Origin of the sequence: Litorimonas sp. (assembly GCA_029936425.1) — a bacterium.
Lineage (GTDB): Bacteria > Pseudomonadota > Alphaproteobacteria > Caulobacterales > Maricaulaceae > Litorimonas.
The window spans coordinates 1-49,448 of record JAPYSU010000020.1; the positions used below are offsets into that span (position 1 = coordinate 1).

Annotated in this window: 49 protein-coding genes; 18 read left to right on the top strand and 31 right to left on the bottom strand. The window is 52.7% G+C overall.

The features are described 5' to 3' along the window. Positions 1 to 719 precede the first annotated feature (719 nt). Complete coding sequence (locus ACN0IC_RS13035; RefSeq protein WP_416879220.1) at positions 720 to 1,565, bottom strand: S1 family peptidase; 846 nt, start codon at positions 1,563 to 1,565, stop codon at positions 720 to 722. 240 nt (positions 1,566 to 1,805) lie between these two features. Here ACN0IC_RS13035 and ACN0IC_RS13040 point away from each other — a divergent pair, with 240 nt between their 5' ends. Next, the gene (locus ACN0IC_RS13040; protein ID WP_416879221.1) at positions 1,806 to 2,294 is read left to right on the top strand and encodes a hypothetical protein; all 489 of its coding nucleotides are present in this window, start codon (positions 1,806 to 1,808) and stop codon (positions 2,292 to 2,294) included. Here ACN0IC_RS13040 and ACN0IC_RS13045 read toward each other — a convergent pair. Continuing rightward, positions 2,291 to 3,118: a hypothetical protein gene (locus tag ACN0IC_RS13045; RefSeq protein WP_416879222.1), complete on the bottom strand. Its 828-nt coding sequence runs from the start codon at positions 3,116 to 3,118 to the stop codon at positions 2,291 to 2,293. The two genes, ACN0IC_RS13040 and ACN0IC_RS13045, sit on opposite strands and share 4 nt — an antisense overlap. Before the next feature lie 137 nt (positions 3,119 to 3,255). Beyond that, positions 3,256 to 5,148 (bottom strand): ABC-F family ATP-binding cassette domain-containing protein, encoded by a 1,893-nt coding sequence (locus ACN0IC_RS13050; protein ID WP_416879223.1) that lies wholly within the window; start codon positions 5,146 to 5,148, stop codon positions 3,256 to 3,258. A 106-nt stretch (positions 5,149 to 5,254) separates the two neighbouring features. On the opposite strand from ACN0IC_RS13050, the gene ndk reads away from it, so the two are divergent. Beyond that, entirely contained in the window at positions 5,255 to 5,677 is a 423-nt protein-coding gene (gene ndk, locus ACN0IC_RS13055) for a nucleoside-diphosphate kinase (protein ID WP_416879224.1), read from the top strand. A 94-nt stretch (positions 5,678 to 5,771) separates the two neighbouring features. On the opposite strand, the gene ACN0IC_RS13060 is transcribed toward ndk, so the two are convergent. The 3 genes from ACN0IC_RS13060 to purM form a co-directional block, all read right to left on the bottom strand. Further along, a complete protein-coding gene (locus ACN0IC_RS13060; RefSeq protein ID WP_416879225.1) occupies positions 5,772 to 7,253 on the bottom strand; it encodes a pilus assembly protein TadG-related protein in 1,482 nt (493 codons plus the stop codon). 146 nt (positions 7,254 to 7,399) lie between these two features. Then, on the bottom strand, positions 7,400 to 7,993 hold the full coding sequence (gene purN, locus ACN0IC_RS13065; RefSeq protein ID WP_416879226.1) for a phosphoribosylglycinamide formyltransferase: 594 nt from the start codon (positions 7,991 to 7,993) through the stop codon (positions 7,400 to 7,402). Between the two features lie 2 nt (positions 7,994 to 7,995). Continuing rightward, complete coding sequence (gene purM, locus ACN0IC_RS13070) at positions 7,996 to 9,045, bottom strand: phosphoribosylformylglycinamidine cyclo-ligase (protein ID WP_416879227.1); 1,050 nt, start codon at positions 9,043 to 9,045, stop codon at positions 7,996 to 7,998. 159 nt (positions 9,046 to 9,204) lie between these two features. Here purM and ACN0IC_RS13075 point away from each other — a divergent pair, with 159 nt between their 5' ends. Further along, on the top strand, positions 9,205 to 10,218 hold the full coding sequence (locus ACN0IC_RS13075; RefSeq protein WP_416879228.1) for a hypothetical protein: 1,014 nt from the start codon (positions 9,205 to 9,207) through the stop codon (positions 10,216 to 10,218). 5 nt (positions 10,219 to 10,223) lie between these two features. After that, positions 10,224 to 10,862, top strand: a complete 639-nt coding sequence (locus tag ACN0IC_RS13080) for an HdaA/DnaA family protein (RefSeq protein ID WP_416879229.1) — start codon at positions 10,224 to 10,226, stop codon at positions 10,860 to 10,862. Here the strand turns inward: ACN0IC_RS13080 and ACN0IC_RS13085 are convergent. Then, the gene (locus ACN0IC_RS13085) at positions 10,827 to 11,567 is read right to left on the bottom strand and encodes an SDR family NAD(P)-dependent oxidoreductase (RefSeq protein ID WP_416879230.1); all 741 of its coding nucleotides are present in this window, start codon (positions 11,565 to 11,567) and stop codon (positions 10,827 to 10,829) included. The genes ACN0IC_RS13080 and ACN0IC_RS13085 overlap by 36 nt on opposite strands. Next, positions 11,564 to 11,734 (bottom strand): DUF2256 domain-containing protein, encoded by a 171-nt coding sequence (locus tag ACN0IC_RS13090; RefSeq protein ID WP_416879231.1) that lies wholly within the window; start codon positions 11,732 to 11,734, stop codon positions 11,564 to 11,566. The genes ACN0IC_RS13085 and ACN0IC_RS13090 overlap by 4 nt, the downstream gene beginning before the upstream one ends. A 330-nt stretch (positions 11,735 to 12,064) precedes the next feature. On the opposite strand from ACN0IC_RS13090, the gene ACN0IC_RS13095 reads away from it, so the two are divergent. From ACN0IC_RS13095 to ACN0IC_RS13120, 6 genes are read left to right on the top strand one after another with little or no spacing between them, the layout of a single operon-like run. Further along, entirely contained in the window at positions 12,065 to 12,526 is a 462-nt protein-coding gene (locus ACN0IC_RS13095) for a hypothetical protein (protein WP_416879232.1), read from the top strand. Between the two features lie 32 nt (positions 12,527 to 12,558). Continuing rightward, a complete protein-coding gene (locus ACN0IC_RS13100) occupies positions 12,559 to 14,604 on the top strand; it encodes a TonB-dependent receptor family protein (RefSeq protein WP_416879233.1) in 2,046 nt (681 codons plus the stop codon). 27 nt (positions 14,605 to 14,631) lie between these two features. Then, on the top strand, positions 14,632 to 15,348 hold the full coding sequence (locus tag ACN0IC_RS13105; protein WP_416879234.1) for a DUF4198 domain-containing protein: 717 nt from the start codon (positions 14,632 to 14,634) through the stop codon (positions 15,346 to 15,348). A gap of 39 nt (positions 15,349 to 15,387) precedes the next feature. Further along, positions 15,388 to 16,557, top strand: coding sequence for a tetratricopeptide repeat protein (locus ACN0IC_RS13110; RefSeq protein ID WP_416879235.1), 1,170 nt, complete (start codon positions 15,388 to 15,390; stop codon positions 16,555 to 16,557). A 30-nt stretch (positions 16,558 to 16,587) separates the two neighbouring features. Further along, complete coding sequence (locus ACN0IC_RS13115; protein ID WP_416879236.1) at positions 16,588 to 17,211, top strand: HupE/UreJ family protein; 624 nt, start codon at positions 16,588 to 16,590, stop codon at positions 17,209 to 17,211. A gap of 12 nt (positions 17,212 to 17,223) precedes the next feature. Further along, positions 17,224 to 17,757 carry a hypothetical protein gene (locus ACN0IC_RS13120; protein ID WP_416879237.1) on the top strand — a complete coding sequence of 178 codons (534 nt, stop codon included), beginning with the start codon at positions 17,224 to 17,226 and terminating at the stop codon, positions 17,755 to 17,757. Here the strand turns inward: ACN0IC_RS13120 and ACN0IC_RS13125 are convergent. From ACN0IC_RS13125 to ACN0IC_RS13185, 13 genes are all read right to left on the bottom strand, one after another. Next, the gene (locus tag ACN0IC_RS13125; protein WP_416879238.1) at positions 17,754 to 19,022 is read right to left on the bottom strand and encodes a M24 family metallopeptidase; all 1,269 of its coding nucleotides are present in this window, start codon (positions 19,020 to 19,022) and stop codon (positions 17,754 to 17,756) included. The genes ACN0IC_RS13120 and ACN0IC_RS13125 overlap by 4 nt on opposite strands. Before the next feature lie 84 nt (positions 19,023 to 19,106). Then, positions 19,107 to 19,835: a DUF3307 domain-containing protein gene (locus ACN0IC_RS13130; protein WP_416879239.1), complete on the bottom strand. Its 729-nt coding sequence runs from the start codon at positions 19,833 to 19,835 to the stop codon at positions 19,107 to 19,109. A gap of 74 nt (positions 19,836 to 19,909) precedes the next feature. Then, entirely contained in the window at positions 19,910 to 20,545 is a 636-nt protein-coding gene (locus tag ACN0IC_RS13135) for a hypothetical protein (protein WP_416879240.1), read from the bottom strand. A gap of 201 nt (positions 20,546 to 20,746) precedes the next feature. Next, a complete protein-coding gene (locus tag ACN0IC_RS13140) occupies positions 20,747 to 21,247 on the bottom strand; it encodes a F0F1 ATP synthase subunit B (protein WP_416879241.1) in 501 nt (166 codons plus the stop codon). Positions 21,248 to 21,260: 13 nt separating this feature from the next. After that, a complete protein-coding gene (locus tag ACN0IC_RS13145) occupies positions 21,261 to 21,812 on the bottom strand; it encodes a F0F1 ATP synthase subunit B' (protein ID WP_416879242.1) in 552 nt (183 codons plus the stop codon). A 33-nt stretch (positions 21,813 to 21,845) separates the two neighbouring features. Beyond that, on the bottom strand, positions 21,846 to 22,073 hold the full coding sequence (locus ACN0IC_RS13150; protein WP_415811953.1) for a F0F1 ATP synthase subunit C: 228 nt from the start codon (positions 22,071 to 22,073) through the stop codon (positions 21,846 to 21,848). Between the two features lie 36 nt (positions 22,074 to 22,109). Next, positions 22,110 to 22,877, bottom strand: coding sequence for a F0F1 ATP synthase subunit A (locus ACN0IC_RS13155; protein ID WP_416879243.1), 768 nt, complete (start codon positions 22,875 to 22,877; stop codon positions 22,110 to 22,112). Between the two features lie 9 nt (positions 22,878 to 22,886). After that, on the bottom strand, positions 22,887 to 23,222 hold the full coding sequence (locus ACN0IC_RS13160) for an AtpZ/AtpI family protein (RefSeq protein WP_415811955.1): 336 nt from the start codon (positions 23,220 to 23,222) through the stop codon (positions 22,887 to 22,889). Positions 23,223 to 23,449: 227 nt separating this feature from the next. Next, positions 23,450 to 26,902, bottom strand: coding sequence for a chromosome segregation protein SMC (gene smc, locus ACN0IC_RS13165; RefSeq protein ID WP_416879244.1), 3,453 nt, complete (start codon positions 26,900 to 26,902; stop codon positions 23,450 to 23,452). Between the two features lie 5 nt (positions 26,903 to 26,907). Further along, positions 26,908 to 27,645: a DsbA family protein gene (locus tag ACN0IC_RS13170; RefSeq protein WP_416879245.1), complete on the bottom strand. Its 738-nt coding sequence runs from the start codon at positions 27,643 to 27,645 to the stop codon at positions 26,908 to 26,910. A 249-nt stretch (positions 27,646 to 27,894) separates the two neighbouring features. Next, complete coding sequence (dps, locus tag ACN0IC_RS13175; protein ID WP_416879246.1) at positions 27,895 to 28,371, bottom strand: DNA starvation/stationary phase protection protein Dps; 477 nt, start codon at positions 28,369 to 28,371, stop codon at positions 27,895 to 27,897. Between the two features lie 131 nt (positions 28,372 to 28,502). Continuing rightward, complete coding sequence (locus ACN0IC_RS13180; RefSeq protein WP_416879247.1) at positions 28,503 to 29,261, bottom strand: thioredoxin domain-containing protein; 759 nt, start codon at positions 29,259 to 29,261, stop codon at positions 28,503 to 28,505. A 1-nt stretch (position 29,262) separates the two neighbouring features. Next, positions 29,263 to 29,793 carry a DUF721 domain-containing protein gene (locus ACN0IC_RS13185; protein WP_416879248.1) on the bottom strand — a complete coding sequence of 177 codons (531 nt, stop codon included), beginning with the start codon at positions 29,791 to 29,793 and terminating at the stop codon, positions 29,263 to 29,265. A gap of 56 nt (positions 29,794 to 29,849) precedes the next feature. On the opposite strand from ACN0IC_RS13185, the gene mutY reads away from it, so the two are divergent. Then, on the top strand, positions 29,850 to 30,947 hold the full coding sequence (gene mutY / locus ACN0IC_RS13190; RefSeq protein WP_416879249.1) for an A/G-specific adenine glycosylase: 1,098 nt from the start codon (positions 29,850 to 29,852) through the stop codon (positions 30,945 to 30,947). A gap of 76 nt (positions 30,948 to 31,023) precedes the next feature. On the opposite strand, the gene ACN0IC_RS13195 is transcribed toward mutY, so the two are convergent. After that, complete coding sequence (locus ACN0IC_RS13195; RefSeq protein ID WP_416879265.1) at positions 31,024 to 32,124, bottom strand: site-specific DNA-methyltransferase; 1,101 nt, start codon at positions 32,122 to 32,124, stop codon at positions 31,024 to 31,026. A 327-nt stretch (positions 32,125 to 32,451) separates the two neighbouring features. Here ACN0IC_RS13195 and bioB point away from each other — a divergent pair, with 327 nt between their 5' ends. Continuing rightward, entirely contained in the window at positions 32,452 to 33,474 is a 1,023-nt protein-coding gene (gene bioB / locus ACN0IC_RS13200; RefSeq protein WP_416879250.1) for a biotin synthase BioB, read from the top strand. Here the strand turns inward: bioB and ACN0IC_RS13205 are convergent. Then, a complete protein-coding gene (locus ACN0IC_RS13205) occupies positions 33,471 to 34,013 on the bottom strand; it encodes a hypothetical protein (protein WP_416879251.1) in 543 nt (180 codons plus the stop codon). The genes bioB and ACN0IC_RS13205 overlap by 4 nt on opposite strands. A gap of 163 nt (positions 34,014 to 34,176) precedes the next feature. Here ACN0IC_RS13205 and ACN0IC_RS13210 point away from each other — a divergent pair, with 163 nt between their 5' ends. The 3 genes from ACN0IC_RS13210 (at position 34,177) to ACN0IC_RS13220 (ending at position 36,034) form a co-directional block, all read left to right on the top strand. After that, complete coding sequence (locus tag ACN0IC_RS13210; RefSeq protein WP_416879252.1) at positions 34,177 to 34,512, top strand: ArsR/SmtB family transcription factor; 336 nt, start codon at positions 34,177 to 34,179, stop codon at positions 34,510 to 34,512. A gap of 80 nt (positions 34,513 to 34,592) precedes the next feature. Further along, complete coding sequence (gene arsB, locus ACN0IC_RS13215; protein WP_416879253.1) at positions 34,593 to 35,612, top strand: ACR3 family arsenite efflux transporter; 1,020 nt, start codon at positions 34,593 to 34,595, stop codon at positions 35,610 to 35,612. 11 nt (positions 35,613 to 35,623) lie between these two features. Then, complete coding sequence (locus ACN0IC_RS13220; protein WP_416879254.1) at positions 35,624 to 36,034, top strand: arsenate reductase family protein; 411 nt, start codon at positions 35,624 to 35,626, stop codon at positions 36,032 to 36,034. A 13-nt stretch (positions 36,035 to 36,047) separates the two neighbouring features. Here the strand turns inward: ACN0IC_RS13220 and ACN0IC_RS13225 are convergent, their stop codons facing one another. From ACN0IC_RS13225 to ACN0IC_RS13235, 3 genes are all read right to left on the bottom strand, one after another. After that, complete coding sequence (locus ACN0IC_RS13225) at positions 36,048 to 37,022, bottom strand: glutathione S-transferase family protein (RefSeq protein ID WP_416879255.1); 975 nt, start codon at positions 37,020 to 37,022, stop codon at positions 36,048 to 36,050. A 68-nt stretch (positions 37,023 to 37,090) separates the two neighbouring features. Next, entirely contained in the window at positions 37,091 to 38,035 is a 945-nt protein-coding gene (locus ACN0IC_RS13230) for a glutaminase (RefSeq protein WP_416879256.1), read from the bottom strand. Positions 38,036 to 38,147: 112 nt separating this feature from the next. Next, on the bottom strand, positions 38,148 to 40,061 hold the full coding sequence (locus tag ACN0IC_RS13235; protein WP_416879257.1) for a DUF885 domain-containing protein: 1,914 nt from the start codon (positions 40,059 to 40,061) through the stop codon (positions 38,148 to 38,150). A gap of 232 nt (positions 40,062 to 40,293) precedes the next feature. On the opposite strand from ACN0IC_RS13235, the gene ACN0IC_RS13240 reads away from it, so the two are divergent. Further along, positions 40,294 to 42,429: a tetratricopeptide repeat protein gene (locus ACN0IC_RS13240; protein ID WP_416879258.1), complete on the top strand. Its 2,136-nt coding sequence runs from the start codon at positions 40,294 to 40,296 to the stop codon at positions 42,427 to 42,429. A 37-nt stretch (positions 42,430 to 42,466) separates the two neighbouring features. Here the strand turns inward: ACN0IC_RS13240 and ACN0IC_RS13245 are convergent, their stop codons facing one another. The 5 genes from ACN0IC_RS13245 to ACN0IC_RS13265 all read right to left on the bottom strand — a co-directional run bounded on the left by ACN0IC_RS13245 (position 42,467) and on the right by ACN0IC_RS13265 (position 47,262). Next, entirely contained in the window at positions 42,467 to 43,105 is a 639-nt protein-coding gene (locus ACN0IC_RS13245; RefSeq protein WP_416879259.1) for a TetR/AcrR family transcriptional regulator, read from the bottom strand. Between the two features lie 12 nt (positions 43,106 to 43,117). Further along, on the bottom strand, positions 43,118 to 43,669 hold the full coding sequence (locus ACN0IC_RS13250; protein WP_416879260.1) for a phasin family protein: 552 nt from the start codon (positions 43,667 to 43,669) through the stop codon (positions 43,118 to 43,120). A 12-nt stretch (positions 43,670 to 43,681) separates the two neighbouring features. Then, positions 43,682 to 44,659 (bottom strand): alpha/beta fold hydrolase, encoded by a 978-nt coding sequence (locus ACN0IC_RS13255; protein WP_416879261.1) that lies wholly within the window; start codon positions 44,657 to 44,659, stop codon positions 43,682 to 43,684. Positions 44,660 to 44,825: 166 nt separating this feature from the next. Then, the gene (locus ACN0IC_RS13260; protein WP_416879262.1) at positions 44,826 to 46,505 is read right to left on the bottom strand and encodes an alpha/beta fold hydrolase; all 1,680 of its coding nucleotides are present in this window, start codon (positions 46,503 to 46,505) and stop codon (positions 44,826 to 44,828) included. 130 nt (positions 46,506 to 46,635) lie between these two features. Next, a complete protein-coding gene (locus ACN0IC_RS13265) occupies positions 46,636 to 47,262 on the bottom strand; it encodes a hypothetical protein (protein WP_416879263.1) in 627 nt (208 codons plus the stop codon). A gap of 129 nt (positions 47,263 to 47,391) precedes the next feature. On the opposite strand from ACN0IC_RS13265, the gene ACN0IC_RS13270 reads away from it, so the two are divergent. Both ACN0IC_RS13270 and ACN0IC_RS13275 read left to right on the top strand, forming a co-directional pair. Continuing rightward, entirely contained in the window at positions 47,392 to 48,141 is a 750-nt protein-coding gene (locus ACN0IC_RS13270; RefSeq protein ID WP_416879266.1) for an RHS repeat-associated core domain-containing protein, read from the top strand. A gap of 574 nt (positions 48,142 to 48,715) precedes the next feature. Next, positions 48,716 to 49,150, top strand: a complete 435-nt coding sequence (locus ACN0IC_RS13275; protein WP_416879264.1) for a DUF6756 family protein — start codon at positions 48,716 to 48,718, stop codon at positions 49,148 to 49,150. The last annotated feature ends 298 nt before the right edge of the window (positions 49,151 to 49,448 follow it).

Consider the following 49,448-nt stretch of genomic DNA (forward strand, 5'->3'; position numbering starts at 1 on the left):
CGCCGTCTCGTACTCCAGAAGGTGACGTCTTCCTGTCCATGAGCAAAAGAACAATTCTGAATATATCCCCAAAAAGCAATGTGCGGATCTATCTCTTGGAATTTTTGTAAGGGGTTGAAAGCGTTGAAGTTTTGGAATCGATAAGTGCGGACAGATTTATAAAAGAGTGAATTTGTCCTCCCCCGTTCACGGGTTTGAACCAAAGAAGGGTTGATAACCCTTCGACGTGAAAGGGTGGGCGCGAAGCGCTCGGAGGGGGGAGCCGCACATCACAAAGGATAGCGATTTACGCTCCCCCCATCCCCTCGCATTCGCGAGGGACTTCCCCCGTAAACGGGGGAAGAAAGTATCATCGCCTTCCACATCCGAGATTCCATGTCTGATCCATCCCGAAAGGCGCTCTATTTGCCGATATGCGCGAAGCCGCCCTAATGCACAAACTGGACCCCGCCCTTGCCCTTTAGGGTACGCAGAGCGAGGGTGGGGTGAGCGGGTTTAGGGGAAGGGTGCGAAACGCTATCCTCTCCCCATGGGAGAGGGGATAGGAACGGTTGATCGTAACTAATTTCCTTCTCCCATCGGGATTAGAGCCAAAGAATGATTGATAATCATTCTACGCGAAAGGGTGGCCCGGAGGGCCGGATGAGGGGGTCCAAATTTCCCAGTTTTTGCATACCTCCTATTATGTAAAAAATCGGGAATAGTGCTCGTAGAACCTCTTAATTTTGCTCTAGGCCACTGCTTCGCCATTTTTCGCGGATTAAATCTTTTGCCAAGTCCTCCATTTCTAAAATCTCTCGAGCATCAATGACGTGGCCTAAGTGCATCATAGACTGGACGTTGATTTTATCGTCTGTTGGAGAACCGTCAAAGCGTTGAATCTCGCCCTTTTGGTTTATAAATGGGCCGCTGAACAATACTCCCGCAAACGCTTCAGGCGGCACACCCATTCTCAACTGCCCAGTGGATCTACTTTTCCAAGGATTTGATCGATAAATATAAACAGGCGAGCCACTTGACCCGGGATAACAAGCACAGTCGATCATAAACTGTCTTTTACCCATATATTTTCTGTAAGCAGCTGTCGCTGTTATACCACTCCTAACAATGGGCTTGTTGTTAGCTTCATCATAAAGGCCGTTGGGGTAACCTACCATCAATACTGGCTCTACAGCAGTTAAGTCATTTAAGAAGTCTTCGGTAATTAAATTTTCTCTCGTTATACAAGCAATACGTGGACGGGTGCCGTTTATTTCACTTTGAGCAAATGGCACAAGCCAGATCGCAGCTAAATCCACTGTTGGGTCTGGATGCTCGATTACATTAGGATTCTCATTAGTCACGATTATAGATTTCACGTTTTCTTTTGGTGGGGCTAATTGAAGGTCAAAGGTAACCGAGAGTGTTTTATGCTCCGCAAGGACATGCCTGTTTGTGACAACCCAAAAATCTCCCGGATGCTCCGAAAAGCGCCAGAAAAAGCCTGTTCCTGTAGATATTGATCCATTACTTTCATTATTCTCAATACGAGTAGTGGATCGGGAAATATCATCAGTTATTGCCATTATATTTCTCAGATTAGTTATGCTTTTTTGGCAAAACTGATTTTATTTATCATCTATTAGAATGCTTATCATTTCAATACTAGTTGACGAGCAGCCAGAATACTTTTGGCTTATTGAAACTAATTGAAGTGATATAGTATTCAATTAAATTGGTTCCTTTCACAATGACCTTAAATTCTCCATACCACCCACCCCATCATGGTTAACCAAGCGTAAAGGCTTATCCGCCACCATGGTTTTGTGATTCTCCGCGCGCTCATACTCTCCTCGGCCCTTATCGGCTTTTCGGCCTGCGCTTCTGGCCCTGTCGGCACGCCCTATAATGCCTATCCGGTGCAGCAAATTCGTCCGGGGCAGGGGCAATATGTTCGGCCGGCCTATCTTAATCCCTCGCCGACGCCGCGCCTCCAACCCGTGGATGCCTGTCAGTCACAGCTTTATCAGGGCTTGCTGGGGCAGCATGAAGGGGCGATTTATATTGCGGGGTTGCCGGGGCGCAAACGGGTAATCAAACCGGCCACGACCGAGGATTTTGAGGACGGTTTTATCGCCGGAATAGATCCGGATCCGCCTTTTTTGGAGGTTCGCGACTTTCTGCCGGGGCAATCCCTTTACGCGCCGTCAATCCGAACGGTCGAGGACCGCATCGCGCTCGGCCCGGCGGATGAAGACCGCCTGACGATTGAACTGGACGAGGACGGCTATGTTCAGGCGCTGAATTGCGGCTAGGCCACTTTCATCTGTTTTTCGAGCATCTGTTTTTCAAGCCGTTCGCGGCGCCGCGGCGTGGCGCACATGAGCTGAAGCCGTTTCAGCTCGGCGTCAAAGCTCTCTATCTGCTCACAGGCCGCCCTGATTTTGCGCCTTTGCGACCGAGAGGTCAGGCAGCCATAGGCGGCAATGATTTGCTCCGGCGAGCGGTTGAGGGCGCGAAGGCCGAGACAGGCGGCAAAGATCAATCTCATCTGAACCTGCCTGGCGGTGAGCGCCGAAGGGGCGTTTTCCGGCAAGAGTTTTTTGCGGATCAGTTTGCTCATCGGCAAAAGATGAAAGCCCTGTCCGCTATGGGAGGCGCTGACAATCGTCAGCAAGGATCCGGGAATAGACTCCGCCGCGCCTGCCGGGTCATATTTTGCGCGTTTCAGCTCTGCGAGCTTCCAGATGACATAGGCCGCAAACTCTCCGCCCGCATGGCATTGCGCGGAGTTGAAGGGAAAGACGGGGCGCCCATAGCGGTCAAGCTGATAGGAAACGGATGAGGCCGCCGAGGTTTCGCCGCGCGGCGGGACAGTTTTCAAACGGGTCTGCGAGCCGTTGGGATCCATAATTTGAACGTTCCACTCGTCCAGACCGCTTTCACGTTTTATCTCGGTCAGGGTGTTTTTAGCCCAGACCAAGGGCGGGCGGGAGTCGGACGGTGACCAGCATATATCCGTCAGACGCGGCGCGCGGCAAAGCGGCGAGGGGACTTTCGGCGCTCTGGGCGGGCCATATTCGCAAATTAGCCAGCCGATAAGGTCAAAGCAGGCCAGGGCCTCCGCGTCCTGAATCACATTTTTCCTGAAAATTTCCAAACCGAACATCGCCAAACCAAGTTAAGACTTTTTCAACCCTATCAGGAACAGGTTTATACAGGCTTTACAAAGACTCTAAAGTTCACGGCGCAGAATTTACGGCGTCATCTTGTCGCCTAGGTGAGGTCGCCGAGCCCTTCGGCGCGGTGGGCCTGTTCATAGATTTCCAGCGCTTCGAGCCAGTCTGCCTCCAGTGTTTCGAGCTTTCGTTCCAGATCCGCGCGGTTTTGCGAGAGCTGCACCGCCATGTCCGGATCTTTGGCGTAGAGGCCTTCGACGGAGAGGGCCCTGTCGGTGGCTTTCATCTTGGACTGTGTGGCTTCGATCTGTGTTTCAATGGCTTCGGCGGCTTTTTTTAAGGGCGCAATTTTCGCCCGCGCCTCGGCCGATCGTTTCCGGGCGAGCTTGCGTTCATCTTCGCCCGAAGAGGCGCTTTTCTCACGCCGTTCCTTTTCCAGTTGCAGGGTTCGGTAATCTTCCAGCGAGCCTTCAAAATTCGTGACCGTGCCCTGATCGACCAGCCAGAGCCTGTCCACCACGGTTTCCAGCAGGGACCGGTCATGGGAGATTAGCAGCACCGCGCCGTTATAGGCGTTGAGGGAACGCGTCAGCTCCGCTCGGCTGTCAATGTCGAGATTGTTTGTCGGCTCATCGAGCACAAGCAGGTGTGGGTTATGAAAGCCGATGAGAGAGAAGAGCAGGCGAGCCTTCTCGCCGCCGGACAGGTCCCCGGCCTTTGTCTCTGACTTCTCAAAGCCGAGGCCGAAAGAGGCAAGCCGCGCGCGGCGCTCGGCTTCCGTCGCTTCCGGCATTAACTCCAGTATATGGTCATAGGCCGATTGGTTCGGGTTGAGGGCATCGACCTGATGTTGCGCAAAATAGCCGATTTCGAGCTTTTTATGGCGTTTGATATAGCCGTCCTGCGCCTCCAAATGGCCCATCACGGCTTTGGCAAATGTGGATTTGCCTTGACCGTTTTTCCCCAGAAGCCCGATGCGGTCATCATGGTCAATGCGTTGATTGAGACCGCGTAGGACCGTGACATCGTCATAGCCTAGTTTCACCTCATTAAATTTTATGATGGGGGGGGAGAGGCTCCGCTCCGGTCCGGGCAGGCTGATCGGGGCAATCGGGTCGCTGATAATCGTCGCGACCGGCTGCATTTTCTCCAGCTTCTTCATCCGGCTCTGCGCCTGTTTGGCCTTGGAGGCCTGCGCCCGGAACCGGTTGACGAAAGCTTCCAGGTGACGCCGTTCATCCTCCTGCTTGGCCATCAGCGCCATGTTCAGGCGGTTTTGCTCGGCGAGTTGACGCTCAAATTCGTCATAACCGCCCGTATAGGAAAAAAGCTTGCCGCCGCGTAAGTGCGCAATATGCGTGACGGCCCGGTTCAGGAAATCCCGGTCATGGGAAATCATGAAGGCCGTTCCCGGATATTTCCGGATGTGGGATTCCAGCCAGACGGCCCCTTCGACATCCAGATAATTGGTCGGCTCATCCAGCAGGAGCATATCCGGACGGGCAAAGAGCATGGCCGCGAGCGCTACGCGCATCCGCCACCCGCCGGAAAAATCAGAGCAGGGACGCAGCTGATCCTCTCCGTCAAAGCCCAGACCCGACAGGATAGCGCCGGCCCGCGCCTCAGCTGAATAGGCCTCGATATCGCCGAGGCGGGTATGGATGGCCGCAATACGCAGCGGATCCTTGGCGGTTTCGGCTTCGGCGAGTAGCTCGGAGCGTTCTTTGTCAGCGTCGAGCACCGTTTGTAGAAGAGTCTGCGGCCCGCTCGGCACTTCCTGATCGACGACGCCGAGCTTCATATTCCGTCGCAGGGAAATACTGCCGTCATCTTCGCTGATCTCGCCTTTGATCAGGCGGAACAGCGTAGATTTTCCGGTGCCGTTTCGGCCTACAAGGCCGACTTTGTCGCCTTCATTGATGGCCAGAGTCGCTTGTTGAAAGAGCGGGCGGCCTTCAATGCGGTAAGTGAGATCGTTTATATGAAGCATGGATAGAGTTTATATAATGGATTTGCGACAGCTAACACGACTTTACATCAAGGGAAACGCGCATTATCGGGTGCGCCAAGATTAACCCATAAAGGAGCGCCCCAAAATGGCCGTCCAACGCACATTCTCAATCGTCAAGCCTGACGCTACAAAACGCAATATCACCGGTAAGGTAAATGCTAAAATCGAAGACGCCGGTCTTCGCATTATCGCTCAAAAACGTATCCAGCTCTCCAAAGAGCAAGCCGGCGGATTTTACGCCGTTCATAAAGAGCGTCCTTTCTATAACGACCTCGTCGAGTTCATGACGTCCGGCCCGGTTGTGGTTCAGGTCCTGGAAGGCGAAAACGCGATTGCAAAATACCGCGAAGTCATGGGCGCCACCAACCCGAAAGAGGCCGAAGCCGGGACTATCCGCGCCGAATTTGCTGAAAGCATCGACGCCAATACGGTTCACGGGTCTGACGCGCCGGAAACAGCGGCAGAAGAAATTCCTTTCTTCTTCTCTGACGATGAAATTGTTGGCTAAGTCTTTCGAGACAATTTAAAAATAAAAAAGGCCGGGTTTTTGACCCGGCCTTTTTCTTTGCACTGCGTGAGCAAATTTCTGATTTGGCAAATAGCTAGTTGGAAAGTCGGATGACCTCGTTGATAATGTCGGAGCCGATATTATCGAAAGCTTTCTCCAATTCGGCCGCATCTTTCGCCCTGTAAAATTTCCCGCCGGACTCCTCTGCGCAAGATTGAAGCATATTATAGGCGCGATCCGTAATCGGTTTTTTTATCTCGACGTGATATCTTTCATAGATCGTGTAGTCATATCTGACTTCATAGTCTCTCGGGGAAGAGCTCCGCATATGATAATAGCCGGGCTCCAGACCGTATCCGATTGTAAAAACCTTTACCCCTTGGATTGCCAATGCCTGACAGGCAGCCACTGTCGCCGTGTCATAGGCTGAGGTATATTCACAGGTTCTATCCTGATCAAATCCTGGTCCGACTTCAATTTCCTTCCAATCCTCGACTTGATAACGACCCGGTTGATGTCTGGGTTTAAATCGGGAATGCGAATATTCATAATATGAGTACCAGCCCTCAAACCACTGATAGGTATAACGCCAGTGTTTATGACGCGGACGGTCAAATGTTTGGCATCCCCCGGCTCCATAATGTGTTTCATTATTGGCGCCGTCTGTCATCAGGACGACATATTTAAAAGGATTTCCATCGCCACTTTCGTTTTTATGGCGCTGATCTTCTTTTACAAAATCTTTTACAACTTCCACCATTGCAGAACTTGAGTTCGTTCCGCCGCTGGCCGGCAGTTTTTTTAACTTGGAATTATTGCTTGTAGACAGGGCGCCCCATTTCATGGGTTTCGATAAGCCTGCCTGATAACGACTATTATAGGCATAAAGTCCTGTTCGAACGACGCGTTTTCCATTTGAACCTCTTTCGAGGGGTTCCAGACGCTCCATAAATCTAGACGCGGCCAATTTTAAAGACTCGTTTCGCGACATAGCATTGGGCGTTCTGGAAGAGGATTCAAATTCGTCATTGGATTGAACCGGGTCCACACGATCATCCCAGGCCATAGATCCCGAAGAGTCCAGAACAAGCGCAATACTCGCCGGGTTTTTCAGTTCGACTTGTGAATATTTGACCGTCGCAGAGGCTTTGAATTTGAGGCTTTCATGGCCCATGATTTGTGAGAATGTGGGCTTGGTTTTACCTTCGACCACAACTCTGGCCTCAAGGGCGTCGTCATCATATACAATATCGACTTCAACGCCTTCCGCTCCATTTCTTACCCAACCGGACACATCATAGCCAAGCTCTTTGGCGGTATAGCTGCCCACCAGACCCTCAGATTTGTTTTTCGGTTTGCTGCCGTGATTTTTAACATGAATGGCCGCCGTCAGAGCACTGGCATCTGCGATGGACTGAGCCCGGCTATCCGCATTGGCAACGACGGAATAATCTACGGCTGCGCCCATAGCGCTCAGTATAACAACTGTGCTCAAGGACATGGTCAGAGCCATATTGCCCTTTTCATCCTTGCGGTAACGTTGAAATAAAGATTTCATTTCTTTAAATTTTCCCATGGCCCCACCCAAAATAAATCACGTGATGAGGCAACGAGATTCGTAATACCCCCTACACGAGAATAATTCATAGCATGGCAGGAGTTTAAACGGACTTAGGGATTATGATTAACAAGGCGTTGAGGGATTCACCTGAAAGCGAGGCCCTAATGAGCCGCCAATATTTTTGACGCGACCTTTTTCAAAGCCTCCGGATAGAGAGAAAGCTCGACCGGAAGCAGTCTGGCCGCGAGCAGTTCCGCGGTATCATCAGGTGCAATTTCGACGGATTTCTGCAAAATAACGGCGCCGGCATCCAGCTCTTCGGTGACCCAATGAACAGAACATCCCGTTTCCTTGTCTCCGGCGTCAATCGCGCGTTGATGTGTCTTGAGTCCCTTGAATTTGGGTAAAAGAGACGGGTGAATGTTAAGAAGGCGGTTTTTCCAGCGCGAGACAAACCAGGGCGTCAGAACGCGCATAAATCCTGCGCAGCAGACCAACTCTGCCTCCAATGACACTAGCTTGTCATGCAAGTCCTGTTCGAAGGCCTCACGCGAAGCATAGTGACGATGGTCAATGACAAAGGCCGGAATGCTCAGCGCCCGCGCTTTTTCCAGTCCTTCCGCATCGGATCTATTCGAAATAACGCCCACAATCTCTGCTGGATAAGTCTCCAGCTGCGCGGCCTCGACCAGAGCGACCATATTGGAGCCGCGTCCGGAAATGAGAATCGCTGTTTTGACTTTCCGTGCGGTCATGCTCACACCGATTTGAGAGTTCCGATAGTCCAGGCGGTTTCGCCGCCGTCTTTCAGCTTGGATAAAACCTTGTCTTCGTCAGCAGGCTTGACGCAGAGTACAAGACCAATGCCACAATTGAAAGCGCGCCGCATTTCCTCTTCGGCAATATCCCCTGTTTCCTGCAACCATTTGAAGACGGCCGGGCGGGGCCAAGCCTCAAAGTCAAATTCGGGTCTGAGCGTTTTCGGCAACATGCGCGGTGTATTATCAGTCAAACCGCCGCCTGTAATATGCGCCAATCCGCTGACAAGTCCGTCTTTAATTAAGGGGAGAATGGATTTGATATAAATTTTTGTAGGCGCCATAAGCGACGCGCCCAGTGATTGACCTTCGGCAAAAGGCGAGGGGGCGTCCCAGGACAGGGCGGAAACCTCGACGACTTTGCGGATGAGGGAATAGCCATTGGAATGCGGGCCGGAAGAGGCGACGCCGATTAAGATATCCCCGGCGGACATGTCCTGATGGCGCGGAAGGATGGCGTCCCGTTCCACAGCGCCGACCACGAACCCGGCAAGATCAAAATCATCCCCATCATACATGCCCGGCATTTCCGCCGTTTCGCCGCCGATCAGCGCCGCCCCGGCCTGGCGACATCCGTCTGCAATACCGGAGACCACATCTTTGGCTTTTTCCGTATTGAGGTGGCCCGTGGCGAAATAATCAAGAAAGAAGAGAGGTTCGGCCCCTTGTGCCAGAACGTCATTGACGCACATGGCAACGAGATCGATACCCACCGTGTCGAGCTTGCCCGTATCAATGGCAATGCGGAGCTTTGTCCCGACACCATCTGTCCCTGAGATTAAAACGGGGTCTTTAAAACCGGCGGCTTTTAAATCAAACGCGCCGCCAAATCCACCAAGCGCCGCGTCCGCGCCGGGACGCCGCGTCGATTTGGCGAGGGGCTTAATCGCATCGACCAGGCGGTCGCCCTCATCAATATTGACCCCGGCATCTGAATAGCTAAGCCCTTTTTGAGCTTTGGCGTTTGTCTCTGATTTCGTCACTGGCATAAGAACGCTCTGTTTGTTTTGCGCTAGAAAAAGGATTCTCGGTCTGAATTCAAGGGTCTCTATCGCAGTTTTGCCATAAAGGACATAGACAGAGAGTGCATATCATGGCTTTTAAAGTGCAAAAAAGAGCGTTATCGCTAAGAGACTAAGAGGATTTCTATGACACGCTTTCTGCTTTCCCTTTTTCTGTATTTCGGACTGGTTTTAACGGCCCGCGCCGCCGACCCGTTTACGATTGTCGGCGTGCCTGTGGATGCGAGAGGAAGTAGCGCGATAGAGGCGCAAACCATAGCTATCCGTGAGGGCCAGTCCGAAGCCGCCAGACGCCTTATGGACCGGCTGACGCTGGAAGCGGACAGGCAGTCCAATCCGCTGCCGCCGCTGAGCGCCGACGGCGCGGCCCGTATGATTCGGGCGCTTGAAATCGCAAATGAACGACGCTCCTCCAATCGATATCTTGGGGATATCACGGTCGCGTTCAAACCGCGCGACGTGCAGGCTTTTCTCAATAGCGCCGGTTTAAACATGATCACCTCGCAATCCCGCGAGAGACTGGTTCTGCCGTTTCTGGGCGGGCAGCTCGATCCGGAAGGCGAAGAGTATGAAGCCTGGAGTAAAAATCGGTTTGCCAACGCCTTGACGCCGATCCGGGCCTTGTCAGAGGAAGAGCTGTTTAGCCTGGGACTTTCCTCCCTGACCGCGTCAATTGGCAGCGACATTGAACGCCTTCGCGATTTGGGACGGAGAACGGGTGTCGAGCAAATTCTGATTGCCAATTATACGGGCGGCGGTATTCGCGTCACAGATGTTGCGCTGGATACAGGCGATACGGATCAGTTTGTCGCGTCGGGAGACGAGGCGGAGCGCCAGATTGTCAATCGTCTGGAGCGGGACTGGAAAGCCGCTACGGCGGTTCTGGCGGGGCAGGCGGAAAGCATGTCCGTTTCGGTTCTTTACGCCTCGCTTGACGATTGGCAGGCCTTGAAAGCCGCGATAGACAGCTCCGCCCAAATTCAGGATGCGCGTCTTGACGCGATGTCAAAAGACGGCGCATTGATGACGTTGACCTATGCGGGGGATATAGACCGCCTGAGGCGCGAACTTGCCTTTAAAGGCGTGGATATTCGCCAGGATAGAGAGATGGGCATTGTTCTGACGCGTAGCGGCCGCTAGAGGTGGTGGGCCGACCCGATACTCAAATCCCCCTAGAGCTAAGCCCTGAACCGGCGAGCGGCTTTGACAGTTTCATTGTCACGGATAGTAACCGGATCGCCGTAACGGCCCTGCGGGCGTGGCCGGACTGGCCGGCGCCGACCTTTTTGCTTTTGGGGCCGGAAGGCACAGGCAAGACGCATTTGGGCGAAGCGTGGAAAGAGCTTAGTTGCGGCATATTTATTGACGATGCGGAAAAATCAGAAGAGGCGGAGCTGTTTGCGCAAATGAATTTGGCGTTAAATGGTGATGTGTCTGGGCTCTTGCTGACTTCTCGCAAATCTCTGGCGGATTGGCAGGTTCAGATGCCTGACCTCAAATCCCGCCTCTCCAGCACGCCGGTTATGGTTATGGATGATTATGATGAGAGCGATCTGGAACCCCTGCTTCGCCAGTTATTTGAAAATCGCGGGCGGCAAGTGACCAAGGATTTGGTAGATTATCTCTTGAAATATGAAAGCCGCGAAGTGGGCGCACTACGCAATCTGGTGCGGAGGCTGGATGAGGCGGCGTTGGCGGAAAAGGCCGATCTGACCAAATATTTTGCCGCTCAATATCTGTCGGGACGATTAGAACGCGACCTCTTTTCCGGCCCAGTCGAATAGCTTCCCGCTGTCTTCGGCGCTGACCTGGTCAATAACGCTAAGGAGCTTTTCAATGGAATATTCAGGCGAAAACAATTTGTCTTCGGGGACATTTCCCTGAAACGGTTTCGACAAATCCGTATCGACCGTACCCGGATGGAGCCCTAAGATTACGGCCTGCTTATGCCGGCGTCCATGCTCAATGGAGAGCGTTTTCAAAATCATGTTCAGCGCGGCTTTCGAGGCGCGGTAGCCATACCAGCCGCCTATCCGGTTATCGGAAATGCTCCCGACACGGGCGGAAAGCGCGGTAAAGACTGACTTTCTGTCCTCCCGAAGCAGGGGAAGAAAATAGCGCGCCGTCATGGCCGGGCCAATCGTATTGACAAGAAAGCTTTTCTCCAAACCTTTATAAGAGAGGTCACGAATTGACTTTTCAGGCGATATGCCGTCGCCCTGCAGCAGACCGGTCGCAATGATGATCAGATCGAAAGGATCTGTTTCGCGCAAAGATTCGGCAGCGGCTTTCAGGCTCTTTTCAGAGGTCAGATCAAAGGTAAGATTGTCGATCTTCTCGGAGGGGTGGGATTTTCCCTGTCGGGATAGCGCATAGATTTTCGAGACCTGATCCGCCTCGTTCAGGGCGTCAAGGAACGCTCCGCCTATGCCTCCGCTTGCGCCGATAACAACAACTCGTAAATTTTCGCCCATACTGGGTAAAATCATTTTTTATCCTCATTCATAGTTTTCAGATTGGATTTTTGTTCCCGCCGGCACCTTTCGGAACAATAGCGAACAGACTCCCAGTCGCGTTCCCATTTTTTGCGCCAGGCGAAAGGCCGCCCGCAGGTCACGCAGACTTTAGAGGGCAGGTTTGGTTTTTTATGAACCATTGACCTAGATACGTGTGAAATCACCCTGGGAGGCAAATATTTTCCGAACGAAAACAGAAAAATTATAATTCGTATGAATAATACGCACCTTTTTCTTATTTCGGGTCGTATTTCTAATATTGATGAAAATAAATTGTTCGACCTCATCGCCAAACAGATTTTAGAAGGCATAAAATTTTCAAGAAAAAGAGTTGCAGGATGGGTCAGGGCGTGTTTATGCAGATGGTAGGAAGAAATATAAAAATGTTCATACAAAAAAGTTTCATAAATATGGTCAAAATTTTTGGTGAGCCTGTGTCGAACTTCAACAAAATCCAAACTGGAGCCCAATTGCGAAAACTACTCTTCACATTGATCATATTGACAGGGTTCGGAACCGCGCCTGCTTTCGGCCATGCCACGAGCTGGAAGGTAGACTCCGAAGCCACGCCTGTAACTGTGCGGTTTACCTATACGGACGGGCGGGCGATGGCCTTGTCCAAAGTGCGCGTGCTGTCTCCCGACGGGAAGGTCTACCAGGTTGGGAACGCCGACCGCGAAGGCTATTTTTCCTTTCTTCCTGCCTCCGGCTTTGAAAATGGCGACTGGACATTAAAGGTCACAGGCGAAGAAGATCATGAAATCGAAGCGGTCGTCTCTGCTTCGGCGGCCTCCGATATCAATATGCGCCGTTCCTCCATGACATCCATTCTGGCCTGGATTTTGGTCGCCAGCGTTATTCTGAACTTTGCGCTTCTCGGCGCGATTGCCGAAAAATTTTTCAAACGCCGTCAATCGGCGAAGAACTCCTAACCATACCCTCTGGAATTCAGAAAGCTTTCTCAATGAAACAAACGCTCAGCTTAGTCGGACTTTCCGCATTGATTATGTCCCAAGCCGGAACGGTTATTGCACAGGAAATGGATGAGACGATTGCCGCTAATCCGACGGCTTTGGACTCCCGCATTGTCGATACAATCACTGTCAAAGGTCAGATATTCAGAGGCGTCGACTCTTCCTATTCTGCCACAAATATCTCGACAGAGGATATTCGGATCAAACGGGTTTACGAAATCAATGAGCTTCTCGAAGACGTCCCGGGCATGAGTATCCGCGATTTTGGCTTGGGCGGGGTCGCGAGTTCAACGGTTATAAGAGGGTTCGGAGGCGGCGCCCATGGGGGTGATTTAGGCGTAGTCATTGACGGCATTCCGTTGAACGAGGCCAATTCCCACGCCGATGGATATGTCGATCTGAATGTGGTTGTGCCGCTTGAAGTCAAGGGGCTAACCGTGTTCCGAGGGCCGGTTTCCGCGCTTTACGGCAACTTCAATCGCGGCGGACTCATCGCTTTGGAAACACGCAATAGCGGGAATTATACCGAGCTTGACGTCACGGCCGGGTCTTTTGACAGTTTCGATGCGCAAGCCGCCTACGGGAAAGAGGTCGGCGATAATCAGGCTTATAATTTTGCGGCTCAATATTACCGCACAGATGGGTTTAGACCTCAATCCGCGGCCGATCGCGGAACCGTTTCCGGCCGAGGCAGTTTTCAGATCTCCCCGGAAATCGATCTGTCTCTCTCCGGGCGCTATCATGAGGCCGAAGCGGAGTCTGCGGCCTATACGACCCTGGAACAATTTCAGACAGACCCTTACGGCATTGACCCTAGGGTGCAGAATGACGGCGCAGATAAAACATTCGGAACGCTTCGGGCCGATTTGGGATTTATCCTGAATGATACAAATAAAGTGCTCGCCTATGCTTATGGCACGCAGCAGGATTTCACCCGCTGGTTTTCCCGCGGCGGCGCAGAGGCCCCGAGCTGGCGTCAGCGTGAAGAGACCTATGACAGGGATGTCTATGGTCTGGGCACGAGCTTGAACGGTCAGATGAGTCTGGCAGGCCGAAATATAAGTTATGTGGCCGGGATTGAGCATTTCGACGAAACAACAGAGTTTCAGTTCTACGATGATCTGGATAATCGCCGCCGCGTCTTTCCGGCGCAGTTCAATCGCGAATCTACTCTGACAAGTAATGCCTTGTTTGCAGAAGCGGATATCGCCTTGACGGATCGTCTGGATTTATCCCTCGGTGTCAGGGCGGATGAATTTGACGGTGATTGCGACACGCTAGGCCCGGAAACGGGCACGGCGCCCTGTGAAGAGCTGGACACGGTCAGCAATGTTAGCCCGAAGGTCGGACTTCGCGCTCAGGTTCTGGACCAGTTGCAATTGAGGGCCAGCTATTCAGAAGGGTTCGCTCTCGCCAGTGGATTCGCAAAATTTGCCTCGGGGGCGCAGTCTCTTGAGGTGAATGAGCTGCGTCAATATGAATTAGGTGCAACGTTCAAACCTATCAGCTCCGTCAACCTTGACCTGGCACTTTACGATATCACCTCTTCCAATGAGATAAATGAGGTCACGCCCGGAGAGTTTGTGAATTTCGGGGAAACGTCCAGAACCGGATTTGAGTCCAGCCTGTCCTGGGATATGTCCAGCCAATTTCAGCTTCAGGCTGTTTACGGTTATGCCGATTCAGAGGTCGAAGAGAATTTAAATCCTGCTTTGATAGGAAACCGCGTGAACGGCGTGCCGGATCACACAGCAACATTGATTGCGACTTATTTCCCCGTTCCGGATATTCGCCTCACGGCAACCGGGCGTTATATTGGCGAATATTTTATTGATTCCGGTAACACGACCAAAGCGCCGGATTACGCGGTTCTGGATCTGGACGCCGCCTATAGTCTCAACACAAAAACGCCGACACAACTTTTCGTCAGCATCGATAATGTCACGGATAATGTTTATGCGACCACAATTAACAGCCTCGGCGCGTCGCCTGGCGCGCCTCGCGCTGTTTTTGCAGGCGTACAGGTCGGATTTTAGATAGCTTAACTTTCACGGAGAAAAAATATGATGAAACGATTTATGTTAGTGGCGTCAGGCTTGGCGCTTTTATGGGCTCCGTCAGCCCTTTCCCACACAGCTTGGTTGGTGCCGGTTGAGAGCGGGCTGACGGAGATGGCCCAGTTCCAGGTTTACTTTGGGGGTCATGAAGGCAAGCTCGAGGGATATCCGGCGGGTAAGGTCAAAGATATCCGGGCGATGGACGCCGAAGGGAATGAATTGACCGTCTGGCGCACCTATGACGATGATGACATGCAGGTCAGTGTCGAAGGGTCGCCGGCGCTCCTGCTCCTGCATTTTGACAACGGTATTTATACGCGCACTCTTGACGGCGAGAGCGTGAATATTCCGATGAGCCAGGTCGATGAGCCTCTTTCAGCCGTAAATGCGATCAAATATCACAAACATATCGAGAGCTGGTCGGAGATTGTCACGACGGCTCAGGGCCAGCCTTTCGAACTCGTGCCGCTCAGCGCTGAAATGCCAAAGGCCGGAGAGCCAATGCAGGTGAAAGTTCTGATCGACGGCGTGCCTGTTGAGGGCATTGAAATCGGCACTGGTGAAAACACATCCGAGACAAAAACGGATGAAAACGGTGTGGCGACGTATGTTCCGGTCGAAGGATATAATAAAATTTGGGCCGGCCAGCGTCTAGAGGTCACGGATAACCCTGACTTTACAGAAAAAAGCACCGAATATCTGTTGACCTTTGACGCCGAGTAATTTCGCCTTAAAGTGAAGTCGATATATCGAGGCTGAATTTTGTCAAAAAATCTGAAAAGTCATAATAATTTCAAGGCTCCCATTTTGGGGGTCTTTTTAGCTCTGGCCGGAGGGATGCTGTTGATCAGCCCCTTAGGCAAAGGGCTGTCGGGCCAATATGGATATGCGCCGGGGGACATGCCGCCTGAAGTGCAGTCTGCTCTCGAAGACTATAAGTCAGAGCCAGAAGATAGGCAGATCGCCCTGAAAACGGCGAGAGCTTTGATTAATGAAGGGCGGCTGACGGGAAACGCCGAAATTGTCGCCAAAGCGGACAGTATTCTTTCTTCTATTTCAGGTCGTGAGAATATGACCGAGGCATTGAAGCTCCGCGCCATTTCCCAGCAATATCTTCACAATTTTGACGAGGCTCTCAGCCTGCTTGAGCTTGCCCTTTCCTTGGACGGGAAAGACGCGACCGCCCTGCTGACGCGCGCAAATATCCTTTTGGTTCAAGGAAAAATAAAGGCCGCGAAAGAGGCTTGCGTTCCGCTGGGCACGGCTGACCGTTATGATTTGCTCTTACTGTGCGACTCGACGGCCAAGGCTCTTGGACCGGAGGCGCAGAACGCGGCAGCTCAGTTAAATGCAGTTCTGGAATCCCGGCGGATGGACCCGGCCCTGATTGGATATGCCTATAGCGTTCTGGGCGAGATTGCGATGTTTCAGGGCAATGACGCTTTGGCGCAGTCGCAGTTTGAAAAAGCTCAGGCAGCTGATCCGCAGACGCTCCGCATTCGAATGCTTCATGCCGATAGTCTCTTGGCTTTGCGTCAACCCGAAGCCGCCCTGAAAGCGCTGGACATTCCCGTTGAAACGGATGCGTTCCTCCTGCGTCGGGCGCTGGCCTATAAACAAAGCGGCCAAGACGAGAGACTTTCCGACGTTAGCAAAGAAATGGATCGCCGCATTCGCGCCAATTTCCGGGTCGGTCATAATGGCCATGCCCGGGAAGAAGCCCGCTATTTTCTGGACGTCAAAGAAAACGCCGATAAAGCCCTGGAGCGCGCCAGAACAAACTGGCAGGCCCAACGCGAATATGAAGATGCGTGGCTATTCATTGACGCGGCCAAGGCCGCCGGCAAACCCGCAGAGGCGGATCCCGTCAGAGATTGGATGAACGCGCAAAATGTTGTCGCGCCGGGACTGGTTTCGCGCCTGCCCGAATAGAAATTAGCTAGTTACCGAGAAGAGAAAAACATGACCCGTTCCACCTTTTGCCCCCCAATGAAGACTATAAGATATCAGACGGGGTTTCTGCTTCTTGCTTTGGCCTTGTTAGGGGCCGTCCCGGCGTTTGCCCACACAGGCGAGGGGTTGGTCGGAGGCTTTATGAGCGGGTTTTTACATCCGGTGCTCGGCTGGGATCATGTCGTGGCGATGGTGGCCGTTGGCCTCTGGGGCGCATTTTTGCGCGCGCCAGCCATTTACATCCTGCCTATCGTCTTTCCGGTTATCATGGCGTTTGGCGGGGCCGCAGGCGTTGTCGGCGCGCCTCTGCCCTTTGTCGAGGCCGGGATTGCCCTGTCCTCCATTGTATTGGGTCTTTTGATTGCGTTTGCGGTGAGGGCGCCTCTCTGGCTGGCAGCGATAATTGTCGGGTTTTTTGCCGTATTTCACGGCCATGCCCACGGGACAGAACTCCCCCAGGCCAGTAACGCCATGAGCTTTGCGATCGGGTTTGTCTTGGCCACAGGCCTGCTTCATCTATTGGGCATCGCACTCGGTCTTTTGATTGGACGCCCCGGCGGTAAAGTTGCTATCCAGATTGCCGGCGGGTTGATTGCGCTGGGCGGTCTGGGTTTTCTGTTCGGTATTATTTAAGGCCAGAGTCTGATGGATTTTTACGCCTGGATTCCCGGATTTATTCCCGAGCTTGTGAAAGCCGGACAATTATTGCTTGCGGTGGGCATCGGCTTCGCGATGGGTAATTTAAAGCGAGAAGCCTTCCTCAAAGCTGTAATTTTGTGGGGCGCTTTCCTGTTTGCGGGTCTGCTCGGCGCTCTTTTCTTAAGCTCCGGTTTTATTACCTTATCGCTTCTTGCGCTGACCTTGCTTTCCGGCTGCCTGGTTGCAGCCGTTATAAGCCGTCCCTCGATCATCTATATGATGGCGGCTTTAGGCGGCGCCGGGCTAGGGGCTTCCTTTCTGCCGCAGGCCGGACAGTTTCCGTCCAATGTCGTTCTGATTACCGCGAATGTGATCGGCGTCAGTCTGGTTGTGGGCGGCGCAGCCCTGATGTCGTTCTGGGCCTTTCAGCGGCAAAGCGCCCTCTGGCCGAAAATTGGCGTGCGTATTCTCGGCTCGTGGCTTTTGGCGATTTCGGCCCTGATGCTGGCTCTTGAGCTGGCCGGAATGGGTTCGCTTTAGGCGCCGAACGGATCGTCAATGGATTTGGACAGCGGCGTAAACAGGACCGGCCCGTCCTCGCCCATATAGAGGCAGTCTTCCAGACGCACGCCGAATTTACCTGGCAAATAAAGCCCCGGTTCATTTGAAAAACACATGCCAGGAGCGAGTTTCGTTTTTTCGCCGCGCACAAAATTGACGGGTTCGTGCCCGTCCATTCCGATGCCGTGGCCCAGGCGATGGGTCAGACCGGGGGCGGCGTAATCGGGGCCGTATCCAAGGCTATCATAATATTTCCGGACAACGTCATCCACGCGCCCGGCGGGCGTGCCGAGGGTCGCCGTTTCCAAAGCCAATTCCTGCCCGCGTTTAACCGTATTCCAGACATCGCGCTGCTCTTTGCTGGCCTCGCCCATCACCCAGGTGCGGGAGATATCGGATTCGTAATCATGCACGCTGCAGCCGCAATCCATGAGAATGATCTGGCCTTCTTTCACTTCATATTCGATGTCGCTGCCATGCGGATAGGCGCTGGACGGGCCAACCAGAACGAGGGAAAATTCAACCGATCCGCCAAGCGCGGTCGTGGCCTTGTTCATCAAAGCGGAGATGTCGTGGCGGGTCATCCCGGCCTCGATTTTCGGATAGATATGGCGATAGGCCGTCAGGGTAATGTCATTGGCCGTTTGCATCAGGGCGAGTTCCGCCGCGGATTTGAACATCCGGCATCCGCGAGTAATGGGCTGCCCTGAGACGAGCTTCACGCCGGCCTTTTGCGCCTTGATACCGGTGGAGATAAAATTGCGGGTGGTCTCTTCAATCGCGACGGGTTTTTTCAGCGCTTTGTTTTCCCGAAGGACATCGACAATCAATTTGAAAGGCGAAGCATCTTCGTGCCAAGTGCGGACGTCGTCTCCGATTTTCATCGACTCCCGAATGGACGGTTCTTCGAAAAACGGCGTGATGACCGTAAATTCGCCCTCGGCCGGAATAACGACACCGGTGAAGCGTTCAGATCGCCACCAGCGAATGCCGGTGAAATAGGTGAGGGCGGAGCCCGCCTCGACGATCAATGCGCCGACGCCTTGTTCCTGCATCAGGCGCTGAGCCTTCTCTATCCGGGCCTGGTGTTCGGCCGCCGTGATAGGTTTGGCGTTTGCGGCGAGATTTGGAAGAGCGTCGTCTGCCTTGGGAGATTGCGCAAAAGCGCGTTGCGAAGGGAGCAATCCCGAAAGGCCGAGCGCGCCTGAACCCAGAAGTATGTCACGTTTTGAAAGCAGGGCCATAAAATCACCAGTGAAAAAGAGTAAGTCGTTGTTTTGATCCTATCATTGCCGGGTCACAGATCAATCTCGTTCTGAAAAGCAGACTTATTGGTATTGCAGATAATAGGTCAGAACCGTTTTTGTCAGGACGGCGATAAGAAGTCCCCAGCCAACACTCATAAAGGTTCCGATAATCACATATTCCGCCATCTGTCTGTCTGGTGTGCTTTTGACTTCGCCAAAGCGCAGAATGGACTTAGCCGCGACCAGAAATCCGACCGCCACCGGATAGCCTGTTACGACAAACAGCATCACCAGAGCTCTTTCCAATTGGCCGATAAAGGCGCCGCCCTGTGTCAGGCCTTCTATGGGGCTCGTCATTTCGTCCCGGAACCGCTTTGTTTCCAGAGCGATGATGACGTTACCGACAGAAAGGCTGAGAATAACGCCGCTGATGACGCATAAGAGGATGAGATAGATGAAGGGAAAGGGGCCCATCAGATCAGGCCAGTATCCGCCTTGGAAACTCTCTGGAAATAAATAGGCCAGAAGGACAATAACGAGAAGGTGAATGCCTTGATCGAGATAAAAGGCCCAGTGTTTCTCTTTCAAGAGATATATCTTCACCGCGTCCATTAATAAATGAGTGCCGCAAAGGATAAGCAGGAGAAGAGGCGGCCAGGCCCCAAGAATAATAACTGTCACCAGGGCTATAATCGTAATGTGCAAAACCAATATGTGAGGTTTGCGTTTGTTCTCGATCAGCCTTCTGGTTTGGAACGGGAAATCCGCCAGAAGGTGAGCTGTGAGCAAAGCCAGAAATGTTTCTATCATAGAGCGCTCCTTCGACGCGCAACCATAAAAAGCTGTTATTTCCGAAACAGCCTTTTATGGCTGTCGACCAACTGTTACTTCGTCATTTCGAAAGTTTGCCATTCTGTTGCTTCGAATAGTTTCAAAGCTTCCTGAAGGGCTCGCCAATGCGCCCCTTTCAGAGAGTCCGTGACTGTTTGTTTTGCGACAGGGGGGGTCAGGGACTTTGCAATATTAGCGTGTTTCGGCGGCTTGAGTAATAAAGCCAATGACACAATTTCAGCTTGCCGTCGGGTCCAGGATTGAACAAACTCACTACATAAATATAGGATGGTTCGAAACCAATCGTTCATATGACCCGCTTTATTAGGAAGCTGCCCGGTTAAATCGAAATAGCCTGTCATCGTGTCCAATGATTGACCTGACAGGGTAAAGGCCTCGCCTTGGGACATCGAAATGCTTTTTTCATCTATGGTCTCAACGGAACCCATACCTATGGAAATACGGGTGTCTGTTTCCAATTCTGATCTTAATCGCGCCCGTATGAGAAGCGCGAGACGAAGAGAGAGAGCCGGTGTGTCTATCAGGATTTGCCATGAGTCCCCGCGGTAAAAGTCGGGGGAGCCGATGATAACAGAGCCGTGGACGTCAGAGAAATCGGCGATTACCCGCTCTAATGTATCCCAGCTTTGTTTGATTTGCTGCGACGAGAGCGAAGTGGAGTTAATCATATCCCCCGTAAGGACGGCGTAAACTCTCTCATTCGTTATATTCGACTTGTTTTTCAAACCGCACCATTTAGACAGGTTATTTTACCTGTTTAGTATATAACAGCCTTTATCGCCTGTCTAGAAGGATTTTATCTTGTCACTAACCCCAATAAAAAAGCCGCCCCGGGGGACGGCTCTTTTTATTCAAATTGGCGCATTGGCCTAATTCATGACTTTACCCATTTGCGTAATTCCGTCTTTGATAAGCGCGGAATGGTCGGCGGGTTTCATGTTTTTACGCATCAGGGCTTCGGCTGTGTTCACAGCCATATCAGCCGCTTTGGACTTTACATCCGCCATGGCTTGAGCTTCGGCGTTTTGGATTTTCGCTTCGGCCTGCTGGGCGCGGCGCTCTAGGCGCTCTGCCAGGTCCTTACGGGATTGGGCCGCCATGTTTTCAGCGTCAATACGCGCTTGCTTCACAATATCCTCAGCCTGTTTCTCGGCTTCTTTCTGCTTGCGCTGGAAAGAGGCGAGAAGCGTTTGAGCTTCTTCGCGAAGGCGGCGGGCCTCATCGAGCTCGACACGGATCTTATCCGCGCGTGTGTCCAAAGCTCCCGCAATTTTTTTATGAACGCCGAAATATCCCAGCGCGATAAAGAATAGAATGACGGCCAGAAACACCCAAATTGTTGGGCTGGCGGGATCAAAATCAAAATGCATGGTCTGACCCTTCCTAGTTCAGAGCAGACTTGACGGACGCCAGTGTCGGCTTTTTACCCGTCAGCGCTTCGACTGTGGCCTGAGCAGCCTCGGCGGCAACTGACTCGATATTGGACATCGCCTTGCTGCGAACCTCGCGAATACGGCTCTCCGCCGCGTCCGCTTGCTTCTCGGCTTCCTTGTCAGCGGCGTCCAGTTCAGCCTGAATCTCCGCATCGACAGATTGACGCGTGGCTTCGGCAACATTGTGAGCCTTAGCGCGGGCGTCGGACAAAGCTTTTTCGTAATTTCGTTCAGCCTGCTCGGCGTCGGCCTGCATACGGGACGCCGTATCCAGATCATCCGCTATGCGGGAGCTGCGCTCTTCAATGGTTTCGCCGATGCGCGGAAGAAAAATCCGCGAAAGGAGAAAATATAAAAGGGCAAAGCTGAGTAACAGCCAGAAAATCTGGGTGGCGAAATAGGTCGGATCAAACGGCGGGAAGGCCGTCTCTCCTGCGCCGTCAACGGCTCCTGCGGGAGCCGCTGCGAGCATCATTCCAAAACCGAAAACACTGGCTGTCATAGCGAGCTTTCAAACAATGTGAAAAATCGTAACTTAAAGAACGAACATCAAGATGAGGGCAACGGCGAATGAGAAAATGCCGAGGGCCTCTGTCACGGCGAAGCCGAAGATGAGGTTCGAGAACTGGCCTTGAGCGGCAGACGGATTACGCAAAGCGCCTGACAGGTAGTTACCAAAGATGTGGCCAAGACCGATACCGGCGCCGGCCATGCCAAGACAGGCAATCCCTGCACCGATGTATTTTGCTGCTTCTGCTTCCATGATGATCTCCTTAGGAAAAGCGGTTAATTTGCAGTGTTAGTGATGACCGGGATGTAATGCATCTGAAAGATACACACAGGTCAAAAGAGCGAAAACGTAAGCCTGAACGAAGGCCACGAGAAATTCAAGGGGGGTCAGGGCGAGAGTCAGCGTGAACGGGATGAGCGCGCCGAGTAGGCCGGGGAACATGCCGAAAGCCGTGACCATCATAATCGAGAAGCCGGCAAAGAGTTTCAGCAGGATATGTCCGGCAAGCATATTGGCCCAGAGACGAACAGAAAGGCTGATCGGGCGGGAGAAGAAGGAAATAATCTCTAGCAAGGATACGAAAGGCAAAATAACGACCGGAATACCTGATGGCCAGAAAATCTTGAGGAAGCCAAAGCCGTTTTTGAACACGCCGTAGCCAATCACGAGCGTCATCACCATCATGGCGAGGGTGAAAGTCACAATAATATGGCTGGTCGTAGTAAAGAAGAACGGGATCATGCCAAGTAAGTTGGCAAAAAGAATAAAGATAAAGAGCGTAAAGACGAAGGGGAAAAACTTCAGACCGTCTTTGCCGGAGGCCGAGCGGATCATATCCGCGACGAATTCATACGTCACTTCGGCAACAGATTGCGACCGTGTCGGGACTAAAGAGCGCTTATTCGTGGACAGAAGAAGCCACAATACAACAAGGCCAACTGTGACCAACATCATCAGGGATGCATTGGTAAAGCTGAGGTCAAAATTGCCGATTTTGAGAGTCGGACCCATTTTGTGGATCTCGAACTGCTTAATCGGATCTAGGGCAAAAATCATCTTGCGTTCCTAATCCGCTTCGGTGTTTTCAACCGGAGCGTCCATACCGTCTTTGGCGGCCCGCACAACATTCATAACGCCGGCGCACAACCCTAAAAATAACCCGACCAGCAAACCGAAAGGCGACCATCCTGACAATTTATCGGCGAAATAGCCAAAGGCTGCACCGACCAGGACTGCCGCGGTAAATTCGCTGGCATATTTCAGACCGACCGCCAGGTTGGAAGTGCCTTCGACAAGTTTGGGCTGATCCGGCTGCGGCTTTTTGGTTCTCAGCTTGTCACCGAGAGCGCTAAGCGCGGCTTTGTCTGCCTCTTGTGTCTGGCGGTTTTGACCTTCTGTCATGACGTTCGTTCTTTGCCCCCATCTATTCGACCCGAAATGCCCCAATGACACTCCAACTCTCCCTTCCGAAAGCGCGCGGAACCTACCCAAGGGGCCTGATTAAGTCAACCGCAGTTGAGAGGTTGTAAGGCTTTGTAAAAAAACGGTTTTCCAAGAAAAATGCAGAGAGTCTCATATGTCGCATCTTATCTTTCTCAGACTCATCGATTGAGATGCGGCTTTGCGTTTTATTCCGCCGCGACTAACTGCTCTGCTGCGTTCAATTCGATAGAGAGAAGTTGAGAGACGCCTTGTTCGGCCATGGTCACGCCGAAGAGGCGGTCCATCCGGCTCATTGTGACCGGATTATGGGTGATGGCGATGAATTTCGTGTCGGTGTGCTTCTTCATATCGTCGAGCAGGTCGCAATATCGGGACACATTGGCATCGTCGAGCGGCGCGTCAACTTCGTCGAGAACGCAGACCGGGGCGGGATTGGACAGGAAAACCGCAAAAATAAGGGCGGTCGCCGTCAGAGCCTGTTCGCCGCCGGAGAGGAGCGACATGGCTTTCAAAGATTTGCCGGGCGGGCGGGCCATGACTTCGAGGCCGGCCTCGAGCGGGTCATCCGATTCGGTCAAAGCGAGGGAGGCTTCGCCGCCGCCAAAGAGCGTTGTGAACAGACGTCCGAAGTGACCATTGACGACATCGAAGGCTTTCAAAAGGCGTTCACGGCCTTCCTGGTTCAGCTCATCAATGCCTTCGCGCAATCGGGCGATGGCGGCAATCAAATCCTGCCGCTCTTCATTCATGGCCGAGAGGCGTTCTTCCTGCTCCGCCGCTTCCTCATCGGCACGCAGGTTTACCCCGCCCATTTTTTCGCGCTCGACGGAAAGGCGGTCGAGTTTCTTCTCTATATCATTTTCGGACAGGCCGGAGTCGGGCGACAAATCGCCAAGATGCTGTTTCAGCTCTGACGGCTCACAGGACAGGGTTTCGTTAATGCGGGCCTTGGTTTCCGCGATGCGTTCCTGCGCCGCCGTCTTGCGGGCCTCGGCCCCGGCGCGGGCTTCGCGGGCGTCGGAATGGGCTTGTTCCGCTTCGCGGGCCGCGCTCTCGGCGTCTTTTAATTGTGTCTCGGCGGCGGCCAAAGCGTCCGCGGCAGTGCTGCGACGCGTTTCCGCGCTTTCGAGTTCAGAGAAGAGGCGCGCGCGGCGGTCTGCGAATTTATCCGGCCCGTCCGTGGCCGCGCTCAAAGTGGTTTTGGCGGCAGTTGCCCGGGCTTCCAGCTGAGAGACGCGCTGCGCAGCGGTTGCGGACCGTTTCGCCCAATCGGCGCGCTCTTTTTCCACGGCTTTCAACCGGGCGGCGCGGGCTTCTGTTTCGTTTTTCAGGCTGCGATAGGTCGCGCTGGCTTCGTCTGCGGCGGCGCGGGCATCGCTCAGTTTTTCGGAGAGCACCTCTTGCTGTTCGGAGACGTCTTCGACGGCGCCGAGAGCTTCCAGATTGGTTTTGGCCGCATCGCGCTGCGTGGTCAGCTCTTTAAGTTCTGAGTCGAGCCGTTCGATCCGGTCTTCCAGATTGCGGCGTTCGGCATTGGCGCGGGCCACATCTGTTTCATATTGCGAAAGCGCGGCTTGGGCGGCGCGCTCGGCGCGTTCCAGATCGGGCAGGGCGCGGCGCGCTGTGCGGACGGCTTCTTGCGCCTCATTGCGCGCGGCGCGGGCAGTTTCAAAATCGGCCTGATCTGTTTCGACCTTTTGTTCCGCGCTCTCAATTTCGGTCGTAATCTCGGTGAGGCGATTTTGTTGTTTGAGCTTTACGGCGGCGGAGGTTTCCGCGCCGGCGGCCATTTCAAATCCGTCCCAGCGGCTGAGTTGTCCGTCCTGTGTCACCAGACGTTGTCCGGGGTTGAGCTGCGGGGCCAGAGCGGCGATATACGCGCTATCGACAACTCCGATTTGTGATAGCCTTGCGGCCAGTTCTTTTGGCGCAGAGACAAAATCACTGAGTGGGTTCGCGCCGCCCGGCAGCGCCTGATCGGAAACGGACGCGCCGCTCCAGCGAAGCGCGGCGTCTCCGCCAATGGCGGCGTCCAGATCTTCGCCGAGGGCCGCCGCGAGGGCGGTTTCATACCCCGGCTTGGCCTGGCATTGATTGAGGGCAGGCTCGAACGTTCCGGCCTGGGCGCGGGCGAGCATACGTTCCAGCGCCGTCCGTTCTCCGGACAGTCCTGACAAGGTTTGCCGGGATTTCGCGAGCGCGTCGCGCGCGGCCTGGTCAGCCTCTTCGGCCGCAGACAGCGCCTTGGCCAGATTTTGTTCTTCGGCGCGGGCGGCCTCCAGCGCGGCGAGCGCTTCTTTGGAGCCGGCAGCAAACAGATTGCCCGAGGATCCGCCGTCCTGGCTCATACCCGCAAGACGGTCCTGTGTATTCTCCCGCTCCAGCGTGACGCGTTGCAAGCGGCTTTCCGCCTGTGAGAGTTCACGTTCTGCCGAATCCCGGCGGGCGTTTTGATCGGCGGCCTGACGGGTGAGCTCATTATAATCGGCTTCGAGGGCGGAGCGCGTCTTGATGGCTTCGGAGGCCGCGTCGGCGGCGGCGTCCAGTGCGGCAGATGTGTCGGCCACGGCTGAGAGGCGGTCGAACTCCTCTTTCAGTAGTTTTTCCGCGTCTTCCGCGTCCTGAACAATGCCGGTTTCGCGTTCCAGATCGGACGCCAAATCCTTAATCTGGGCTTCCAGTTTCTGGATTTCGGAGCTTGCAGCTTCTTCATCCGCTTCGAGGGCTTCCTTGGCCGCGTTGAGGCGTCCCAAGACGGCGGCGGCGATGATCTGCTCTTCGCGTTTTGGCTCAAGCAATCCGGCCAGTTCTGTTGCCTGACGGGTCAGGGCGGTCGCTTTGGTAGCGGTATCGGCAACGCGGTTTTCGCATTCTGTTGAGGCTTCCGTCGCGGCGGCGAGCGTATCGATCGCGCTGATCCAACGTTTCAGCCAGAGCAGGGCCTTATATTCGTTTATCTCTCCGGCGAGGCGCTTATAGCGTGTCGCCTGACGGGACTGACGGCGTAATGACAGAAGCTGACCTTCGATCTGCCCGATAATATCGTCCAGACGGTTGAGGTTGGTTTCCGCCGCGCGCAGGCGAAGCTCTGCTTCGTGACGGCGTGTGTGAAGTCCGGAAATCCCGGCGGCTTCTTCAAGGATACGGCGGCGATTGGACGGCTTGGCCGCGATCAATTCGCTGATCTGTCCCTGACGCACAAGCGCGGGGGAGTTGGCCCCGGTCGAAGCATCGGCGAAGAGGAGTTGAACATCTTTGGCGCGAACCGTCTTGCCATTGATTTTATATTTCGAGCCGCCGCCTTTTTTAATGACGCGCATGACTTCGAGAATGTCGTCATCATTAAAAGCGGGCGGCGCAATGCGGGCGCTATTATCAATAGTGAGCGTTACATGGGCCTGATTGCGGCCGGGGCGGGTCTTGGTGCCGTTAAAGATAACGTCGTCCATGCCCGCCGCGCGCATGGCCTTGGCGGAATTGGCTCCCATGACCCAGCGTATCGCTTCCAGAAGGTTGGATTTCCCGCAGCCATTTGGCCCCACAACCCCGGTCAAGCCGGGCTCTATGTGGAAATCAGTCGGCTCGACGAAGGATTTAAACCCCGCGAGCTTTATCTGATTGAAGACCAGCGACCCCATAAGAGCTACTCGGCAGACTCTTCTGTATCTGTCTCTTTTGCCGGGACAGGTTCGCCGAGGATCGGGAGGATAACCTCTTCGATGGACTCGAGGGTATAAAAAGCATCTCCGCTCGGCGCTTTCTTGGTGTACTCACCATTGACGAAGAAGGCCGGCGTGCCTGTCACGCCCGCATCAATACCGCTCTGAACGATGGCTTGATACTCTTTTTGAATGTCGGGGTTCGTAATACAGTCCGCAAATTCTTCTTCCGACATGCCGGAGTTCTTAGCGATACCGACATAGGCTTTGCGCGCGTCGCCGGCCCGCGCCATGTTCAGGATTTGCTCCTGATTGTCGAACTGATATTTGATGTTTGTCAGGAACTTGTCGTCGCCTGCACACATGGCAATCATGTGACCCGCATCGGCGAGCTCTTGCGGCGGGGTCGGGAAAGGTCTGTAAATATAACGGACTTTGCCCGTATCGATATATTTCTTTTTGAGCTCTGGGTAGACCGTCTTGCTCCAGTTTGAGCAATGCGGACAGGTGACAGAGGCATATTCTACGAACGTGACAGGGGCGTCTTCGGCGCCGATGCCGACGTCGCTGGCCAGCTCATATTGAGACGGGTCGCCCTTGGCGCCAGAATTTGTCGAGGTCTCACCGCCGCTACAGGCGATTAAAGAGAGCGCCGCGACGCCCCCGACCAGAGACGTCAGGGCAGAGCGGCGAAGGGAATCAAATTTAAACGAATCGGTCATAAGGGAAGTCTCGCAATTTTCTGTGTGATGGCAATAAGGCCTAATGGGATAAGTGACAGGATATAAGGCGATTTAGGACGAAACTGTGGAGGATTCACGTATTTTACGCAGATTCATCTCGAAAGCGGGTCAAAAAACATTTCGCTTTCGTGATATCCACAAGGTGAATCTGTCTGCAGATATAAAAAAAACGCCCTCCGAGAAGAGGGCGTTACAAGATTAATGCCGGTACGGCTCTGTTATGACGGCCTATTTATTGTGGGCGCCGACAAACCAGGCGTCCTTATCAACAGTGCGGCTAATTTCGGTAAACAGATCCGCCGTATCTTCATCTCCGATCTCACCGGCATCATCTATCGCTTCCTTTAGAGAGGCGCCGAATGCCATCAGGCGGGACGTCACTTCATCAACGTGCTTATTCTGATCTGTAATATCGACAGGATAAGCGTCAAGGCTCGTATCCTTGCTGACGGCTTGAACGGACCCGTGAGGCTGTCCGCCAAGGATCACAATACGTTCGGCGATCGTGTCCGACGCTTCGCGAATGTGAAGGGCAACCTGATCCATTAATTCGTGCAGACCGATAAAGCTCGGTCCTTTCAGGGTCCAATGCGCTTGCTTGACGGCGAAACTCAGATCGAGGGAAATTGCTAAATTCTTTTTCAGAAGGCCGATTGATCTCTCGCGTGAATTATCATCAAGGCGGCTAACATAGGCTTTTGGCATAAAAACTCCGTAATTTATAAAAAATCATGGCCGCTTTAAGCGACCTTGCCATAATATTACGAAAGACCAGCGCCTCTGGTTCCTTTTGGGTGCAGAATGTCGCACTCTAGAGGAAAGCGCAGATAACCCCGCTAATGGTCGTGATCATGCGGCGTTTCAGTTTGCGGTGCTTTGGAGGCCGGTTCGATATTTTCAGGCAGGGTGGATTGGCCGCTCTCATGCATGGTCTCAATCAGGGAAACGATGGCTGAACCCTCCTGTTTTCCCTTATAGGCTTCTCCGCCAATATAAAAGGCGGGCACGCCGCCGACTTCGGCGGCTTCAGCGCGCTTTCCGTTCAGGCGGATATAGTCCATATTACTTTCTTTACTTAGGCAGCTATTGATCTCCTCGTCATTCATAAGGCCAACGCCTTCCGCGACTTTCGCGTATTCTTCCCGGGCTGTGCCGTTCTGGGCGCCTTCAAGAATCTGCTCCTGATTGTTCATCTGGTATTCGATAGAAGAGAAGTAACCGTCTTCATCCGGGGCGCATTCCGCCATTAAAAATCCCGTGACGGAGAGAATGGCCGGCGGAGTCGGAAGGGGACGAAGGATAAAGCGAATTTTTCCGGTCTCGATCAGTTCGCGTTTGACCAAAGGCCAATCGTCCTGAAACCAGTCTCCGCAATGACCGCAGGTGACGGAGGCATACATCATCATCGTAATCGGAGCAGAATCAGAGCCGATAACGTGATCATCCGGGGCTTCGGTAAAAACAAAATCAACTTCTTCCGCAGGGATGGTTTCGACCGGCGCATCGGGTATGGGAGTGGCGTTCGGAGCGGTCTGGGCAAATACGCCGCCGGCGGAAAGCGCCAAAAGGCTTGTCGCTAAAATAAGTTTACGCATATTATTTTTCGTCTTTCGTCAGAATTCCGCGTCCCAATTTCTCGAGGGACGCTTTCAAGTTTTCATTTTTCACAGTGGCCAGGCTCTCGCGCAGATGCGTTGCCTCGCTGGGGCGCAGGCCGCGCCGGGTTTTTACCGACGCGCTATCTGTGCGCATTTTGGTCTGGACGACTTTGATCGCCTTGACATGATCCGGTCCCAAATGGGTATTGAGCCTGTCAATTATGGGGCCGCTCGCCGCCATGATGAGCGAAGCCGCCGCGCCGGGAGCCGAAATTACGAGCGTTCGCCCGTTTCGCCCTGTGGTGAACCGCACAGGCGAAGAAATTTTACTCCACCGCTCTCCAACGATTTCCGGCCAGAGCCGCGCGAGGGACAGAGCCGAGGACCCGCCGCCATATTTTTTCGACAAAGGGCGCATGACCCGCGACACGGCCATTCCGGCGGAAGGCGTGCTACGAAATTGCGGCCGCGCCCGCTGGCTTTCCAGCCAGTTATTGATTTTTTGCCTGTCTTCGCGAGAGATGGTCATAACACTTCCCTTTTCCCCCATTGAAGTCGAGGCGTAAAGCACACACATCAGGGTCTATGATTAAAAGCCGGACAGAAATTAAGACAGAGCAGGAAATCGAGAAGATGCGGGCGGGGCTGCTCGATTGGTATGATGCGGAGGGGCGGACGCTGCCCTGGCGAGTCCGGCCCGAAGACCGCAAGGCTGGAAAAACTCCCGACCCTTATGCGGTCTGGCTCTCTGAGATCATGTTGCAGCAAACCACTGTGCCGCATGGCACGCCTTATTGGCACAAATTTCTTGAGGCCTTCCCGACTGTTACAGATCTGGCCAATGCAGAGCGCGAAACGGTTTTAAGCATGTGGGCGGGCCTCGGCTATTATGCCCGCGCTCGGAACTTGCACAAATGCGCGCAAATTATCAGAGATGAATATGACGGGGTTTTTCCAAAGACCGAAGCGGCGCTTTTGAAACTTCCCGGCATTGGCCCATATACAGCGGCGACGATTGCCGCGATATGTTTTGACCAGGCCACCAATATTGTCGACGGCAATGTGGAGCGGGTTATCAGCCGCATTTTCAAAGTCGAAGAACCGCTGCCGCAAGCGAGACAGCCTTTGCGTCTTCTGGCCGGAACGCTGGCCGATCCGCGGCGCGCCGGAGATTACGGACAGGCGGTCATGGATCTAGGCGCCACCATTTGTACGCCGCGTTCACCCGATTGTCCAAATTGCCCCTGGGACGACTATTGCCTGGCCAAGGAAAAGGGGGCGCCCGAAGCCTATCCCCGCAAAGCGGCGAAAAAGCCGAAACCTGTTCGCTACGGCGCGGCTTTTGTCGCTATCCATAACGGCGAAGTGCTTTTGGAAACACGGCCGGATAAGGGACTGCTTGGCGGGATGGCGGGGCTTCCGGGCAGTGAATGGACAGCGGAACCTCTTGAGAGCCCTCTCGACGCCGCCCCGTTCAAAGGAGGGTGGGTGAAAACAAAGGGCCAAGTGAAACACGTCTTTACTCATTTTGAATTGCATCTCGATGTTTATAAAGCCGAGTTCGAGACCCGCCCGAACAGCAATCAGGCCTGGGCCGATGATTACTTGCTCGCCGGATTGCCGACCGTGTTCAAAAAGGCGCTGAAGCTTTCCTTGAATGACGCCGCTTTGGAGGAAGAGTGATCCCTAAGCCTCAATATCAGACATAGATAAAAGAAAAGGGCCAAACGGCTCTTTTTTTGATTTATCTGCGGTGTTTCTAAACGGGCGTTGGTTTTAATGTTCCCGCCATTGCCGCGCGGATTTCGTCGCGTATGGCATCGATCGGGGTGAGGCCTTCTTCGCTGTGATAATGCCAGTAGGTCCAGCCATTACAGCTCGGGGCGTTTTGAACGCGGGCCCCAACCTGATGGATGGAGCCGGAGAAATCCCCGACCAGAAGTGATCCATCCGCGCGGATTTTCGCATTTACATGACCCGTGCTGTTATGAAGAAACATGCCGGGCGAAAGAAATCCCTGTTCGATCAAATGGCCAAATGGCACGCGCGGGGCAGAACGGCGTGAGGCCGTGACTTGAATATCGGCGCCTTTGCCTTTCTTGATCTTATCAATCCGCTTTTGCGCGTGGAGAATATATTCTTCTTCCATTTCGAAGCCAATAAAGTGCCGGCCAAGTTTCTTCGCGACGGCGCCGGTTGTGCCGGTCCCGAAAAACGGATCGACAACCACGTCTCCGGGATTGGTCGTAGAGAGGAGAACGCGATGAAGCAGGCTTTCGGGCTTTTGCGTTGGATGGGCTTTCTTGCCGTCGCTTTTCTTCAGGCGTTCCTTGCCTGTGCAGATCGGCAGCACCCAGTCATTGCGCATTTGAACGCCGTCATTGAGCATTTTCATCGCGTCATAGTTAAAGGTCGGCTTGGCATCCTCTGTCTTGGTGGCCCAGATGAGGGTTTCGGTCGCATTGGTAAAACGCGTGCCGCGGAAATTCGGCATAGGGTTGGATTTGCGCCAGATAATATCGTTTTGCACCCAGAATTGCTGATCCTGCAGAACTGTGCCGACCCGGAAAATATTATGATAGCTGCCGATGACCCAGAGCGCGCCATTGGGTTTCAAAATGCGGCGCGCCGCTTTCAGCCAGTCATGCGTAAACAGATCATAAGCGTCCATCGTGTCGAACTGATCCCAGTCCTCGGTCACGCCGTTGACAACGGAATTATCCGGGCGCGAGAGATCGCCGCCAAGCTGCAGATTATAAGGCGGGTCGGCAAAGATGAGATCCACCGACTCGGCGGGCAGGGCATTCATCCCCTCAATACAGTCGCCCTGCATGATACGGCCAAGCGGCAAGGGCGGCATGTCCACAGAATCAAGGTCGGACACCAGTCGCAAATGTGGGTGCGGGTTATCGGAAGTTGGAGAAGTCGCCATATTCTAAAATAGTCTCTTATATTTTGGCGGGCCACATTCCCGCTTTTGTGAATTGAAAGAGACCTTTTTGCTGATTCGGTTACCAACCCCTTAAACCATTGATTAAACTTAGTTTTTAAGGTTTTGTTAGGGGGTCTTACTGAGCGGTTAATATCCACAGGGTCACAAGCCCGGGAGCAGACCGGTTTTTCGTTGAACCCTTTGGCCGGACGGCTTATCGAAGGCCCTCCCGCGTTTATAAAGAGACACTCGATTATGACTTTACTGTTTGACCAGACTGCTCCTCGGAAAAAAGCCCGGGCCGTTCCGTCTTTACCGGAGAATTATACGCCGCATCCGAGCTCTGAGCGTTGGACCCGTGAGGCCGTCAACGCGCTCTTCGCCAAGCCGTTTATGGATTTGATATTGCAGGCCCAAACCGTGCACCGGGCCCATCACGCCCCGAACGAAGTCCAGATGTCCCAGCTCCTCTCTATCAAGACAGGCGGCTGCGCCGAGGATTGCGGATATTGCAATCAGTCCGCCCATTTCGATACGGGTCTCAAGGCGGAAAAACTCATCGACGCCGACGTCGTGATTGAGGCCGCGAAAAAAGCCAAGGCCGGAGGGGCCGGACGGTTCTGCATGGGCGCGGCCTGGCGGGAGCCGAAAGACCGCGATATGGACGCGCTCTGCGAGATGGTATCCGAGGTCAAAGCCATGGGGATGGAAACCTGTATGACGCTGGGTATGTTATCCCCGGCGCAGGCAAAACGGCTCCAGACCTCGGGACTCGACTATTACAATCACAATATCGACACCTCGCCGGAAGACTATGAGCGGGTGATTTCCACGCGGACTTTTGAAGACCGCCTCCATACACTCAACCTCGTGCGCGAAAGCGGGATGAAAGTCTGCTGCGGCGGGATTGTCGGGATGGGCGAAACCGCAGAGGATCATGTCGGCCTTCTTATGGCGCTCGCCAATCTCGACCCGGCGCCGGAGTCCGTACCGATCAATGCACTCGTCCCCGTCCCCAACACGCCGCTGGGCGATAGCGAGCCGGTTCATCCGATTGATTTTGCCCGTATGATTGCGGTCGCGCGTATCATGATGCCGGAAAGTTATGTCCGCCTCTCTGCAGGACGCGAGACCATGACGGATGAGGCGCAGGCGCTCTGCTTCCTCGCCGGAGCAAATTCCATTTTTGTCGGCGAAACCCTGCTGACCACGGATAATCCGAGCGAGACGGAAGACCGCCTTTTATTTGATCGTTTGGGAATACAGCCGGAAGGCTAATGCACGCTATCGGAGTGCGCCCCGTAAAGAGGCGTGCAATGTTCAGAGGCTTGCTGCGTGGAGAGCTGAGTAATCTGCATTCTCGGCGCCTCGATAAATATGTCGGCTTCGGCGCAAATCCGGCCGTATTCCGCCGCCGCCTCGCACGCGGCGTCTGTTTTCGAATTTCCCTGAAGCCAGAGAAGGTGGGCGCGGCAAAGCGATAACTGATTTGACTGAGCCGCTGAAAGAGCGGCGGCGACGCTGACTTCATCTGCGGTCACCCGCATCGTTCCGGATTCCGAGAGGAGTATTTTTCGCTGTCCGTTTTCGCCTAGGCTTCGGCAAAAGCCCGCAAGCGCCTTCATTGCTGACAATCCTTCTGTCCTCTCATCTGGAGCCTTACAGCTTGCGGCATTCTGGTTGAACGCCTTGTGAAATCCTCCGCGTAATGTCCGGCATCCTCCGCACCCCGCCGCCATCGCCCGAAAGCCCCAGAGCGCAAACCCGCCGCCAAATCCAAGGTCGGTGATGAATGTGTTTTCAAGAAAAGGGGACATAGATAGACCTGCAATTAAGAATAACTCGCAAACATGAAATACACTATTGAGACTTATTCGCAAGTGGAAAATTGGATTTTCGAAGATTTGCAGGCCGCAGGACTCATTATTGAAGAAGAAAGCCATCTCTCGCTATCTAAAAAAATTTTCTGTATCAAAAGCCATGAGCGAGACTCAAAAAACGATCGAACAACTCTCTGCCTTGGCGCAGGAAACCCGCTTTGCGGTGTTTCAGACTCTGATGCGGGCAGGGGAGTCTGGGCTTCCGGCCGGGGCAATCGCAGAGACGCTAAAGGTCGCGCCGAATACGCTGTCGAGTCATCTGGCCATTTTAAACCGCGCAGATTTGACGACTGTTACGCGGGAGGGGCGGTCGCTCATATATAAAGCCCGAATTGACGGGGTGAACGATCTGCTCTCAAGCCTCGTCGAAGATTGCTGCGATGGTCATCCCGAGGTCTGCGTCACCCTTGCGAAGCTTTCAGACAAAACCTGCTAAAAAATCATTACGATAGTTCGGCAACTATTGAAATTAAATGGTTTTAGGTTTAGGTGGCTCTCAAATGAAAGCGAGTCGGTATGAGTGTTTTTGATCGGTATTTGTCTGTCTGGGTGGCGCTGTGTATCGCCTCGGGCATCCTGCTAGGGAAAGTCTTGCCGGGCGTGTTTCAGGCCTTGGCGGCAATGGAATATGCCAGCGTGAACCTGCCGGTTGCGATTTTGATCTGGGCTATGGTCTGGCCGATGATGATCGGGGTCGATTTCGCCAGTTTGAAGACGATGGGGGATAAGCCGAAAGGACTGGTCATTACGATTGTTGTAAACTGGCTTATAAAGCCTTTTACGATGGCTGTTTTGGGAGTCCTGTTTTTCAAATTTATCTTCGCCGATCTGATACCGCCTGCGGAAGCCGATGGCTATATCGCCGGACTTATCCTGCTCGGCGCGGCGCCTTGCACGGCGATGGTTTTCATCTGGTCACAACTCACGAAAGGCGACCCGACTTACACGCTTGCCCAAGTCAGCGTGAATGACGCAATCATGGTCGTCGCCTTTGCGCCGATTGTGGCGCTTTTGCTCGGCGTGACGGATATTGTTGTGCCGTGGGAAACATTGATACTCTCGGTTTTGCTCTATGTCGCCTTTCCTCTCGCGGCCGGCATGGCAGCGCGGACGATCTTGATACAAAGAGGCGGAGAGTCCGCTGTCGAGAACTTTATCGCGAAAATCAAACCTGCTTCGATATTGGGCCTCCTGGCGACAGTTATTTTACTTTTCGGGTTTCAGGGAAATACCATTCTCGCGCGTCCTTTGATTATTGTGCTGATTGCCGTGCCTATTCTTATCCAGTCTTATGCCATTTTCGCTGTGGCTTACAGCGCGGCCTGGCTCTGGAAAGTGCCTCATAATATTGCGGCGCCCTGCGCGTTGATCGGGACGTCCAACTTTTTTGAGCTCGCCGTTGCTGTGGCGATCAGCGTGTTCGGTCTCTCCTCCGGCGCGGCGCTCGCGACCGTGGTCGGGGTGCTGGTCGAAGTGCCTGTCATGCTGTCGCTCGTCGCCATCGCCAATAGAACCCGATCCAGATTTCCGGCCTAAGGAGAGAGCCCATGATCGTGATTCACCATAACCCGGATTGCGCGACCTCGCGCAATGTTCTCGGTATCATTCGCGCCTCCGGCTATGATCCGGTGGTGATAGAGTATTTAAAGGAGGGATGGACAGAACCGCAGCTCCTGGCGCTTTTCGCAGCGGCGGGGCTCACGCCGAAAACGGCTCTGCGAACGACCAAATCACCTGCCAAAGAGCTTGGATTGCTCGAAGAAAATGTCGATGAAGAGAAAATTTTGGCGCAAATGCTGGAGCATCCCGTCCTCGTCAACCGCCCCCTTGTCTGCACGCGCAAAGGCGTCAAACTCTGCCGCCCCAGTGAGGCCGTTTTGGAAATTCTCGAAAACAAGCCGGCCTCGCCTTATTACAAAGAGGACGGAAGTCTACTGGATATGAGCGGAATGACCTGAAGGCTATCGGCCTTTACATTGCGTCCCGGCCATGCGGAATATTCAGATCCAGTGACGGACGGGTCGGCACGATAAGGTTCGGATTGACCGTATCGTGACTGCCGTAATAATGCTTCATGATATGATCGAACACGATGGTCTTACTGACGCCGGGCCATTGATACAGCTCGCGCGTATAAGCCCAGAGGCTCGGATAATCCGAAATCCGTCTTTTTGAACATTTGAAATGGATAGCATAAACGCGGTCAAAGCGAATAAGCGTTGTAAAGAGCCGCCAATCCGCTTCGGTAAGGGTGTCGCCGCAGAGATAGCGGTTTCGCGAAAGAAGGCTGTCGAGCCATTCCAATGTCTCAAATAACGGCTCTACGGCCTCGTTATAGGCCTCTTGCGTGGTCGCAAACCCCGCTTTGTAAACGCCGTTATTCACCGTGTGATAGACGCGTTCATTTATCTTGTCGATTTCAGAGCGAAGTCTTTCAGGGTAGAAATCCGGCCCCGTCGCGCCGATGTCGTTAAAAGCGCTGTTGAACATGCGAATAATGTCGGCAGACTCATTTGAAACAATCGTGTCAGTTTCCTTGTCCCAGAGGGTCGGGGTCGTGACATGGCCCGTATAATCGGATTTGGCTCTTGTGTAGAGTTGATGAAGGTAACGGTGACCCAGCGGATCGGGCTGGGTGTGTTCGTCCTGCCGGAAGGTCCAGCCATTCGACCCCATAAACCAGTGGACGGCAGAGACGGAAATCATCTCTTCAAGGCCTTTTAGAGTGCGGAAAATCATGGTGCGGTTCGCCCAGGGGCAGGCGTGGCAAATATAGAGATGGTAGCGACCGGCTTCGGCCTTGAAACCGCCTTTGCCCTTTGGGCCTGCCGAGCCGTCTTTCGTTATCCAGTTCCGAAAAACGGCGTCTTCGCGTTCAAATTTGCCGCCTGACTTTTCCGTATCGTACCATTTGTCCTGCCAAAATCCGTCTACCAATAGGCCCATGACTCATCTCTCATTTTATATAATGAACTCCAGAAAAGGAATGATTTGAAACAGAAGCAGTTCCAATATTATCTATCCACCCGAAACACGGACCAGCCGGTTCGCTGAACCAGTCGCTCAAGCGCGTTCATGCCGAGCTGTGAATTTCCCTGATCATTCAGTCCCGGGGACCAGACTGCAATAGAGGCAATGCCCGGCGCCACGGCCAAAATACCGCCGCCGACGCCCGATTTTCCGGGCAGGCCGACGCGATAGGCAAATTCGCCCGACCCGTCATAATGACCGCACATCATCATGAGCGCGAGAATACGCCGAGTCCGCTGGCGTGAAATAATCGTATCCGTCGTACTGGGATGCCGCCGCCCGCCGCACATGAGATAGCGCCCCGCCAAGGCCAATTGTCGGCAGCTCATGGAAAGCGCGCAGAAATGAAAATAGGTGCCCAGAGTTTCTTCGACTGAATTATAAATATTGTCAAAGGCGCGCATATAATTGCCGAGGGCCAGGTTTCGAAATCCTGTATCATGTTCGCATTTGGCCACGTCTTTATCGATGGTAATCGTCTCGTCGCCTGTCACCAGATGCATGAACCGAATAAATTCTCCAAGTGCTTCCCGGGGCTCGTAATTGGCCAGTAGGACATCAGCGACGATAATCGCGCCCGAATTGATGAACGGATTGCGCGGAATGCCCTGTTCTGACTCCAATTGCACAATGGAATTAAATGGACTGCCCGACGGCTCTCGCCCGACCCGCGACCACAGCGAGTCGCCCACAGCGCCGAGCGCCATGGTCAGGGTAAAGACTTTGGTTATACTCTGTATGGAAAAGGGCGTATCGGCGTCCCCGGCCGTATAGCATTTGCCCGTATGGTCGATGATTGTCATGCCGAACTGCGTCGGAGAGACCGAGGCCAAAGTCGGAATATAATTCGCGACTTTTCCGCGCCGATGCTCCTGCGCCATTTCGGCGGTAATTTCGTCCACGATAATTTGTAAATCATCAGGCGTCATTTACGGGTCGCTTTTCGCCATAGGTTTCATTGGCCTCCCATATAATCCATAGGCCTCATGGGGGTTAGTAAAGCGGTGAAAAATCGTTCTTCCACCGCTAATTTCTTAAGCCTTACGCCGCTTTTACGTCGGCTATCCATTGGTCGACCCGACGCTCTAATACGCTCAGCGGCATAGCGCCCCCGCCCAGGACTGCGTCGTGGAAACCGCGAAGGTCGAATTGGTCCCCAAGCTCTTCTTCCGCATTGCGGCGAAGCTCCTGAATTTTGATCATTCCGATTTTATATCCGGTCGCTTGACCGGGCAGCGTCATGTAGCGGCGAACTTCGGATTGCGCCTGCGCTTCGGTAATGGCCGAATTTTCCAGGAAATAATTGATTGCTTTTTCTTCTGACCAGCCTTTGGAATGCAGACCCGTATCCACAACAAGGCGGATAGCGCGCCAGATTTCTGATCCCAAACGGCCGAAATCGGAATAGGGGTCTTCATATGTCCCGTCGAATTCTGTTGCCAGCTTCTCAGAATACAGCCCCCACCCTTCGGAATAGGCGTTGAAATTGGCCTGGGTTCGGAATGTCGGCACGCTCGTTAATTCCTGCGCGATAGAGATTTGCATATGATGCCCTGGTAAGCCTTCATGATAGGCAATCACTTCAAGCTCACGCTTCGGCATGGCTTTCATGTCGGACAGATGCGCGTAATAAATACCAGGCCGAGATCCATCCGGCGTTCCCTGCCGGTAATGTTGAGCCGCGCCGTCCTGTTCGCGGAACGCCTCCACCCGTCTCACCTCAAGATCGGCCTTGGGCAAGATTCCGAAATAATTGGGAAGTTCTTTTTCAATGCGTTCAATTGCGGCCGTTGAGTCCTCAATATAGGCGAGGCGGCCTTCCTCCGTGTCCGAATAATAATATTTTTCATTATCCTTATCATTTCGAAGGTCGGCAAAAAACGCTTGCAAATCCCCGTCAAAGCCGACTTCGTCTTTGATTTTCACCATTTCCGCTCGCAGGCGCTCGACTTCCTCAAGGCCAATCTGGTGGATTTCATCCGCCGTTAAATCGGTTGTTGTGTGATTGGCCAGTCTCTCATTGTAAAAGGCCCGTCCATTGGGCAGGGTCCCCACCCCGGTCCCGATTTCCGGCGTGTTCGGCATGTCTTCTTTCTGCCACGCGATCAGGTTTTCATAGGCTGGCTCCCAGTCTTCGAGTAGGGCAGTCCGGGCGGCTTCCTTCAAACTTTCGGCTTTGGCGTCATCAATTTCGCCGGCCTCTACCAGAGACTTTATTTTAGCTTGAGTGTCTGCCCAAATGGCGCTGTCCTCGCCGTCGTCAAACGGCGCGCCCGTGATGATTTTTTGCGCGGAATCAATAACCGACTCAAATGAAAAACGCGGAGGGCGAACCCCTGTCTCGGCATTGGCCTTGGATCGAACTATCAATTGTTCAATGGCCCGGCCCGTTTCCGAAAGACGGCTGATATAGGCTTCCATATCGGACGCGGTATCGACTTTGTGGACGGAAATCAAAATTGACGGAGGAAAGGTATGGATGGCGCGCATCTGCTCGAAAACATAGCCATTTGTGTGGAACTCATTTTCGGCCTTGGCAGCTTGATATTGATGTTTCCAAATATCCCATGAAATCTGGGCCTCTGGCGTCAGCTTGTCGTAATCAAACTCACTTTCCATTTCCTCGACCGTGGCTTTTCGCCAGGCCAACTGCTCATCGGCTGCCTCTTGAGACATATCATCCAACTGGCCGTAATTTGTTTTCCGTCCGAGAAATGATTGCTGAATGGGGCTAAAGGCGATTTCCTCTTCAAATTTCTCTTCGAACCAGGCATTCAACCGGGCCGTTTCCGCCGCAATTTCCTCGGCTGAAGGCTCCGCCGTTTCCGAGGCCGCAGGCGGCTCTTCCGGCGCGGAAGAGGACGGGGAACAGGCCGCCATGGCGCTGGACGCCAAAAGCATCATCAGAAAATGGCAGGATGATTTCCTGGGGGAAAATTGAGGGGCTATGCGCATTGAGTATCTCCGTAAACTTTGAAAAGCAGGCTTTACGAAAGCGGGGGGAGAGTCAAGGTTTTGAGGAAAGGACCCCCCTCAACAATCAAGGGGGGCGGGATTAAAACTAACAATAAAAAATCAATTCATCCTTTTTCTAACCTATGCGGGGAATAAGGACTTCTCTTGAAACCGAAAAACGAGTGACTTTTGCATTCTTCATGATAGGGTTTACTACGATTAAGGGGCGGCCATGAATAATCTTCTTTCAGAATTACGAAGGCGAAATGTATTTCGCGTCGCTATGGTTTACGGCGTGGTTGGATGGCTGCTGGCGCAGGTGGCGGTTATGCTTGAGAACGCTTTCAGCCTTCCTGTCTGGTTCGATACTCTTGTAATCAGCTTGCTTTTGATCGGTTTTCCGATTGCTCTGATTTTCTCGTGGGCATTCGAGCTGACCCCCGAAGGATTTCAGCCAACAGATAAAAATGTAAGAACCTCGTCGGATGCTGACCTCACGCGTAAAAAGAAACGCGGTTTGAACGTAGTCATCATAAGTGGTTTGGTGGTGGCCGTGGCGGTGCTATTATTTCGCGAAGTTACGGACACCAGAGCACCGGTCGGCGCGTCAATGGCGCAAGCCGAAGCGCCATCGGATATGTCTATTGCCGTCCTGCCTTTTGAGGACTTTTCAGCCGACAAAGATCAGGCTTATTTTGCCAATGGGATTTCCGAAGAGTTATTGAATGTTCTCGCTCGAATACAAGGTTTGCGCGTCTCGTCGCGAACTTCCGCATTTGCTTTCAAGGGTCAGGGAACCCCGATCAGGGAAATCGCCGAAGCTTTGAATGTGGCTCATGTGCTGGAAGGTTCAATACGGAAGTCTGGCAACACACTTCGCATCACGGCGCAATTAATTAATCCAAAAACTGACGTCCATATGTGGTCCGAAACCTATGATCGCCCGCTCACCGCCGATAATATTTTTAAAATACAGGATGAAATCGCCGCGGCCATCGTGACCGAATTGAAAGGCCAATTGAAATTCGAAGCCGTCACCGAGCCAACGGCTCGCACAGCAAACCTCGAAGCTTATCAACTCTACCTCAGAGCCAGAGAGAACATGCGCCTTCGCGAGGGGGAAGCCTTACGCAAAGCTGAAACCGGATTTAAACAGGTGATCGCGCTCGATCCAAATTTTGCGCCTGCCTATGCCGGCCTGGCGGATACCTATATGCTGTTGGACACTTATGGCGGGCTCGATGATGCGGAGGCCATTCGTTTGGCGACGCCTCACGTGGAGCAGGCACTAAAACTTGGCCCCAACTCAGCCGAAGCGCTCAATAGCGCGTCTCTTTTGGCGACAATAAATGTCGATATTGATAAAGCTCTTGAGTTCGCAAAGCGCGCCATTGCGGCAAATCCCAATTATTCCACAGCATACATTCGTTTAGGCAATTCGTATGTCGCGAAAAGTCAACATGCAGAGAGTTTAGCCGCATACCAAAAAGGTCTCGAAATAGATCCGCTCTCTCCGATTTTACTAACAAATTTAGCTTATTCACAATTGGCCATGGGGAAGATTGAGGACGCTAAGGCCTCAGCGGAGAAAAATATTCTCCACAATCCAGAAAATGCACTCGCTTATGAAATGCTTGCCACTATCCATTGGCAAGAGAATGACCTGACTGGCGCGCACGGCTATTTTAAAGATTCTCAAGCTTTCAATCCAGAAAGCGACAGTGTGCAAACTAACTTGGGCACGATATATGCTGATGTGGGTCTCTTGGATTTGGCAATTAAAACAGCGCGAGACCCTGCTATCAAGGCAGACTTTCTAGCTCGAAACGGGCAAGCTGAGGCAGCGAGAAAGACACTACCAGAAAATGCAAATCCGATGAACAAATTAAATGCCCAATACGCCCTCAGGGATTATGAGGCGGTCATTGAATCATTTAAACCCGTCGCAGAGGCGATGGGGTTACCGGATAAGCTTACCCCTGACAGCCAAAATATTATAGTTTTTGCCTATTTAGCCTTCGTCCTAAATCGGGAAGGACATCCAGATTTTGCTAAATACGCAAAAGTTTTAGACACCTATTTTGCAGGCAAAACGTCGATAGATTTCAAAGAACTTTTAGACCTCGAATCGGGCGTCATTTATAGCATATTGAAGGATGAAACAGACGCTTCCTTTGATTGGATCAATCGTATGGTCGATTTGGAAATTGCCGCTAATACTCTGAATTCACCGATATATGACGGTTTGCGGGATAGCTCGAAATTCTCAGAAACTGCGAAACGGATGGAAGCCTTGCAGTCCAAATATCGCGCTGAAATAGAAGCCCAGCTTGCCAATCCAAAACCTAATTGGATAGTGCCTGAATGAAACTTTCGAAGTGGGTGAGTGAGCGAGGCATAAAGCCCTAAACCTTATCCTCTGCGAACTCCGCTAGCAGGTGCGCGTAGCCTTTTCCTTCTTTCCAATAGGGGGTGATCTGGACGAGGGTCATGAACACGCCTTGATCGATAAGGGACTTTGGCGGGGCGGTGCCGAAGCGCAGGTCATGATATTGGAGCCAGAAGGTAAAATGCTGCGCGATGCGGCCTGACAATGCTTTTTTCTCGCCTTCGTCAAAGGTCAGATGGCCGTCCTTATGGAGCTTGGTAAGCAGGGAGTAAGCGGTGCGTTCTTTCAGGGCAAGGATATTGGCAAATTTTGTCTGAAGCTCGGGGATGCGCCAGATCAGCTCTGCCTGATTGCGGTAGAAAAAGCGGAAGTCGAAAATTTCTTCAAATATGATGTAAAGATAGACCCAATTGTCTTCGATGCTGAGGGGAGCGTTAATCGGCGCGCTCAGGACGAGGCGGATTTCTTCCTCGAAATCGGCAAAGAGCTGGACGATAATCTCGTCCTTGCCCTTATAATGATAATAAAGATTGCCCGGGCTGATACCCATGACAGAGGCAATATCAACCGAAGAGATAGAGCTCTCGCCTTCATTGTTGAACAGCTCTAGCGCAGTGGCGAGGATTTTTGTTTTCGTGGCGCTGCGCTCGACCATTTGAAGAAAAGTCTAATCAGACTTTTTCGTCGGAGCTGTCTTGGCGGCGTCTTTTTTGGTTGTCGCGCGCGGTTTGGTCGAAGCCTTTTTTGCGGCACTTGATGTTTTTGGGCTAACTTTTTTTGCCGCTGGCTTCTTTGCACTCGTGCGCTGGGTCGTTGTTTTCTTGCGAGTTGAAGTAGTTTTCTTAGCCGTGGTTTTTTGCTGCTGTTTCAACAGACCGTCGAGCTTGGCGTTGAGTTCGGCGACTTGCGCTTCCAGATCAGAGACGCGATCCGATTTTCCGCCGGAAAGTCTTTCGCGCATGGATTTGATGCGGTCATTTAAATCAAAGTCACGGAGGCCGGATTTTTCGACCATTTCCTTACCCTTATATTCGACGACTTTTTCAAGCATTTCGCCCTTTTGGACGAGGTCTTCGAACACTTCCGATGATTTGCCGGAGAGCTCGCCGACAGCGCCTTTGGCTTCGGTTAAAGCGCGCCCATAAGCGCCAATGCCGGCCAGCCAGATACGGCGGGCTGTATCCGTTGTTTTCTTATCGTCTTTCTCTTTTTTGGCCATGATGCGCTCCGGTTAAGTGGCAGGGACGGGACTGACGTCATGCTTATGATTAAACGCTGCGGCGACGGACGGCAAGAGCACCGGAGCGACATGCGGGCAGGGCACTTCGGGTTCGCCGAAGAAGTCTCTAATCATCTCGACGGTTTCGTCCCGGCGCGTGAGCAGGAAGAGATGTCCCGCGCCTTCAATAATTTTCAGACGGGAGTCTTTCAGCGCATAATTCAGAATATGGCCGTTCACGACGGGGACGATATGGTCTTTTTCGCCCATAATCACGAGCGTCCGCGCTTGGATGCGGCGGATAAAGGGCAGGGAAGACCACCCTACCATCGCGCTTAGCTGAAACAGATAGCCTTTGATGGAGGGCGGCACCATATTGATAGAGAAATCACGCACGCCTTCGCCCGCCGCGTCGCCGTAAAGCGCTTCGAAGTTTTTGGCGAGAAAATCGCGGTCCATATAGCGTTTGGGCGAAATCATCTTGGACAGAGCTTTGGGTTTTCCGGGTACCATGGTGGAGCCAGTTGTCGTCGCGCAAAGTACCAGATTTCGGACCATGCGCTTATATTGCCAGGCAAATTGCTGGGCCGGACCCCCGCCCCAGGAGACGCCGAGAACATCGACCTTGGTATACCGGTTTTCGATCAGGATTTGCTTGGCGGCTTTGGCCACCCACCACGGGCGGTAAGGAAAGCTCGGATCAGGCGAGCCGCCGACTCCGGGCATGTCGAAAGTGATAATATCCCGGCCGGTAAAGGTATCGGCAAAAGCTTGTGCAATCTCGAGATTGGCGCCTATTCCATTGAAAAAGAGCAAGGGCGTGCGTTTGCCGCGGCCCTTATCCGTGCCCTTCCAAATCGCGGTTCGGAGGGTCTGATTGCCGACTTTTGAATAGAAAATTCGCGGCAGGTTCGGATGGTAGTCCGTCCCAACAGTTTGCGGGCCGAGATTGACTCTCCCGTCCTGTGTGCGGCTTTGGGTCTTCGCCATGTCTGTCATCTTTCCCGCAGCAGGTTTTTCAGCCCTATCTGCAATTACTTTGCGAATCAAATCCCCACTTTTCACTCTGATTCTTAATTATTTCTATCCTTCAAAGTGGTGTCAGTCAGGCGCTCTGTAAAGCGCCTAACTGTATATGGCGGGCCTTTATGCCCATCTAAGTAAAGACATATTCGCCTGGCGCCTGGCTGAGCGGCGGGAAGGCCTTGTTGCCAAGAGACTTGGGCGCGGCTTTCATCTCGCCGGAACGTTCCGAGAGCCATTTATCCCAGCGGAGCCACCAGCTTTCAGAAACGGACTCTGCGGCCTCCAGCCAGCGATCTGCGCGGGCCGGGTGATCCGGATTGATGAAATACTGCGCTTTCGGATTACCCGGAGGGTTGAGCAGAGACTGCAAATGGCCTGAATTAGACAAAACAAAGTCCACTTCGCCGCCAAACAGGCGGATATTGCGGTAACAAGCCTTCCACGGCGTGATATGGTCGGTAATTCCGGCCACCATGAAGCAATCCTGCGACACCGCGCCCAGATCAATTTCATGACCGAGGAAATGGATGTCTTTGTCGGGACGGAAACGACGGTCCTGGAAAATATCCAGATAATCGGAATGAAGCTGCGACGGCAGGTTCGTGCCGTCATTATTCCAGTAAAGCACGTCAAAGGGCGGCGGGCTTTCCCCGAGCAGATAATTATTGACGACATAGTTCCAGATTAGATCGTTCGGGCGCATCCAGGCAAAGCTCCGGCCAAGCTCTTCGCCCGTCAGAATGCCTTTGCGTTTGGAATGTTTGCGCGCGGCTTCAATCGCGCCGTCCGTGACGAACAAGCCGATTTCCGAGTCCGATTTTTTGCCGTCGAGCACGCTGACCATGACCGTGAAAGCATTGACGCGGTTATCGCCGCGCGCCGCCAATTCGGAGAGGAACAGCGCCATGGTAATGCCGCCGGAGCAGGCGCCGCTGACATTCAGGCGCGGGCTGCGGGAAATCTTCTTTACAGCGTCAGAGGCTTCGATGAGAGCCGCGACATATTCTTCGAGACCCCAATGGGCGTGCTGACGGCCCGGATTACGCCAGGACACGGCAAAGACCTGATAGCCGCGAGAGGTCAGAAACCGCACCATGGACTTATCCGGCGCCAGGTCGAGCGCGTAGAATTTATTGATCTGGGGCGGGATGATCATCAACGGTATCTTGTGGACCTGTTCGGTCTTGGGTTGATACTGAATGACCTCGAGCATTTCGGTTTTATAAACGACCGCGCCTTTGGAATTGGCGAGGTTTTCTCCGACCTTGAACGGGCGTCCATCGACTTGGCTCGGCATGCCGCCATTATTCCGAAGGTCGTCATAGGCGTTCTGCAACCCCTTAAAGAGCGAGCCGCCGCCTGTTTCAAACAGGCGTTTCATCGCTGTAGGGTTGCCGAGGAGCGTATTGGTCGGCGCCAGCGCGTCGGTGAGCATATCCGTGACAAAGCGGGCGCGGGTCTGATCGGCCGGGTGCATGCGCGAGTCGTCAATCCAGCCATTTAATTCGCGTTTCATGGCCAGCCAGCTTTGCAGCCCGCGTTTATAAAGCGGGTTGGTCTGCCAGGTCGTGTCCTGGAAACGGCGGTCTTTCGGGTGGGGCGACAGCTCTGAGTCCCCCTTGACGATATCAAGAAGTTCTCCGGCGTAATTTTTGACGTGTTTGGCAAAAGGCTTGGGCTGTTTCGCCATATATCCGGCCATCATGCCGAGCGATTTGACGACCTCGCTGCGGCGAAACCCGACAAGCGAGTTTACGGCTGTGGTATTCTCAGCCGCCTGTTTCCCGATTTTCTCTGTTTTTGGTGCCATGAAAAGATCCCCGCAATGATTTAAATCAAACCCTAGACAGGGTTTTGCCATCTGGCAATCACCCAATAAAGACGGCGCGTCCCGAGAGAGAGGAGACGCGCCGTCAATTTAGCGACTTAAGTCGGGGAGCTTAAGCGGCTTTTGTGTCAGCTTTGACTTCGACTTCTTTTGTCTCGGTCTTGACAACAGTGTCTTGTTCAGGCGCTGTTTTAACAGTTTTTTCTGTCTTCATTTTGACAGCCTTTTTCGGCTTGGCTGTCTTTGTAGACAAAGCAGAAATCTTCTTGTTCAGAGCGGCGATTTCGGCTTCGAGCTCTTCAACGCGGTCATTGGCGGAGAAAGGCAGGATTTTCGAAGGCACAAAAGAGCGGACTTTTCTGGAGGTCTCTTCATATGTGTCAACAACAGTGCCTTGGGCGTCTTTGGCCAATTTACCGGCTTGCTTTTCGATTTTTTCGCCTTTTACAACGAGATCACCAAAAAACTCTTCGCCTTGGGCGCGGGCTTTGTCAGCGGCTGTGCGGACTTGCTCTGTGCGCATTTTGGCCCGCTCATAAGCGGCGCCGTAAAGACCGACATAGGCCAATGCGCCTTTGCGCAAGATGGCTGTTGCGCGCTGAGTCCGTGTCTCAACAGCGTCAGCTGTCTTGGAAGCTGTTTTCTTTGCAGATTTGACAGTTTTCTTGGCAGACGTTTTCGCGGCCGCATTTTTCTTGGCAATCGTTTTCTTTGTTGGTTTTGTCTTGGCAGTGGCCATGATAAAATTCCTCTTTCAGTTTGGCCCGCAAAAGCGCAGGCGTTTATTCAATGATCGCAAGATAAGAAGAAAAATTAGAAAGCGCATCCTAATCGGCGGAAGGACGCGCGAGAGGCCGCATCCTCGCGGCTGAAGCCGCTTAGGGCGCATGACCGCTATTACGATCCAATCCTAGAACGCTTTTTGAGCATTGATCCGGTCACGTTTATGGAGACTGGAAACCCGAGGATGTTTAACAGATATAGCTACGCATTGAATGACCCAATAAATAAGATTGACCCGGATGGAGAAACTCCGGTTCATGCAGCTGCGGCGGCACTTGCTGGTGCTGCGGCAGTGGGGGCAGGAATTGGAATAGCTACAGAAGCTTTAGTAATTGAAATACAAGGTGGTAACTCCTTAGACTTTGAAGCTAATAAAGGCAGGTATGCCCTAGCAGCTGGTGTTTGTGCAGTTTCTGGCGGCGTTGGTGGGACCGCCGTCAAAGAAGCTGTTGCGCTTGCGCCTAATCTAATAGGAAAAAGCAAAATTGGACAAGGTGTAGTAGCCGGCTTGACTGGAGGTGCCGCAGGTGACGCTACGGATCAGTTGATAGGTAATCCAAATGTCAGCGAATTAAAAGGCGGTGACCTTGCTAAATCTGCTTTAGCTGGTGCGGTATCAGGCGCTTTGCTTTCAAAACTTTCTACGTCCGCACAAACCGCCGGGAATAGAGCTCAAGGTTTAGGTAATCCGAATACTAATTCAGGACTAACAAGTGGTCAAAATGGTTCTGGCGTTAGTCCATTATCGACAACCCACTCTAACAGCGGTTTAGCTACAACAGCTGGGACAACCGGAGCTATTGCTGTAAATACTGCCCAACGAACATTAGATTAGGAAGAATCCCAGTAAAAGTATTGAGAACCAAAACATGAAAAGAGAGATAGGCAGGTATGGCTAAAGAATTGTTCGTTTGTGGTGTTTGTATACTCGGATTAGTAATCTTGATCCCTTTCATTTTAGGAATAGATAACCAAGAAATAAAATGGCTTTTGGTTGTAATAGGTATGTGCATCTTGATAGTGTATTTCTTGATTGGTTTTTTTAGAACTAAATGAACAAAGTATTAGGTGGTTTATAGTGCTCTTGATTGCATCAACCATCATTCCATTTTTTAAAAGAACTGGTCTAATTAAGCTATAAATAGGCTGAAAGGAACGTGATTTTTTTGATTTGCCAGAAGCAGCAATCAATACTGAAAAAGATAAATTAGCTACGAAGCAAGATTTAGCTACGAAGCAAAATAAAGTACTACGTAAACGGTCTGATTCAGTCAGAATATTCAGTCCGGGCGATTGAATATAGAGCGCAAAAATAAAGAACATGAATAAAGCGAGCAGTTCAAACGAAGTAATGAGCCATATGCAGGTGACAAACACCCATCAAGGACTGGTAATGATGAGGACAGAATATGAGTTCAAATCTACAAAAATTTGACAATGTTGACTTGGCGCAAAAGCTACTTTCCGACCCCGCAGTAATTCAAGCGACACAGGAAGAACAAAATCGTATCTTGAGTCAGCTTTCAAAACTTATCAAGTGCCAGCAAAAAGATGCGGCATGGTGGTGGGATAAGTCGAACGTCAAACCTTTCGTATTGTCTTATGACCAAATCCCTGAGCAATATATCAATGGATTTAAGCTAGTGTTTGAGGAGTCAGTTTTGCTTGCTGTCACTGATGATTTTGCACCCCCTTGGCCAGTGTTTTCAGGGTCTCTTTCCCACTTTCTAGAGGTAATTGGTGACTCAAATTACTCTGAATATGTATTTATTAGCAAAAGTTTTGAGTGGGCTATTTTTGACAATCACCATAATGCTTTACTTTTCTATGGATACATAAAATGAAGTTTTATGCGACCGAAAAAGATCAGAATAGGTTTATAGCAAGATATCCCTCAAGGGACTTCCTCACGTTTGATGCCGCTCACAGCGAAGCTCTGTTTTTACGCCTCACAAAACTTAATCCGCATTTATGAGGTGTTCTGCCTGCTAAAATATTCAACTATTCCAGTGACTTATAACTTTCTTTCAGAGATGCGTCCCCGCTTTCGTATTTACCCCTATTATCAAACTCGTTCTTCTGAACACGGACAGGAACGCGTCAGGTTCTGGTTCAGGGGACAGCGAGGTTGAGCATTCACCT

Excerpts from the sequence above, each read along its gene's own strand:
- ACN0IC_RS13140 (WP_416879241.1), bottom strand. The coding sequence starts at position 21,247 with ATGCATTTTGATTTTGATCCCGCCAGCCCAACAATTTGGGTGTTTCTG.
- ACN0IC_RS13085 (WP_416879230.1), bottom strand. The coding sequence starts at position 11,567 with ATGATTTTACCCAGTATGGGCGAAAATTTACGAGTTGTTGTTATCGGC.
- ACN0IC_RS13230 (WP_416879256.1), bottom strand. The coding sequence starts at position 38,035 with ATGACGCCTGATGATTTACAAATTATCGTGGACGAAATTACCGCCGAA.
- ndk (WP_416879224.1), top strand. The coding sequence starts at position 5,255 with ATGGCCGTCCAACGCACATTCTCAATCGTCAAGCCTGACGCTACAAAA.
- ACN0IC_RS13235 (WP_416879257.1), bottom strand. The coding sequence starts at position 40,061 with ATGCGCATAGCCCCTCAATTTTCCCCCAGGAAATCATCCTGCCATTTT.
- ACN0IC_RS13180 (WP_416879247.1), bottom strand. The coding sequence starts at position 29,261 with ATGCGTAAACTTATTTTAGCGACAAGCCTTTTGGCGCTTTCCGCCGGC.
- ACN0IC_RS13150 (WP_415811953.1), bottom strand. The coding sequence starts at position 22,073 with ATGGAAGCAGAAGCAGCAAAATACATCGGTGCAGGGATTGCCTGTCTT.
- ACN0IC_RS13240 (WP_416879258.1), top strand. The coding sequence starts at position 40,294 with ATGAATAATCTTCTTTCAGAATTACGAAGGCGAAATGTATTTCGCGTC.
- ACN0IC_RS13120 (WP_416879237.1), top strand. The coding sequence starts at position 17,224 with ATGGATTTTTACGCCTGGATTCCCGGATTTATTCCCGAGCTTGTGAAA.
- ACN0IC_RS13075 (WP_416879228.1), top strand. The coding sequence starts at position 9,205 with ATGACACGCTTTCTGCTTTCCCTTTTTCTGTATTTCGGACTGGTTTTA.
- ACN0IC_RS13100 (WP_416879233.1), top strand. The coding sequence starts at position 12,559 with ATGAAACAAACGCTCAGCTTAGTCGGACTTTCCGCATTGATTATGTCC.
- purM (WP_416879227.1), bottom strand. The coding sequence starts at position 9,045 with ATGCCAGTGACGAAATCAGAGACAAACGCCAAAGCTCAAAAAGGGCTT.
- ACN0IC_RS13050 (WP_416879223.1), bottom strand. The coding sequence starts at position 5,148 with ATGCTTCATATAAACGATCTCACTTACCGCATTGAAGGCCGCCCGCTC.
- dps (WP_416879246.1), bottom strand. The coding sequence starts at position 28,371 with ATGCCAAAAGCCTATGTTAGCCGCCTTGATGATAATTCACGCGAGAGA.
- ACN0IC_RS13155 (WP_416879243.1), bottom strand. The coding sequence starts at position 22,877 with ATGATTTTTGCCCTAGATCCGATTAAGCAGTTCGAGATCCACAAAATG.
- ACN0IC_RS13130 (WP_416879239.1), bottom strand. The coding sequence starts at position 19,835 with ATGATAGAAACATTTCTGGCTTTGCTCACAGCTCACCTTCTGGCGGAT.
- ACN0IC_RS13160 (WP_415811955.1), bottom strand. The coding sequence starts at position 23,222 with ATGACAGAAGGTCAAAACCGCCAGACACAAGAGGCAGACAAAGCCGCG.
- ACN0IC_RS13125 (WP_416879238.1), bottom strand. The coding sequence starts at position 19,022 with ATGGCCCTGCTTTCAAAACGTGACATACTTCTGGGTTCAGGCGCGCTC.
- purN (WP_416879226.1), bottom strand. The coding sequence starts at position 7,993 with ATGACCGCACGGAAAGTCAAAACAGCGATTCTCATTTCCGGACGCGGC.
- ACN0IC_RS13255 (WP_416879261.1), bottom strand. The coding sequence starts at position 44,659 with ATGGCGAAGACCCAAAGCCGCACACAGGACGGGAGAGTCAATCTCGGC.
- ACN0IC_RS13170 (WP_416879245.1), bottom strand. The coding sequence starts at position 27,645 with ATGACCGATTCGTTTAAATTTGATTCCCTTCGCCGCTCTGCCCTGACG.
- ACN0IC_RS13250 (WP_416879260.1), bottom strand. The coding sequence starts at position 43,669 with ATGGCCAAAAAAGAGAAAGACGATAAGAAAACAACGGATACAGCCCGC.
- ACN0IC_RS13035 (WP_416879220.1), bottom strand. The coding sequence starts at position 1,565 with ATGGCAATAACTGATGATATTTCCCGATCCACTACTCGTATTGAGAAT.
- ACN0IC_RS13185 (WP_416879248.1), bottom strand. The coding sequence starts at position 29,793 with ATGACCATCTCTCGCGAAGACAGGCAAAAAATCAATAACTGGCTGGAA.
- ACN0IC_RS13115 (WP_416879236.1), top strand. The coding sequence starts at position 16,588 with ATGACCCGTTCCACCTTTTGCCCCCCAATGAAGACTATAAGATATCAG.
- bioB (WP_416879250.1), top strand. The coding sequence starts at position 32,452 with ATGACTTTACTGTTTGACCAGACTGCTCCTCGGAAAAAAGCCCGGGCC.
- arsB (WP_416879253.1), top strand. The coding sequence starts at position 34,593 with ATGAGTGTTTTTGATCGGTATTTGTCTGTCTGGGTGGCGCTGTGTATC.
- ACN0IC_RS13265 (WP_416879263.1), bottom strand. The coding sequence starts at position 47,262 with ATGGCCACTGCCAAGACAAAACCAACAAAGAAAACGATTGCCAAGAAA.
- ACN0IC_RS13145 (WP_416879242.1), bottom strand. The coding sequence starts at position 21,812 with ATGACAGCCAGTGTTTTCGGTTTTGGAATGATGCTCGCAGCGGCTCCC.
- ACN0IC_RS13260 (WP_416879262.1), bottom strand. The coding sequence starts at position 46,505 with ATGGCACCAAAAACAGAGAAAATCGGGAAACAGGCGGCTGAGAATACC.
- ACN0IC_RS13105 (WP_416879234.1), top strand. The coding sequence starts at position 14,632 with ATGATGAAACGATTTATGTTAGTGGCGTCAGGCTTGGCGCTTTTATGG.
- ACN0IC_RS13275 (WP_416879264.1), top strand. The coding sequence starts at position 48,716 with ATGAGTTCAAATCTACAAAAATTTGACAATGTTGACTTGGCGCAAAAG.
- ACN0IC_RS13135 (WP_416879240.1), bottom strand. The coding sequence starts at position 20,545 with ATGATTAACTCCACTTCGCTCTCGTCGCAGCAAATCAAACAAAGCTGG.
- ACN0IC_RS13090 (WP_416879231.1), bottom strand. The coding sequence starts at position 11,734 with ATGGTTCATAAAAAACCAAACCTGCCCTCTAAAGTCTGCGTGACCTGC.
- ACN0IC_RS13245 (WP_416879259.1), bottom strand. The coding sequence starts at position 43,105 with ATGGTCGAGCGCAGCGCCACGAAAACAAAAATCCTCGCCACTGCGCTA.
- mutY (WP_416879249.1), top strand. The coding sequence starts at position 29,850 with ATGATTAAAAGCCGGACAGAAATTAAGACAGAGCAGGAAATCGAGAAG.
- ACN0IC_RS13220 (WP_416879254.1), top strand. The coding sequence starts at position 35,624 with ATGATCGTGATTCACCATAACCCGGATTGCGCGACCTCGCGCAATGTT.
- ACN0IC_RS13210 (WP_416879252.1), top strand. The coding sequence starts at position 34,177 with ATGAGCGAGACTCAAAAAACGATCGAACAACTCTCTGCCTTGGCGCAG.
- smc (WP_416879244.1), bottom strand. The coding sequence starts at position 26,902 with ATGGGGTCGCTGGTCTTCAATCAGATAAAGCTCGCGGGGTTTAAATCC.
- ACN0IC_RS13225 (WP_416879255.1), bottom strand. The coding sequence starts at position 37,022 with ATGGGCCTATTGGTAGACGGATTTTGGCAGGACAAATGGTACGATACG.
- ACN0IC_RS13205 (WP_416879251.1), bottom strand. The coding sequence starts at position 34,013 with ATGTCCCCTTTTCTTGAAAACACATTCATCACCGACCTTGGATTTGGC.
- ACN0IC_RS13060 (WP_416879225.1), bottom strand. The coding sequence starts at position 7,253 with ATGGGAAAATTTAAAGAAATGAAATCTTTATTTCAACGTTACCGCAAG.
- ACN0IC_RS13195 (WP_416879265.1), bottom strand. The coding sequence starts at position 32,124 with ATGCCGCCCTTGCCGCTTGGCCGTATCATGCAGGGCGACTGTATTGAG.